The 56,128-nt window shown below is 71.5% G+C and carries 51 protein-coding genes and 2 pseudogenes (2 of these 53 only partly in view); 28 read left to right on the forward strand and 25 right to left on the reverse strand.

Annotation, left to right across the window (positions count from 1 at the left end):
- The 6 genes and pseudogenes from KF708C_RS36920 to KF708C_RS17065 form a co-directional block, all read left to right on the forward strand.
- On the forward strand, window positions 1-668 hold the 3' portion of the coding sequence (locus tag KF708C_RS36920; protein ID WP_082079634.1) for an RHS repeat-associated core domain-containing protein. Its footprint begins 310 nt before the window's first position; 668 of the gene's 978 nt are visible here — the last part of the coding sequence; its start codon lies off the left edge, out of view; the stop codon is at window positions 666-668.
- A gap of 7 nt (window positions 669-675) precedes the next feature.
- Window positions 676-936: a hypothetical protein gene (locus KF708C_RS34670; RefSeq protein WP_081075399.1), complete on the forward strand. Its 261-nt coding sequence runs from the start codon at window positions 676-678 to the stop codon at window positions 934-936.
- Window positions 936-1,085: pseudogene (locus KF708C_RS37040) on the forward strand (RHS repeat-associated core domain-containing protein); the annotation flags it as partial. The gene KF708C_RS34670 and the pseudogene KF708C_RS37040, both read left to right, overlap by 1 nt.
- 290 nt (window positions 1,086-1,375) lie before the next feature.
- A complete protein-coding gene (locus KF708C_RS17055; RefSeq protein ID WP_059412718.1) occupies window positions 1,376-1,642 on the forward strand; it encodes a PAAR domain-containing protein in 267 nt (88 codons plus the stop codon).
- Window positions 1,643-1,923: 281 nt separating this feature from the next.
- Window positions 1,924-2,388 (forward strand): inner membrane protein YiaA, encoded by a 465-nt coding sequence (gene yiaA / locus KF708C_RS17060; protein WP_059412719.1) that lies wholly within the window; start codon window positions 1,924-1,926, stop codon window positions 2,386-2,388.
- Window positions 2,389-2,713: 325 nt separating this feature from the next.
- Window positions 2,714-3,904, forward strand: a complete 1,191-nt coding sequence (locus KF708C_RS17065) for an MFS transporter (RefSeq protein ID WP_020205977.1) — start codon at window positions 2,714-2,716, stop codon at window positions 3,902-3,904.
- Between the two features lie 53 nt (window positions 3,905-3,957).
- Here KF708C_RS17065 and KF708C_RS17070 read toward each other — a convergent pair whose 3' ends face one another.
- On the reverse strand, window positions 3,958-5,802 hold the full coding sequence (locus KF708C_RS17070; protein ID WP_059412720.1) for an NAD(P)/FAD-dependent oxidoreductase: 1,845 nt from the start codon (window positions 5,800-5,802) through the stop codon (window positions 3,958-3,960).
- Between the two features lie 67 nt (window positions 5,803-5,869).
- Window positions 5,870-7,237 carry a cytochrome c gene (locus KF708C_RS17075; RefSeq protein WP_082079620.1) on the reverse strand — a complete coding sequence of 456 codons (1,368 nt, stop codon included), beginning with the start codon at window positions 7,235-7,237 and terminating at the stop codon, window positions 5,870-5,872.
- 164 nt (window positions 7,238-7,401) lie between these two features.
- On the opposite strand from KF708C_RS17075, the gene KF708C_RS17080 reads away from it, so the two are divergent.
- On the forward strand, window positions 7,402-8,826 hold the full coding sequence (locus tag KF708C_RS17080; RefSeq protein ID WP_059412721.1) for an aminotransferase-like domain-containing protein: 1,425 nt from the start codon (window positions 7,402-7,404) through the stop codon (window positions 8,824-8,826).
- Here the strand turns inward: KF708C_RS17080 and KF708C_RS17085 are convergent.
- Complete coding sequence (locus tag KF708C_RS17085; protein WP_231586531.1) at window positions 8,823-10,316, reverse strand: glycine betaine ABC transporter substrate-binding protein; 1,494 nt, start codon at window positions 10,314-10,316, stop codon at window positions 8,823-8,825. The two genes, KF708C_RS17080 and KF708C_RS17085, sit on opposite strands and share 4 nt — an antisense overlap.
- Before the next feature lie 250 nt (window positions 10,317-10,566).
- On the opposite strand from KF708C_RS17085, the gene KF708C_RS17090 reads away from it, so the two are divergent.
- The 15 genes from KF708C_RS17090 to KF708C_RS17160 all read left to right on the forward strand — a co-directional run bounded on the left by KF708C_RS17090 (window position 10,567) and on the right by KF708C_RS17160 (window position 27,704).
- Window positions 10,567-11,601, forward strand: coding sequence for a LysR family transcriptional regulator (locus KF708C_RS17090; RefSeq protein ID WP_059412722.1), 1,035 nt, complete (start codon window positions 10,567-10,569; stop codon window positions 11,599-11,601).
- Entirely contained in the window at window positions 11,598-13,055 is a 1,458-nt protein-coding gene (locus KF708C_RS17095) for an FAD-dependent oxidoreductase (RefSeq protein ID WP_059412723.1), read from the forward strand. Before KF708C_RS17090 ends, KF708C_RS17095 begins: the two co-directional genes overlap by 4 nt.
- A 44-nt stretch (window positions 13,056-13,099) precedes the next feature.
- A complete protein-coding gene (locus KF708C_RS34680; protein WP_082079621.1) occupies window positions 13,100-14,266 on the forward strand; it encodes a CMD domain protein in 1,167 nt (388 codons plus the stop codon).
- A 264-nt stretch (window positions 14,267-14,530) separates the two neighbouring features.
- Window positions 14,531-16,303, forward strand: coding sequence for an ABC transporter ATP-binding protein (locus tag KF708C_RS17105; protein WP_059412724.1), 1,773 nt, complete (start codon window positions 14,531-14,533; stop codon window positions 16,301-16,303).
- A gap of 118 nt (window positions 16,304-16,421) precedes the next feature.
- Complete coding sequence (locus KF708C_RS17110) at window positions 16,422-18,122, forward strand: ABC transporter substrate-binding protein (RefSeq protein ID WP_059412725.1); 1,701 nt, start codon at window positions 16,422-16,424, stop codon at window positions 18,120-18,122.
- A 13-nt stretch (window positions 18,123-18,135) separates the two neighbouring features.
- Window positions 18,136-19,167, forward strand: coding sequence for an ABC transporter permease (locus tag KF708C_RS17115; RefSeq protein WP_020205533.1), 1,032 nt, complete (start codon window positions 18,136-18,138; stop codon window positions 19,165-19,167).
- On the forward strand, window positions 19,164-19,994 hold the full coding sequence (locus KF708C_RS17120) for an ABC transporter permease (protein WP_059412726.1): 831 nt from the start codon (window positions 19,164-19,166) through the stop codon (window positions 19,992-19,994). The genes KF708C_RS17115 and KF708C_RS17120 overlap by 4 nt, the downstream gene beginning before the upstream one ends.
- 139 nt (window positions 19,995-20,133) lie before the next feature.
- Entirely contained in the window at window positions 20,134-21,405 is a 1,272-nt protein-coding gene (locus KF708C_RS17125) for an SfnB family sulfur acquisition oxidoreductase (protein ID WP_059412727.1), read from the forward strand.
- Window position 21,406: 1 nt separating this feature from the next.
- The gene (locus KF708C_RS17130) at window positions 21,407-22,669 is read left to right on the forward strand and encodes an SfnB family sulfur acquisition oxidoreductase (protein WP_059412728.1); all 1,263 of its coding nucleotides are present in this window, start codon (window positions 21,407-21,409) and stop codon (window positions 22,667-22,669) included.
- Window positions 22,669-24,030, forward strand: coding sequence for an LLM class flavin-dependent oxidoreductase (locus KF708C_RS17135; RefSeq protein WP_059412729.1), 1,362 nt, complete (start codon window positions 22,669-22,671; stop codon window positions 24,028-24,030). The genes KF708C_RS17130 and KF708C_RS17135 overlap by 1 nt, the downstream gene beginning before the upstream one ends.
- Before the next feature lie 39 nt (window positions 24,031-24,069).
- The gene (locus tag KF708C_RS17140; protein WP_059412730.1) at window positions 24,070-24,900 is read left to right on the forward strand and encodes a MetQ/NlpA family ABC transporter substrate-binding protein; all 831 of its coding nucleotides are present in this window, start codon (window positions 24,070-24,072) and stop codon (window positions 24,898-24,900) included.
- A gap of 4 nt (window positions 24,901-24,904) precedes the next feature.
- A complete protein-coding gene (locus tag KF708C_RS17145; protein ID WP_059412731.1) occupies window positions 24,905-26,065 on the forward strand; it encodes a methionine ABC transporter ATP-binding protein in 1,161 nt (386 codons plus the stop codon).
- Window positions 26,046-26,699: a methionine ABC transporter permease gene (locus tag KF708C_RS17150; protein WP_020205526.1), complete on the forward strand. Its 654-nt coding sequence runs from the start codon at window positions 26,046-26,048 to the stop codon at window positions 26,697-26,699. Before KF708C_RS17145 ends, KF708C_RS17150 begins: the two co-directional genes overlap by 20 nt.
- A 325-nt stretch (window positions 26,700-27,024) precedes the next feature.
- Window positions 27,025-27,306 (forward strand): type II toxin-antitoxin system RelE/ParE family toxin, encoded by a 282-nt coding sequence (locus KF708C_RS17155; protein WP_059412732.1) that lies wholly within the window; start codon window positions 27,025-27,027, stop codon window positions 27,304-27,306.
- Between the two features lie 11 nt (window positions 27,307-27,317).
- Complete coding sequence (locus KF708C_RS17160) at window positions 27,318-27,704, forward strand: HigA family addiction module antitoxin (protein WP_231401693.1); 387 nt, start codon at window positions 27,318-27,320, stop codon at window positions 27,702-27,704.
- Window positions 27,705-27,749: 45 nt separating this feature from the next.
- Here KF708C_RS17160 and KF708C_RS17165 read toward each other — a convergent pair whose 3' ends face one another.
- The 9 genes from KF708C_RS17165 to KF708C_RS17205 all read right to left on the reverse strand — a co-directional run bounded on the left by KF708C_RS17165 (window position 27,750) and on the right by KF708C_RS17205 (window position 38,926).
- The gene (locus KF708C_RS17165; RefSeq protein ID WP_059412733.1) at window positions 27,750-28,991 is read right to left on the reverse strand and encodes an acyl-CoA dehydrogenase family protein; all 1,242 of its coding nucleotides are present in this window, start codon (window positions 28,989-28,991) and stop codon (window positions 27,750-27,752) included.
- Between the two features lie 43 nt (window positions 28,992-29,034).
- Window positions 29,035-30,297 carry a sigma-54 interaction domain-containing protein gene (locus tag KF708C_RS17170; RefSeq protein WP_063923027.1) on the reverse strand — a complete coding sequence of 421 codons (1,263 nt, stop codon included), beginning with the start codon at window positions 30,295-30,297 and terminating at the stop codon, window positions 29,035-29,037.
- Window positions 30,298-30,301: 4 nt separating this feature from the next.
- Entirely contained in the window at window positions 30,302-31,486 is a 1,185-nt protein-coding gene (locus KF708C_RS17175) for an acyl-CoA dehydrogenase family protein (protein ID WP_059412734.1), read from the reverse strand.
- On the reverse strand, window positions 31,483-32,631 hold the full coding sequence (gene ssuD / locus KF708C_RS17180) for an FMNH2-dependent alkanesulfonate monooxygenase (RefSeq protein ID WP_020205520.1): 1,149 nt from the start codon (window positions 32,629-32,631) through the stop codon (window positions 31,483-31,485). The genes KF708C_RS17175 and ssuD overlap by 4 nt, the downstream gene beginning before the upstream one ends.
- A 14-nt stretch (window positions 32,632-32,645) precedes the next feature.
- Window positions 32,646-33,212, reverse strand: a complete 567-nt coding sequence (gene msuE, locus KF708C_RS17185) for an FMN reductase (protein ID WP_020205519.1) — start codon at window positions 33,210-33,212, stop codon at window positions 32,646-32,648.
- Between the two features lie 522 nt (window positions 33,213-33,734).
- Complete coding sequence (locus KF708C_RS17190; RefSeq protein WP_059412735.1) at window positions 33,735-34,103, reverse strand: cupin domain-containing protein; 369 nt, start codon at window positions 34,101-34,103, stop codon at window positions 33,735-33,737.
- A gap of 132 nt (window positions 34,104-34,235) precedes the next feature.
- Entirely contained in the window at window positions 34,236-35,012 is a 777-nt protein-coding gene (locus tag KF708C_RS17195) for a DUF2968 domain-containing protein (protein WP_059412736.1), read from the reverse strand.
- Between the two features lie 41 nt (window positions 35,013-35,053).
- Window positions 35,054-35,233, reverse strand: coding sequence for a hypothetical protein (locus KF708C_RS17200; RefSeq protein WP_059412737.1), 180 nt, complete (start codon window positions 35,231-35,233; stop codon window positions 35,054-35,056).
- 177 nt (window positions 35,234-35,410) lie between these two features.
- Window positions 35,411-38,926, reverse strand: a complete 3,516-nt coding sequence (locus KF708C_RS17205) for a DNA translocase FtsK (protein ID WP_059412738.1) — start codon at window positions 38,924-38,926, stop codon at window positions 35,411-35,413.
- 253 nt (window positions 38,927-39,179) lie between these two features.
- Between KF708C_RS17205 and KF708C_RS17210 the strand changes: the two genes are divergently transcribed.
- Complete coding sequence (locus tag KF708C_RS17210) at window positions 39,180-40,397, forward strand: EAL domain-containing response regulator (RefSeq protein ID WP_020201563.1); 1,218 nt, start codon at window positions 39,180-39,182, stop codon at window positions 40,395-40,397.
- Window positions 40,398-40,416: 19 nt separating this feature from the next.
- On the opposite strand, the gene KF708C_RS17215 is transcribed toward KF708C_RS17210, so the two are convergent.
- Together KF708C_RS17215 and KF708C_RS17220 are read right to left on the reverse strand one after the other, a co-directional pair.
- A complete protein-coding gene (locus KF708C_RS17215) occupies window positions 40,417-40,830 on the reverse strand; it encodes a DoxX family protein (protein ID WP_059412739.1) in 414 nt (137 codons plus the stop codon).
- 191 nt (window positions 40,831-41,021) lie between these two features.
- The gene (locus KF708C_RS17220) at window positions 41,022-41,978 is read right to left on the reverse strand and encodes a LysR family transcriptional regulator (RefSeq protein WP_059412740.1); all 957 of its coding nucleotides are present in this window, start codon (window positions 41,976-41,978) and stop codon (window positions 41,022-41,024) included.
- Window positions 41,979-42,164: 186 nt separating this feature from the next.
- Here KF708C_RS17220 and KF708C_RS17225 point away from each other — a divergent pair, with 186 nt between their 5' ends.
- Together KF708C_RS17225 and egtB are read left to right on the forward strand one after the other, a co-directional pair.
- Complete coding sequence (locus KF708C_RS17225; protein ID WP_059412741.1) at window positions 42,165-42,785, forward strand: FMN-dependent NADH-azoreductase; 621 nt, start codon at window positions 42,165-42,167, stop codon at window positions 42,783-42,785.
- 355 nt (window positions 42,786-43,140) lie between these two features.
- Complete coding sequence (gene egtB / locus KF708C_RS17230; protein WP_020201567.1) at window positions 43,141-44,430, forward strand: ergothioneine biosynthesis protein EgtB; 1,290 nt, start codon at window positions 43,141-43,143, stop codon at window positions 44,428-44,430.
- A gap of 48 nt (window positions 44,431-44,478) precedes the next feature.
- Here egtB and KF708C_RS17235 read toward each other — a convergent pair whose 3' ends face one another.
- The 10 genes and pseudogenes from KF708C_RS17235 to mltG all read right to left on the reverse strand — a co-directional run bounded on the left by KF708C_RS17235 (window position 44,479) and on the right by mltG (window position 53,145).
- A complete protein-coding gene (locus KF708C_RS17235; protein ID WP_231586522.1) occupies window positions 44,479-44,946 on the reverse strand; it encodes a GNAT family N-acetyltransferase in 468 nt (155 codons plus the stop codon).
- Window positions 44,930-45,268 (reverse strand): type II toxin-antitoxin system TacA family antitoxin, encoded by a 339-nt coding sequence (locus tag KF708C_RS17240; RefSeq protein WP_059412742.1) that lies wholly within the window; start codon window positions 45,266-45,268, stop codon window positions 44,930-44,932. Before KF708C_RS17240 ends, KF708C_RS17235 begins: the two co-directional genes overlap by 17 nt.
- Before the next feature lie 293 nt (window positions 45,269-45,561).
- On the reverse strand, window positions 45,562-46,260 hold the full coding sequence (locus KF708C_RS17245) for an ankyrin repeat domain-containing protein (protein ID WP_059412743.1): 699 nt from the start codon (window positions 46,258-46,260) through the stop codon (window positions 45,562-45,564).
- Window positions 46,253-47,047, reverse strand: a complete 795-nt coding sequence (locus KF708C_RS17250) for a TatD family hydrolase (protein WP_059412744.1) — start codon at window positions 47,045-47,047, stop codon at window positions 46,253-46,255. The genes KF708C_RS17245 and KF708C_RS17250 overlap by 8 nt, the downstream gene beginning before the upstream one ends.
- Window positions 47,048-47,713: 666 nt before the next feature.
- A pseudogene (locus KF708C_RS17255) lies at window positions 47,714-48,916 on the reverse strand (acyl-CoA dehydrogenase family protein); the annotation flags it as partial.
- Between the two features lie 345 nt (window positions 48,917-49,261).
- Window positions 49,262-49,783: a GNAT family N-acetyltransferase gene (locus KF708C_RS17260; protein WP_020201571.1), complete on the reverse strand. Its 522-nt coding sequence runs from the start codon at window positions 49,781-49,783 to the stop codon at window positions 49,262-49,264.
- Between the two features lie 109 nt (window positions 49,784-49,892).
- Entirely contained in the window at window positions 49,893-50,336 is a 444-nt protein-coding gene (locus KF708C_RS17265) for a PilZ domain-containing protein (RefSeq protein WP_059412745.1), read from the reverse strand.
- A 96-nt stretch (window positions 50,337-50,432) separates the two neighbouring features.
- Window positions 50,433-51,440 (reverse strand): DNA polymerase III subunit delta', encoded by a 1,008-nt coding sequence (locus tag KF708C_RS17270; RefSeq protein ID WP_059412746.1) that lies wholly within the window; start codon window positions 51,438-51,440, stop codon window positions 50,433-50,435.
- Between the two features lie 85 nt (window positions 51,441-51,525).
- On the reverse strand, window positions 51,526-52,140 hold the full coding sequence (tmk, locus tag KF708C_RS17275) for a dTMP kinase (protein WP_059412747.1): 615 nt from the start codon (window positions 52,138-52,140) through the stop codon (window positions 51,526-51,528).
- Window positions 52,141-52,149: 9 nt separating this feature from the next.
- On the reverse strand, window positions 52,150-53,145 hold the full coding sequence (mltG, locus tag KF708C_RS17280) for an endolytic transglycosylase MltG (RefSeq protein ID WP_020201575.1): 996 nt from the start codon (window positions 53,143-53,145) through the stop codon (window positions 52,150-52,152).
- A 224-nt stretch (window positions 53,146-53,369) separates the two neighbouring features.
- Between mltG and ygfZ the strand changes: the two genes are divergently transcribed.
- The 3 genes from ygfZ to KF708C_RS17295 all read left to right on the forward strand — a co-directional run bounded on the left by ygfZ (window position 53,370) and on the right by KF708C_RS17295 (window position 55,661).
- Window positions 53,370-54,365 (forward strand): CAF17-like 4Fe-4S cluster assembly/insertion protein YgfZ, encoded by a 996-nt coding sequence (ygfZ, locus tag KF708C_RS17285; RefSeq protein WP_059412748.1) that lies wholly within the window; start codon window positions 53,370-53,372, stop codon window positions 54,363-54,365.
- 81 nt (window positions 54,366-54,446) lie between these two features.
- The gene (locus KF708C_RS17290) at window positions 54,447-54,737 is read left to right on the forward strand and encodes a DUF4936 family protein (protein WP_020201578.1); all 291 of its coding nucleotides are present in this window, start codon (window positions 54,447-54,449) and stop codon (window positions 54,735-54,737) included.
- Between the two features lie 90 nt (window positions 54,738-54,827).
- Window positions 54,828-55,661 (forward strand): NRDE family protein, encoded by an 834-nt coding sequence (locus tag KF708C_RS17295; protein ID WP_059412749.1) that lies wholly within the window; start codon window positions 54,828-54,830, stop codon window positions 55,659-55,661.
- A 52-nt stretch (window positions 55,662-55,713) separates the two neighbouring features.
- Here the strand turns inward: KF708C_RS17295 and KF708C_RS17300 are convergent, their stop codons facing one another.
- A protein-coding gene (locus KF708C_RS17300; RefSeq protein WP_059412750.1) for a hypothetical protein crosses the window boundary here: on the reverse strand, window positions 55,714-56,128 show its 3' portion. It continues 68 nt past the right edge of the window; 415 of the gene's 483 nt are visible here — the last part of the coding sequence; its start codon lies beyond the right edge, outside the window — the gene reads right to left on this strand; its stop codon occupies window positions 55,714-55,716.

A 56,128-nucleotide genomic window follows, 5' to 3' on the forward strand; every position in this document is an offset into this window, starting at 1 on the left:
CCGACCACCTCGGCACGCCGCAGGAACTGGTGGACGAGACCGGCAAGGTGGTATGGCTGGGGCGGTACAAGGCGTGGGGCGGGCTGAAGGCGTCGCGCCACGGGGCAGATCCGGCCGAAGCCACCAACGCCATCCGCTTCCCGGGGCAGTACCATGATGCGGAGACGGGGCTGCATTACAACCGGCATCGGTATTATGATCCGGGCACGGGTAGATTCATCTCGAAAGATCCGATTGGGCTGGCTGGTGGGATCAATGTCTATCAGTACGCGCCCAATCCGGTTGAGTGGATTGATCCGCTTGGGTTGAAGAAGAAAAAATGCCCTTGTCCTGACTGCCTACCCGATGAAGCGATTGTATGTAGAGGCGGTAGTTGTACTGCCGAGAAATTTCGTCAGGGATCGGGTGTCACGGTTGGTGCAGACGGAAGACTAGATGGAGTTTCGGTAAACAGTGCTACGGGAAAGTCACTAGATGAACTGACTGATGGCATCCCGCATGGGAAGGTCGGTGTTACAACGGTCGGAAATGTCAGGGTGGCAGGTGACGATGTGGTTGCATCGCCAACTAGGAAAAATCCAAATCATGCGACCTTATCTGGAATAACAGCGGAACAAGCGGAGGCGCTCATGACGCCGACTGTCCGCAATCCCAATGCAAGAAAGTAGGTGGAATATGAACGAGGAAAAACTGAATGAAATTGAGGCTCGCTGTAAGGCGGCCACGCCTGGGCCGTGGGTATCTTATGTTGAGGGAAGAGACCATGAAAGCGGTTCAAATTTCATCATGACTGGTCCGGAAGATGCTCGCAGTGAAGATATCGAGCTAAGTGGCGCCACCATCGCGGATCAAGATTTTATTGCGCATGCTAGACAAGATATACCGCTGTTGGTTGCTGAGATTAGGCGGCTCAGGGAAATGTTGATGCGTAAGTAGAAACGGGGCTGCATTACAACCGGTATCGGTATTATGATCCGGGCAGTGGGTGCTTTATCTCGAAGGACCCGATCGGGTTGGCTGGTGGCATCAACGTCTACCAGTACGCGCCGAACACGACGGGGTGGATTGATCCGCTCGGATTAGCTGCTGTGTCCAACACTTCAGACTTCGATACAGCAAGGCGAGATATCGAGGAACACTTCCCGGTCATTCGCCCGCTCACTATCGCCGGCGTGTCTCCGGTGATGCGGCACGAGATGGCACCGTATCTCCTGCTCCAGTGGCGGAGTGCTGTCCTGTCTGCACGCCGTCGACGGCGGGGTATGAAACGGGCGGGCGGTGTGTTGATCTGGAAGCCGGCCTGGACGGCAGTGCCGCTGCATTAGGAATCTGCCGCCGCAGTTGAAACAACCAGCACATCGAAAGGCGAAACACCATGACTTCCATTGCTTACGCAGGCGACCCCACAACCCACGGTGGCGTCATTCTCACCGGTTCCGACACGATGATCGTCATGGACCGCAAAGCCGCCCGCAAAGGCGACCTGGTGTCGTGCCCGCTGCCGGGCCACGGCGTCAATCCGATCATCGAAGGCTCGGACATGCTGACCGACAACGGCAGGCCGATTGCGCTGCACGGACACCGTACCGCGTGCGGTTGCATGCTGATTGCGCTGGACACGCACGCTACCATTCACCAATAACTTGGGCTGAGCCTGTGGCGACACCGTCCCGGGTGCCTGTTGCCGCCAGTCGATACCTTGCTGTCGCGGCGTTGACGGGTTCAATACTGCCCATGTGCGCGCAATCTTCGAAACTGCGTACCCCAAGCATCCGGTGACCGGTGCCGGAGCGAGCGGCATCGGAAAATTCATCTTTTGTGTCAGAAACAGTAATCTCGGCGGTTTTTTCACTACGCTTGCGGCTGGCGCCGGATTATCCGGCTCTGTTCTTCTTTCAGCCGACCACTCAACGCGCAGACAATATGAATCAACACACGCCGCAACCGTCTTTCGCTTTCGTCGCCACCTCGTGGGCCGCCCTGCTCGCCGGCTTCATCGCTTTCCTGGTGGGGCTGTTCAATGCCGACATGCAACTGAACGAGCGCGGCTATTACTTCACCGTCCTCGTCTACGGCCTGTTCGCCGCGGTATCCGTGCAGAAAAGCGTGCGGGACCGGCTCGAAGGCATCCCGGTCACCGGCATCTACTACGGATTGTGCTGGGTGTCGGTATTGCTGGCGGTGCTGCTGCTCGGCGTGGGCTTGTTCAACGCGACCCTCGCCCTCAGCGAGAAGGGGTTCTACGGCATGTCGTTCGCGCTGGCCCTGTTCGGCGCCATCGCCGTGCAGAAGAATACGCGCGACCTCCATGCCGCCCGGCCCCAGGCGGCCGACGCGCCGCTCGCGCCCGCCCGCGACGACGGCGCGCCCGCACGGCAGGACGACTGATCTCCCGCCCGGCGTGGCGGTGCCGCCGGGGCACACGCCACGGCCAGCCTGCTATCCTCGCCCCAGCCCACCCTCCTCGTGCATGCTTGGCGCCCGCCAGGAAACCCCGCTTCTCGCCTCTGCCGCCAGCCGGACACGCATGCCGCCGCGGCCCGCCACACCCCGACTGTTGACTGAAAATCAAAAGATTTTCACCGATACTCCTGTTTTTCAATCGAAGCGGGCCAGGCAGACTTCGCCTCATCGCTTTGCTCGCCGAAGCACGCGCGGCGAGCGCCTGCCGCGCGGCATGGCCCCGCATCCGCCCCCAACCGAGGAGAATTTCATGACCGCGTCCAGCGCCCCCGCCGTCGAGGCCGCGCCCCGTTCCGCCCTGCCGCTGCTCGCGCTCGCGGCCGGCGCCTTCAGCATCGGCACCACCGAGTTCGCGCCGATGGGCCTGCTGCCCGTGATCGCGGACGGCGTCCACGTGTCGATCCCGACCGCCGGCATGCTGATCAGCGCCTACGCCATCGGCGTCATGCTCGGCGCGCCGGTGATGACGCTGCTCCTGTCGCGCTGGCCCCGGCGCTCGGCGCTGATCGCGCTGATGAGCATCTTCACGGTGGGCAACCTGCTGTCCGCGCTGGCGCCGAACTACACGGCGCTGCTACTCGCGCGGCTGGTCACGAGCCTGAACCACGGCGCGTTCTTCGGCGTGGGCTCGGTCGTCGCGGCCAGCCTGGTGCCGCGCCACCGGCAGGCCAGCGCCGTGGCCACCATGTTCATGGGCCTGACCATCGCCAACGTGGGCGGCGTGCCGGCCGCGACCTGGCTCGGGCAGGTGCTCGGCTGGCGCATGTCGTTCGCGGCCACCGCCGGGCTCGGCGTCGTCGCCATGATCGGGCTGTGGTCGGCGCTGCCGCGCGGCCAGGCCGGCCGGGCGCCCGACCTGCGCGGCGAGTTGGCCGTGCTGACGCGGCCCGTGGTGCTGGCCGCGATGGCCACCACCGTGCTCGGCGCCGGCGCCATGTTCACGCTCTATACCTATATCGCGCCGACGCTGGTGGAAATCACCGGCGCCTCGCCCGGCTTCGTCACCGCGATGCTGATGCTGATCGGCATCGGCTTCTCGATCGGCAACGTGGCCGGCGGGCGCCTGGCCGACCGTTCGCTCGAAGGCAGCCTGATCGGCTTCCTGGTCCTGCTGAGCGCGGTCATGCTGGTGTTCCCGTGGCTGGCCACCACGCACCTGGGCGTGGCCGCCGGCCTGCTGGTATGGGGCACCGCCACCTTCGCCATCGTGCCGCCGCTGCAGATGCGCGTGATGCGCGCTGCGGCCGAGGCGCCGGGCCTGGCGTCCTCGGTCAACGTGGGCGCGTTCAACCTCGGCAACGCGCTCGGCGCGGCCGCGGGCGGCGCCGCCATTTCGTCCGGCTTCGGCTACCAGGCCGTGCCGGTGGTCGGCGCGCTGCTGGCCGCGGCCAGCCTCCTGCTCGTGCTGGTCCAGGCCGCGCGCGCGCGCCAGCGCGCCTGACGGCGGCTCCCTACTTCCCGCGGCCCGGTGCGATACCGCGCGGGCCGCCGCGCCTAGCCGGGCAGCTCGCCCACCGCGCGCGACGCCTGCTCGATCGCCGCCGTCAGCGACGGGCTGCCGGCGCTGTCGCAATTGGCGATGACCACGTTGCCCGCCGGCGCGCGTGCCCGTTCCAGCGCGGCCTGCGCCGCGGCCGCGTCGTCGTAGAGGCTGTTGGGCAGGTAGCTGTAGCCGTGCGCCCAGCGGTTGACGGTGATGCCGCGGATCACGTCGCCGGAGGCAAAGCCGCCGCCGGCCAGCATGCGGTCGAGCTGGCCGCGGATGCCGGCTTCGAGCGTGGCGAACGGCGTGCCGAGCAGGAAGGCGCGGCCGGCGCGGAAACGGTCGCGCGCGGACATGCCGCTGTCGGGCACGGTCGGCACGTAGAGCATGTGCAGCACCACCGGGTCGGATGGCCGCGCGCCGGCCGGGGTTTCCAGCCACAGGTCGGTGTAGGCCATCGCCGGCGCGTGGATGCGGCGGGCCTTGAGCGCGGCGAAGGCCCGCCAGTTGTCGAGCGCCACCTTGCTGTAGACCACCGGCGCCTTGACGTCGGCGCGCAGGGCCTGCTTCTGCGGCTCGGGCAGGCCGGGCATGATGAACGGGATCATCATGTTGTAGCCCGCCAGCACCACGTGCGCAGCTTCCACGCGGTGCAGGTTGCCGCTCCAGCCGTAGGTCACGCGCGTGATGCGCTGGTCGGGCTCGATGGCGATGGCGGTGCTGTTCAGGCGCAGCTTGACCTTGGCGTCGTCGGTATCGAGCCGGCTGTAGTCGAAGGCCGCGCCGCCGATGGCATCGGCGCCCGCGCCCCCGGCCACGCCGGGAATCAGGCTGCGCACCAGCAGGCGCGCCAGCGTGGCGTTGCCGTCGGGAAACCACAGCGTGGAAGCCGGCGACTTGCCCAGGCGCGCGTCGCGGCCCAGCCGCGGCATGTTCGCGCCGCCCGGCAGGCCGATGGCGAGCGCGTCGAACACGGAGACGCCGTCCGCGTCGAGCGCGTAGGCATCGTTGCCGCGGCTGCGGAAGAAGCGCTGGCCGGCCAGCCCCAGGCCGGCCTTGTCGCGCAGGAAGGCGGCATACGGCGTGCGCTTGAGGTAGGCCAGCCGCTCGGCCTCGCCCAGGCCCGCGAGGTAGTCGGTGCCGCCGTCGGCCAGGCGCGCCAGCGCGGCGCGGTCCTGCGGCGGCAGCGGCGTCTTGTCGAGGAAGGCCTTGAAGGCGTCGGTCGACGGCGGCGCCGCGCCTGTATTGCCGGCGTTGCGCGCGTCGGTCAGATCGGCGAACGGGTCGCCGGCCAGCAGCTGGTCGCGGCCGAAATGCTCGGCGTCGAAGAACACCGCGCGGCCCATGCCGAGGTCGCGGTAGGGATCGGGCGCGGCCGGCGGGCGCTTGGTCTCCACGCCCAGCCCGGCCAGCAGCGTGGCCACCGCGCGGCTGTCGAGCGCAGCCGCGGGCATGTCGGCGCTGCCGCCGTAGGTGACGAGTTTCTGCCCGCGCACGGTGAATTCGTTGCGCTTGGCGTGGCCGCCGAAATCGTCGTGGTTGTCGAGGATCAGGATGCGCTTGCCGGCGCCGAAGCGGCGCTGGTAGAACCACGCCGCCGCCAACCCGCTGATGCCGCCGCCGACCACCACGAGGTCGAACGCTTCGCGCGCGAGCACGCCGGGGTATCTGGCGCCTTCGCGCGCCAGGCTGTGCGCCAGCGTGTAGGTGCCGGCGTGGTTGCCGCGCAGCCCGGTGAGCGCCGGCGGATACACCGCCGCGCCGCGCTCGGCGGCCCGCAGCAGCTGGCCCGGCGCGAGGCCGGCGGCGATGGTGAGCGCGGCGCCGTTGAGGAAATCCCTGCGCGTGATGGTCATGTCGGTGTGGCCTTCGCTTGTCGCTGCTTGTCTTTGCCCGGTCCCTGCGTGTCCCTGCCCGCGCGGCTCAGCGCCCGGCCGCCTGACGGCGGCGGTCGAGCTCGGCGCGGCGCGCGGCCACGGCGGCCTCGCCGACCGGGCTGGCGTCGTTGCCCCAGCCGGCGCGGATGAAGGTCAGCACGTTGGCCAGTTCCTGGTTGTCCAGGGTCCAGCCGTAGCCGGGCATGTGATAGTCGGTGGCGGCGGTGCCGACCTGGGCCGTGACGGCGCCGTCGAGCAGCAGGCTGGCCAGCGCGGACGGGTCCGGGTCCATCACGGTCGGATTGCCCGCCAGCGGCGGGAAGACCCGCGCGAAGCCCTTGCCGCCGGCGCCGTGGCACGGCATGCAGAACTCCGCGTACTGGCGCGCGCCGGTCGCGTCGAAGCGGCCCTGGGCCAGCCGCTCGGCGGTGGCGGCGTCATAGCGGTATGGCGTCTCGCCGCGCGCGCCGGGAATGGACTTGAGGTAGGTGGCGACCGCCTCCAGGTCCGGGCGGGTCATGAACTGCGTGGACGAGGCGATCACCTCGGACATCGGCCCGAACGAGGTGGCATGCGCGTTGCGGCCGGTGTGCAGGTATTCGGCGATGTCCTCGCGCGACCAGCCGCCCAGCCCGGTGCGCGGGTCGCCGCGCAGGCTGGTGGAGGCCCAGCCGTCCACGCTGGCGCCGGCCAGGAAGTGCCGGCTGCGCTCGTCCAGTCCGCGCTCGGCCAGCAGCGTGCCGCGCGGCGTGTGGCAGGCGCCGCAGTGGGCCACGGCCTGCACCAGGTAGGCGCCGCGCCGCCATTCGGCGCTCTGGCCGGCGCCGGCCTCGGCCGGGCCGCTGTCCAGGAACAGCCAGTTCCACACGCGCAGCAGCCAGCGCATGCCGAACGGCCAGCGCATCTCGGGCGCGGCGGCGGCCCGGCGCACCGGCTTCACCTCGGCGCGCAGGTAGGCGTAGAGCGCCTGCACGTCCGGCTCGGCCAGCCTGGCGTAGGACGGGTAAGGCATGGCCGGATACAGCCGCTTGCCGTGCTTCGCCACGCCCTCGCGCAGCGCGCGGTCGAACTCCGCGAAGCTGTAGCCGCCGATGCCGGTCTCGGCGTCGGGCGTGATGTTGGTGGAATAGACCGTGCCCACGCCAGTGCGCAGCGGCAGGCCGCCCGCGAACGGCGCGCCGCCGGGGGCGGTGTGGCAGGCCGCGCAGTTGGCGACCTTGGCGAGATAGCGGCCGCGCTCGACGCGCACGGCATCGGCGGCGGCGGGCTGGGCCGCGGCCGGCGGCGCCAGCCCGGCGCCGCCGGCCAGCAGCAGGATGGCGCCGAGAGCACGGCGCAGGCAGCCGGACCAGCGGCGGGCAAAACCATCGGCAGCGGCAGGCCGCCCGGGGGATAGGCTCAGGTCGTCGCTCATGTCGTCGTTTTCTTGTTGTCGGTGCCGCCGGGGAGGAGCGGAAGCCAAGCCTCTGCGGGCCAGTAGCGATTATCGCCGCAGCCGGCAAGCAATAACAGCATCAGATCGGCGATAATTTTGCGTATCAGTTCGATTGCCGGTCCGCGCGCCCGGCCCGCCCGCCCATGAAACGCTACGAAGAACTGGCGGAAACGCTGGCCAGGGACATCCGCAACGGCAGCCTGCCGCCCGGCACCAAGATGCCGTCCATCCGCAAGACCGTGGCGCAGTACAGCGTGAGTCCCGCCACCGCGTTCCAGGCCTACTACCGGCTGGAGGAGCGCGGGCTGGTGCGCGCGCGCGAGCGCTCGGGCTACTACGTGACCGGGCCGGTCGGGCGCACGCTGCCGCTGCCCCAGCCGGTGGTGCGGCGCACCCAGCAGGTCTCCACCGACGTCGACATCTCCAAGCTGGTCTTCTCGGTGCTGGACGCCGCGCGCGACCCGGGGCTGATCCAGCTCGGCTCGGCCTTCCCTTCGCCAGAGCTGTTCCCGTGGGAGCGGCTGGGCAAGTCGCTGGCGCGCGCGGGCCGCGAGCTCGATCCGTGGTATTCGGTCAGCGACATGGCGGCCGGGCACCTCGCGCTGCGCCAGCAGATCGGGCTGCGCTACCTCGGCGCGGGCGCGCCGCAGCCCACCGAAGAGATCATCGTCACCAGCGGCGCGCTGGAGGCGCTCAACCTGTGCCTGATGGCCGTGACCGAGCCCGGCGACGTGGTGGCGATCGAGTCGCCGGGCTTCTACGCCTCGCTGCAGGCGCTCGAGCGCCTGCGCCTGCGCGCGGTGGAGATCCCGGTGGATTCGCGCGAGGGCATCGACCTCGACGCGCTGGAAAGCGCGCTCGAACGCCACCCGATCAAGGCCTGCTGGTTCATGACGCAGTTCCAGAACCCGCTCGGCGCCAGCATGCCGGAGGCGCGCAAGCAGGCGCTGGTGGAGCTGCTGGCGCGCCACCGCGTGCCGCTGATCGAGGACGACGTGTATGGCGAGCTGTATTTCGGCAACCGCTGCCCCCTGCCCGCCAAGGCCTTCGACCAGGAAGGGCTGGTGATGCATTGCAGCTCGTTTTCCAAGACGCTGGCGCCGGGCTTCCGCGTGGGCTGGGTGGCGCCGGGCCGCTTCGGCGACGCCATCCAGCGGCTGCGCCTGATGACCACGCTGTCGGCCGGCGTGCCGACCCAGGTGGCGCTGGCCGAATACCTGCAGCACGGCGGCTACGACAAGCACCTGCGGCGCCTGCGCCATGTGCTGGAGATGCAGCAGGGGCAGCTGATCGCGGCCATCGGCCGGCATTTCCCGGACTCGGTGCGGGTCTCGCAGCCGGACGGCGGTTATTTCCTATGGGTGGAGTTTCCCGAGGGCTTCGACGCGCTGGCGCTGCACCGCGCGGCGCTGGAGCACGGCATCGGCATCGCGCCCGGGCCGATCTTCTCCGCGCGGCAGGGCTACCGCAACTGCATCCGCCTGAACTATGGCCACCTGTGGAGCGAGGCCGTGGAAAACGCGGTGGTGACGCTCGGCGCGCTGGCCAAGGCGCAGTTGTCGCGCTAGCCGGCGCGGCCGTGCCGCCCGAGGTAGTGCTCGGCCAGCGCGAAGCCGCCCTGCGCCACCAGCGCCAGCGCGGCGGCGGGGATCGCGCCGCCCATCAGCAGGCGGTCGTCGTTCAGGGCCAGCCCCATGACGATGCGCTCGCCGTAGCCGCCCGCGCCGACGAAGGCGGCGATGGTGGCGGTGCCCACGCTGATGATGGTGGCGGTCTTGATGCCGGCCAGCAGCACCGGCATGGCCAGCGGCAGCTCGACCAGGCGCAGCACCTGCGCGGGCCGGAAACCCAGCGCGCGCGCCGCGTCGCGCATGCCGGCCGGCACCTGCCGCAGGCCGGTCAGCGTGTTGCCGACGATGGGCAGCAGCGCGTAGAGGAACAGCGCCACCAGCGCCGGCCACACGCCGATGCGCCCCAGCAGCGGGATCAGCATCGCCAGCAGCGCCAGCGACGGCACCGTCTGCAGCACGCTTACCGTGGCCAGCAGCACCGGTCCCAGGCGCCGCCGCCGCGCGGCCAGGATGCCCGCCGGCACGCCCAGCAGGGTGGCCGCGCCGACCGCGCCCAGCACCAGCCCCAGGTGGCGCCAGGTCAGGCGCAGCGTGTCGCGGCTGAACAGGATGCCGGCCAGCCCGGCGCGCGCGCCCCGCTCCGCCGACACCACCCCGCCGATGCCGCGCGCGAGGAAATTGCGCGCCACCGTGGCGAACGAATCGCCATCCAGCTCGGCGGCCGCGTTCATCGCCACCATGTCCGCCGTGCTGATCCTGCCGGCCAGCCCGGCCAGCGCCTGCCACGCGGCGGGAAAGCGCCGCGGCACGTCGCGCCGGTAGAGCACCACGGCTTCGTAGCCGGGGAAGTAATGGCGGTCGTCGGCCAGCACGCGCAGGCCGTATTTGCGGATCTTGGCGTCGGTGGAATAGATGTCGATCACGTCGACCTGCCCGCTGGCCAGCGCTTCGTAGGCCACGCCGTGGTCCAGCCCGGTCGGGCGCTGCGGCAGATGGTAGCTGCGCGCCAGCCCGGGCCAGCCGTCGGCGCGCCCGAGGAATTCCTGCGACAGCCCCAGGTGCAGCGCCGGGTGCGCGGTCAGGTCGTCCAGCGTGGCGATGTGGAGCTGGCTCGCCCGGGCGGCGCTCATGGCCAGCGCGTAGGTGTCGTCGAAGCCGAGCCGGATGCCCGCGGCCAGCCCCAGCGGCGCCAGCGCCTGGTTGATCTGTTCCAGGCTGGCGCCGGGCGGCAGCTTGAGGATCTCGGCGGCGATGGTGCCGGTGTAGTCCGGGTAGAGGTCGATGCTGCCGGACTTGAGCGCCTCGAACACGATGGCCGTGTTGCCCAGGCCCGGCGTGTTCTGCACGCTGGCGTGCGGAGCCGCGGTCAGCGTCAGGATCTCGCCGAGGATGTAGGACTCGGTGAAGCGCTTGGAGCCGATGCGCAGGGTGTCGGCCTGCGCCGGCGCGGCCAGCCACGCCAGCGCCCAGCACAGGGCCAGCGCCAGCCAGGGGCGCGATGGATGGAATGGGCCTGCGCGGGCGCTGCGTGGTGCCTGTGTCAACGGGACTGTCCTGAGCGGCGCCGCGCGGGGGTTGGCGCCTGTGCCTTGCATGATACGTGCTGGCCCCGGCGCCTGCCGGTTCCATGCGGCGTGGCATGATGGAATGCAAAAATAGTATTTGCAATCAGAATACTGGATGGCAGAGAATTCCATAATCGCATACATCGGCAGGCCACGCCCACCGCCTCGCAGCATGGAAATCCGGCAACTCGAAGCCTTCGCGGCAGTCGTCACCAGCGGCAGCGTCACCGCCGCGGGCCGCCTGCTGGGCCGCTCGCAGCCCGTCATCACGCGGCTGATCCAGGAACTGGAGGCGGAGATCGGCTTCGCGCTGTTCGTGCGCAGCGGCCCGCGCGTGACGCCGACCGAACGCGGCTTCCTGCTGTACGAGGAGGTGGAGCACGCGCTGGTGGGCCTCAAGCAGATCCGCGCGCGCGCCGACGAGATCGCGCGCGACGAACACCGCCCGCTCCATATCGCCGCCACCCCGGCGCTGGCGGCCGGGCTGCTGCCGCTGGCGCTGGCCGGGCGCCAGCCGGACCATGCGCGCGACCGCGAGGACAGCGCGGGCAGCGAGCGCGGCGTGGCCGGCCAGTCCAGCCAGATCCATATCGACAGCCTGTTTCCCGAGAAGGTGGTGCACGCGGTGCTGACCGGCGCCGCCGAGATCGGCGTGACCAGCCTGCCGCTGGAGCATCCCGGCGTGACCGTGCACTGGATCGGGCAGGCCGCCTGCGTGGCCGCGGTGCGCGCCGACGACCCGCTCGCCGCGCTCGCCACCATCCCGCTGGCGGCGTGCAGCGGCCGGCGCATCGTCACCATGCACAACCCCTACCGGCTGCGCCGCCGCCTCGACGAGGGCCTGGCCCGCGCGGGCGTGAAGCCGGCCGCGCTGATCAACACCAACTCGTCGTTCAACGCGCTGACCTCGGTGCGCGCGGGCCTCGGCATCGCCGTGCTGGAGCCGGTGACGGCGCGCGGCGTGCCGCTGGCCGACATCGTGGTGCGCCCCATCGACGCCGACATCCCGTTCTATTTCGGCGTGATCACGCCGCAAGGCCGCCCCGCCAGCACAGCGGTGCTGGCGCTGATCGACGCGCTGGCCGCCGCGGCGCGCGCGCTATTGCCCGACTTCACCCAGCGCGGCCCCGCGCAGCACGGCGCGCTGCTGCAGGCGCTCTACGGCGCCGCCGGCATGCCGGACGACACAGAGACCGACCCATCATGACCCTGACCACACTCCCCGCCGCCGGCGCCGAAGGCCTGGCCGCGCTCGAAGCCCGCCTGCGCCAGGACCTGGCCTGGCTGGAACTGCCCGCCAGGCCCTGGAGCCCGCCGCGCACGCACGAGGGCCAGCCGGTGCTGGACGTCGCCGTGATCGGCGGCGGCATGGCCGGCATGGCCGCCGCCGCCACGCTCGGGCACCTCGGCCTCGGCGCGCGCATCTTCGACCGTTCTCCCGAGGGCTTCGAAGGCCCGTGGGCCACCACCGCGCGCATGGAGACGCTGCGCTCGCCCAAGCAGCTCACCGGCCCCGCGCTCGGCCTGCCCGCGCTGACCTTCCGCGCGTGGTTCGAAGCGCAGTCCGGCGCGGCGGCGTGGGAGGCGCTCGACAAGATCCCGCGCCTGCAATGGATGGACTACCTGCGCTGGTACCGCCGCGTGCTGGGCCTCGACATCCGCAACGGGCACGACGTGACGCGCGTGCTGCCGCGCGCCGACGGGCTGGTGGCGCTGGAACTGCGCACGCCCGCCGGCGCGCGCACCGTGCTGGCGCGCCGCGTGGTGCTGGCCACCGGCCGCGACGGCCTCGGCGGCGCCTACGTGCCGCCGTTCGCGCAGGCGCTGCCGCGCGCGGCGTGGGCGCATTCGAGCGACGCCTTCGACTACGGCACGCTGCGCGGCAAGCGCGTGGGCGTGATCGGCGCCGGCGCCTCCGCGATGGACAGCGCGGCCACCGCGCTGGAAGCGGGCGCGGCCGGCGTGGACCTGCTGATCCGCCGCGCCGACATCCCGCGCGTCAACAAGAGCAAGGGCGCCGGCAGCCCGGGCTTCACGCACGGCTACGCCGGCCTGCCCGACGCCTGGAAATGGCGCATCCGCCATTACATCAACGAGCAGCAGGTGCCGCCGCCGCGCGGCAGCACGCTGCGCGTGTCGCGCCACGAGAACGCGCGCTTCCACCTCGGCTGCGCCATCGAGCGCGTCGAGCCGGCCGGCGATGCCGTGCGCGTGCACACCACCAGGGGCACGTTCGAGCTGGACTTCCTGGTGTTCTCCACGGGCTTTCGCATCGCGCTCGACACGCGCGCCGAGTTCGCCGCGTTCGCGCCGCACATCCGCTACTGGCGCGACCGCTACGCGCCGCGCGCGGGACAGGAAGACCAGGAACTGTCGGACTCGCCGGACCTCGGCCCCGCCTTCGAATTCCTGGAGGCCACGCCGGGCGCCTGCCCGGGCCTGTCGCGCATCCACTGCTTCAACTACCCGGCGGCGCTCACGCACGGCACCGTGTCCGGCGACATCCCGGCCATCAGCGACGGCGCCCGGCGGCTCGGCCAGGGCATCGCCGCGCTGTTCTACCAGGAAGACATCGAGACCCACTTCGCCAACCTCGAAGCCTATGCCGAGCCCGAGGTGTTCGGCGACGAATGGGTGCCCGCGCCGCCGCCATCCGCGTGATCCCGCCGATTTCCGAGTCAACCGTACCGAGAGCAAGACAAGCCATGACCCAAGCCAACCCCCACGCCGACGTGGCCGACCAGGTAGCCGGCCTGGTGCCCGGCTCCGCCACGCATGCGCTGCGCCACCAGCGCGACAAGGTGGCCGCGGCCACCCAGGGCAGCTACGACGCCCTGTTCGATCCCGCCCTGCCCGGCCTGCCGCTGGCCGAGCGCCTGCTGGTGGCGCTCTACGCCGCGCGCCTCGCGCCGTCGCCCGAACTGGCCGCGCACTACCGCCAGCGGCTGGTGGCCGCGGGCGCCGACACCGCGCGGATCGAGGTGGCCGAACGCGGCGACCCCGCCACGCTGGCCGACGCGCGCCTGCGCGCCATGCTGGACTTCACCCGCGCGCTGATCGAAAAGCCGGTGGACGGCGACGAAGCGGCGCTCAGGACGCTGCCGGCCGCGGGCCTGTCCACGCCGGACGTGGTGACGCTGGCGCAACTGATCGCCTTCCTGTCCTATCAGGTGCGGCTGGTGGCCGGCCTCAAAGCGCTGAACGCGCCCGCCGCGCCGGCTGGGGGCGGGGAACCCGCCCTGCCCGCTCCCGCCAAGGTAGCCGACACGGTGCTGACCAAAGCGCCGATCCGGTCCCACGGCTTCACCAACGAAGTGCTCGACTGGAAAGCGTGGCTCGACGTGGTTCAACTGGACCACGCCACGCCCGAGCAGATCGCGGTGCTGGAGGAAAGCCATCCCAAGGCCAAGGTGTCCGACTACTACCTGTTCCTGGTGCACCAGCCCGAGATCCTGCGCCAGCGCTCCGCCGCGTTCAACGCCATCATGTACGCGCCCGGCGGCATGGCGCGCGCCGAGCGCGAGCTGGCCAGCACGGTGGTGTCGCGCGTCAACGGCTGTGTGTACTGCGCCTCGGTCCACGCGCAGCGCTTCGAGCAACTGGCCAGGCGCAACGATGTGATCGTCCAGGTCTTCGCCGACCCGCGCGGCGCCGGCACCACCGCGCGCGAGCAGGCCATCGCGCAGTTCTCGATCGCGCTCACCGAGCGGCCCGACGCGATCGGCCCGGGCAGCCTGCGCGCGCTGCGCGCGGCCGGCGTGAACGATGCCGAACTGCTCGACCTGATCCACGCGATCGCCATCTTCGCGTGGGCCAACCGCCTGATGCTGAACCTGGGCGAGCCGGTGTTCCCGGCGCAGCAGGCCGCATGAGGATGGCCGGCCCGCGCCGCGCGCGGGCCGGTATCGCGCGGCGCTGCCCGCTGGCCAACAGTGCCCGCGCAAACTGTGCGCGGGCCAGCAGGCGCCGGCATGCGCCGCGGCGCACCCGCGGGTCCTCTGCCTCCCTCCAGTCCCGCCGCCAGTCCCGCCACGCCGCGCTGGCACGGCGCGCCGCCGGGCACCAACGCATATCCGAGTAAGCATCTTCGCAAATATTCGTGGGAAGACCGCGGGGTGCCATGCTGCAATGCACGGATGGTTTTCCCTGTCCAGACTCCCCGATCCGAGGCCCTCCAGGCCGCCAGCCTGACCGCGCCGCTGCTTGCCGTGCGCGGGCTCGACGTGCATTTTCCCGGCAAGCATGCCGTGCAGGCGCTCGACCTGCAGATCGCCGCCGGCGAGATGCTGGCGCTGGTGGGCGAGTCCGGCTGCGGCAAGTCGAGCGCCGCGCTGGCGCTGATGGGCCTGCTGCCCGCCTATGCGCGCAGCACCGGCAGCGTGCGCCTGGACGGCCGCGAGCTGATCGGCCTGGGCGAGCGCGCGCTGAGCGCCGAGCGCGGGCGCAGCGTGTCGATGATCTTCCAGGAGCCGATGACCTCGCTGAACCCGGTGCTCAGCGTGGGCCGGCAGGTCGCCGAGGCCATCACGCTGCACCAGCCGCTGTCGCGCCGCGCCGCGCGCGCGCGCGCCATCGAGCTGCTCGAACTGGTGCGCCTGCCCGAGCCCGCGCGCCGCTTCGACGCCTATCCGCACGAGTTCTCCGGCGGGCAGCGCCAGCGCATCATGATCGCGATGGCGGTGGCGTGCGGGCCGCGCCTGCTGATCGCCGACGAGCCCACCACCGCGCTCGACGTGACCATCCAGGCGCAGATCCTGGCGCTGATCGACGGCCTGCGCCGCGAGCTCGGCATGGCGGTGCTGCTGATCACGCACGACCTCGGCGTGGTGGCGGATTATGCCGACCGCGTGGCGGTCATGCACGGCGGGCGCAAGCTGGAGGAAGGCGCCACCGCGGACGTGTTCGCCGCGCCGGCCCATGCCTACACGCGCGGCCTGCTCGGCGCCTCGCTGCACGTCGCCAACGGCCTGCACTACAGCCGCGACCGGCTGGCCGAGATCCGCGCCGGCGCCGACGGCGCCGATGGCGACTTCCGGCTGGTGACGCCGCCCGCCGCGCCGCGCGCCGCGGCGCACATCCCCGCCGCCGGCGCCGCGCCGCTGCTGTCGGTGCGGGACCTGACCCTGACCTACCCCGGCGCGGACCACCAGCGCGTGCGCGCGGTGGACGGCCTGTCGCTCGACATCGCCGCCGGCGAGACACTCGGGCTGGTGGGCGAATCTGGCTGCGGCAAGTCCAGCCTGTCGCGCGCCATCGTGCGCCTCGCGCAGGCCGATGCCGGGCGCGTGCTGTTCGCCGGCCAGGACCTGCTGGCGCTGGCGCCGTCCGCGCTGCTGCCGTGGCGCCGCCGCGTGCAGATGGTGTTCCAGGATCCCTACGGCTCGCTCAATCCGCGCCAGCGCGTGGAAGACATTCTCGGCCACGCGCTGGCCATCCACGGCGTGCGCGAGCGCGCCGAGCGCGCGCGCCGCATCGCCGCCATCCTCGACGACGTGGGCCTGGGCCGCGCCGCGGCCGGGCGCTATCCGCACGAATTCTCGGGCGGGCAGCGCCAGCGCATCGCCATCGCGCGCGCGCTGGTGCTGCGCCCGGAACTGGTGATCTGCGACGAGCCGGTGTCGGCGCTGGACGTGTCGGTCCAGGCCCAGATCCTGAACCTGCTGGCCGACCTCAAGGCCGAGCACGGCCTGACCTACCTGTTCATCTCGCACGACCTGTCGGTGGTGCGCTATATCGCCGACCGCATGTGCGTGATGCAGGCCGGGCGCATCGTCGAGACCGGCACGCCCGAGTCGCTCTGGCACAACCCGCGCCACCCGTACACGCGCTCGCTGCTGGCCGCCGTGCCGGGCACCGCGCCGCCGGACCGCGACGAGGCCACGGCGCCGCCGCTGGCGCTGGCCGGCTGACGCCGCTCCGTCCGTCTCCACCCGCCGCGCCGCGAGATCGCCGCCTTCGTTCTTCCGTCCTGCTGTCTTCGTTCCTTCGCCTCTCTCAACCTTCGCCATCCGGCCACACAGACGCCCCATGACCGCACCCGACCATCCCTTCGCCGCTCCGACCTCCGCTGCCGACGCAGCTTCCGCCGATCTGCCGAGCCCGCAGCGCCGCCAGTGGCTGGGCGCCGGCGGCGCGCTGCTGGCGGGCGGCCTGTTCGGCGGCCTGCTGCCCGAGGCGCAGGCGCTCAACAAGACCCTGCCGAATACCGAGCAAGGCGCGCAGCGCGGCGGCGCGCTTGATGCCGTGGTGCACCCCGAGCCGCCCACGCTGGCGTTCTTCATCAATACCTCGACCCCGGGCCGCACCGTGGTCAGCAAGATCTTCGACGGCCTGCTCGACTACGGCCCCGACCTCAAGCCGCGCCCGCAGCTGGCCGAGAGCGTGGACGTCTCGCCCGACGGCCTGACCGTGCGCATCAAGCTGCGCCGCAACGCGCTGTGGCACGACGGCAAGCCCTTCACCGCGGCCGACGTCAAGTTCTCCGCCGAGCAGATCTGGCCCAAGTACGCGCCGACCGCGCGGCGCGTGTTCCAGCACCTGCGCAAGGTGGATACGCCCGACAACTACACGGTGGTGCTCACGCTGGCCAAGCCCACCCCGGTGATCCTCAACGCGCTCGACGTGGTGGCCGCGCCGGTGCTGCCGCGCCACCTGTACGAGAACACCGACATCCCCAACAACCCGTACAACAACAAGCCGGTCGGCACCGGCCCGTTCGTGTTCAAGGAGTGGGTGCGCGGCCAGCACATCGCGCTGGAGCGCTTCGACAAATACTGGGCGCCGGGCCTGCCCTACCTCGACAAGCTCACCTTCAAGATCATCCCCGACGTGGCCGGCCGCGCCACCGCGCTGGAGACCGGCGCGGTGCAGTACGGCGAGCGCAACCCGGTGACGTTCGCCGACGCCGACCGCCTGGCCAAGTCGCCCGACCTGGTGGTCAGCACCGAGGGCTACAACGGCTTCGCCGGCTGGCTGTGGCTGATCCCCAACCTGCGCGACCCGATCATCGGCAAGCTCAAGGTGCGCCAGGCCATCCTCCACGCGATCAACGTCCAGACGCTGGTCAAGACCGTGTGGGGCGGCTACGCGGTGCCCGCCACCGGGCCGGTGTCGTCGCTGCTCAAGACCTTCTACACGCGCGACACCCAGCAATACCCGTACGACCGCAAGAAGGCCGAGGCCCTGCTCGACGAAGCCGGCTTCCCGCGCAAGGCCGACGGCTGGCGCTTCAAGCTCGACCACGACTACATCCCGTTCGGCGACGACTACCGCCGCACCGGCGAGTTCATCCGCCAGTCGCTGCGCGCGGTGGGCATCGACGTGAACCTGCGCGGACAGGACCTGCCCACCTGGACCAAGAACGTGTTCACCGACTACAACTTCCAGCTGGTCAGCTCGTGGGGCCTGAACTGGCAGGACCCGCAGATCGGCGTGGAGCAGCACTACTGGTCCAAGGCCGAGGCCAAGGGCACGCCGTGGCAGAACGCCTCCGGCTACGCCAGCCCGGAGGCGGACCGCCTGCTCGAGGCGGCCCAGGTGGAACCGGACCCGGCGCGCCGCGTGCGGCTCTACCAGGACTTCCAGAAGCTGGCGCAGCAGGACCTGGCGCTGCTCAACCTGTTCGAGTTCCGCTGGTTCGGCGTGTGGGACAAGCGCCTGCGCAACGTCACCGATACCTTCGACCACAGCCAGAGCAATTTCGCCCGGGTCTGGCTGGCCGCCAAGTAACCGCGAGGACACCGTGCGCATAGCCAGATCCCTGCTCAGGTCGCTGCTGCGGCGGCTGCTGCAACTGCTGGGCGTGGTGTTCGCCACCGCCGTGCTCGACTTCGCCCTGCTCAAGGCGCTGCCGGGCGACCTGGTCGACGTGATCGCCAGCGAGAGCGGCAGCGTGCCGCCCCAGTACGTGGCGCAGCTGCGCCAGCTCTACGGGCTGGACCGCAGCCTGCCGGAACAGCTGCTGGGCTACCTGGGCCGCATCGCGCAGGGCGACCTGGGCTATTCGTTCCGCTTCGGCGAGCCGGTGCTCAACCTGCTGCTGGACCGGCTCGGCCCCACGCTGGCGCTGGTCGGCGCGGCGCTGCTGCTGTCCACCGTGGCCGGCGTGCTGCTGGGCGTGGCCGCGGCGCGGCGCCCGCACGGGCTGACCGACACGGTGCTGTCGGCGCTGGCCACGGTGGGCTATTCGGCGCCGATGTTCTGGACCTCGCTGATGCTGATCGTGCTGTTCGGCGTGCAGCTCGAATGGCTGCCGGTGGGCGGCCTGCGCGAGGTCAACGCCGGCTACCACGGCGCGCGCCTGTGGCTGGACTACCTGCGGCACCTGGCGCTGCCGGTGCTGACGCTGGCGATCTACTACGTGGCGGTGTACGCGCGGCTGGCGCGCGCGGCCATGATCGAGACGCTGGCCGAGGACTACATCCGCACCGCCCGCGCCAAGGGCGCGCGCGAGCACCAGGTGATCTTCCGCCATGCGCTGCGCAACGCGCTGCTGCCGGTGGTCACGATGCTGGGCGTGCAGAGCAGCGCGCTGCTGGGCGGCTCGATCGTGGTGGAAACCGTGTTCGCCTGGCCCGGCCTCGGGCAGTTGTCGTTCGAGGCCATCAAGAGCCGCGACATCCCGGTGCTGCTGGCCGTGCTGATCTGCAGCGGCGTGCTGGTGGTGCTGGCCAACCTGCTGGTGGACCTGGCGCAGGCCGCGCTCGATCCGCGCGTGCGCCGCGCCGCGCAGCCGCCGCGCCAGCCTTCGGCCGCCACCGGGAGCGCCGCATGAAACGCTGGTACCTGCAACCCTCGATCTGGCTCGGCGCCGCCGTGCTGCTGGTGGTGGCCGCGGCCGCCGCGCTGGCCGGCGTGCTGTTCCCCGACGACCCGCTCGACATGGTCGGCGCGCCCTACACCTGGCCCGGCGCCGATCCGGCCACGCCGCTCGGCACCGACCTGATGGGCCGCGACCTGCTGGCCGGCCTCGCCCACGGCGCGCGCGTGTCGCTGCTGGTGGGCGTGTCGTCGGCGCTGGTGGCGCTGGCCATCGGCGTCGCGGTGGGCGCCGCGGCCGGCTTCTACCGCGGCCGCACCGACGCGGTGCTGAGCCGCATCACCGAGTTTTTCCAGACCATCCCGGCGTTCCTGCTGGCCATCATCCTGGTGGCGGTGCTCAAGCCCACGCTGGGCACCATCGTGTTCGCGCTCGGCGTGACCTCGTGGACCAGCGTGGCGCGGCTGGTGCGCGCGGAGTTCCTGTCGCTGCGCGAGCGCGAATACGTGCGCGCCGCGGTGGCGGTGGGCGCCAGCGACGCGCACCTGATCTTGCGCGAGATCCTGCCCAACGCCTGGACCCCGATCATCGTCTCCACCGGCCTGCTGGTGGCCAACGCCATCCTGTCCGAGGCCGGGCTGGCCTTCCTCGGCCTGGGCGACCCCAACGTGGTGAGCTGGGGCTCGATGATCGGCCTCGGCCGCGACGCGCTGCGCACCGGCTGGTACATGACCGCCATCCCCGGGCTGGCGGTGGTGCTGACGGTGCTCGCGCTCAACCTGCTCAGCGACGGCCTGCAAGCGGCGCTCAATCCGCGCCTGCGCCGCGTGCGCGCCGCCTAGATGTCGTTTCAAAAAGATCCTGGCGTCGTTGCGCGGCCTTGCCGTACCACTTGTACTGTCTGCGGCCGCGCGCCTAGCCAGGACCGCTTCGCTTCATTTTGAAACAACACCTTAACCCCGGCCATCTTCCCCGACTGCCATGACCACACTGTCCGATTTCCCCGCCACCGCCCTGCCGGCCGCGCCGGCGCACCTGCCCGACCCGGCCGACGTGCGGCGCATCGCCGACGACGCGCAGGCCCTGCAGGCCGCGCGCGACCTTGCCGCCCGCTTCGCCGAGGGCGCGTCCGAGCGCGACCGCACGCGCCGCCTGCCGTGGGCGGAGCTGGACCAGTGGTCCGCGAGCGGCCTGGGCGGCATCACGGTGCCGCGCGCCTACGGCGGCGCCGAGGTGTCCTACGCCACGCTGGCCGAGGTCTTCGTGATCCTGTGCGCGGCCGACCCGGCGCTGGGCCAGATCCCGCAGAACCATTTCGGCCTGCTGGGCGTGCTGCGCGAAGCCGGCTCCGAGGCGCAGAAGCGCCGCTTCTACAGCGAGGTGCTGTCCGGCGCGCGGCTCGGCAACGCCGGCCCCGAGCGCCGCTCCGAGCACAGCCAGAACGTGCTGCAAGGCACCACCCGCCTGACCGAGACCGCGCAGGGCCTGCGCCTGAACGGGCACCGTTTCTATTCCACCGGCGCGCTGTTCGCGCACCGCGTGCCGGCGCGCGCGCTCGACGGCCAGGGCCGCGCGGTGCAGGTATGGTCGCCGCGCGAGGCGCGCGGCCTGTCCATCGTCGACGACTGGTCCTCGTTCGGCCAGCGCACCACCGCCAGCGGCAGCGTGGTGTTCGACAACGTGCCGGTCTCGCCCGACGACGTGCTGCCGGTGTGGCAGCTGGCGGACCGCCCCGGCCTGTACGGCGCCACCTCGCAACTGATCCAGGCCGCCATCGACCAGGGCATCGCCGAGGCCGCGCTGGCCGACGCCATCGCCTTCGTGCGCCAGTACGCGCGCCCGTGGATCGACTCGGGCCTGGAGCACGCCACCGACGACCCGCACCTGATCGCCGACGTGGGCCGCGTGCAGATCGACGTGCACGCCGCGCGCGAGGTGCTGCTCGAAGCCGGCCGCGCGCTCGACGCCATCGCCGCCGCGGCCGCGCCGCGCGGGCTCGACGCCGAGGCCAGCGCGCGCGCCTCGGTGGCCGTGGCCGAGGCCAAGGTGCTGACCACCGAGGCGGCGCTGTCCGCCAGCGAAAAGCTGTTCGAGCTGGCCGGCTCCGCCGCCACGCGCGCGCGCCACAACCTCGACCGCCACTGGCGCAACGCGCGCACCCACACGCTGCACGACCCGGTGCGCTGGAAGACCCACCTGATCGGCAACTACTACCTCAATCACGTGCTGCCCGCGCGCCATTCCTGGAACTGACATGTCCCTGCTCCTTACCCCGGTTCCCGCCGACAACAGCCCCGCCAGCCGCCCCGCGCCCGCCGCGCCGCCGGCGCAGCCGCCCGCGCTGATCCGCGACGACGCCGACGCCATCGCCACCGCGCGCCGGCTGGCCGCGCAGTTCGCGCCCGGGGCCGCGCTACGCGACCGCGAGCGCCGCCTGCCCTGGGCCGAGCTCGACGCCTTCAGCGCGAGCGGCCTGTGGGGCATCACGGTGCCGCGCGAGTTCGGCGGCGCCGGCGTGTCCACCGTGACGCTGGCCGAAGTGATCTCCACCATCGCCGCGGCCGACGGCTCGCTGGGCCAGATCCCGCAGAACCATTTCTACGCGCTGGAAGTGCTGCGCGTGGGCGGCAGCGAGGCGCAGAAACGCTTCTTCTACGCGCGCGCGCTGGCCGGCGAGCGCTTCGGCAACGCGCTGGCCGAGATCGGCCACAAGGACTTCAAGCGCCGCACCCGGCTCAGCCCGGACGGCGACGGCTGGCGCGTGGACGGCAAGAAGTTCTACTGCACCGGCGCGCTCTACGCGCACTGGATTCCCACGCTGGTGGTGGCCGAGCAGGACGGCCGCGAGGTCACGCTGCTGGCCATCGTGCCGCGCACCGCGCCCGGCGTGGCCATCGTCGACGACTGGGACGGCTTCGGCCAGCGCATCACCGGCAGCGGCTCGGTCACGTTCGACAACGTGCGCGTGGAGGCCGACTGGGTGGTGCCGTTCCTGGCCTCGTTCGAGCAGCCCACCACCATCGGCCCGGTGGCGCAGATCCTGCACGCGGCCATCGACCTCGGCGTCGGCCGCGGCGCGTTCGACGCCACGCTGCCGTTCGTGCGCGAGCAGTCGCGCCCGTGGCTCGACGCCGGCGTCGAGCGCGCGGCGGACGACCCGCTGACCATCCATGAAGTCGGCAACGTGGCGGTGCGCCTGCGCGCCGCGGCGGCGCTGGTGCGCCGCGCCGGGCGCATCGTCGACGCGGCCCAGGCCGCGCCCGACGAGCGCAGCGTGGCCGCGGCCTCGATCGCCGTGGCCGAGGCGCGCGCGCTCACCACCACCGCCTCGCTGCTGGCCGGCAGCAAGCTGTTCGAGCTGGCCGGCACCGGCGCCACGCTCGACGGCCTGGGCCTGGACCGCTTCTGGCGCAACGCGCGCACCCACACGCTGCACGACCCGGTGCGCTGGAAATACCACGCGGTCGGCAACTACTACCTCAACGACCGCCTTCCCACCCGGCACGGAGCCCTGTGATGGCACGCAAGCAAATCCTGCTCAACGCCTTCAACATGAACTGCGTGGGCCACATCAACCACGGCCTGTGGACGCACCCGCGCGACCGCTCCATCGACTACAACACCATCGAATACTGGACCGGCCAGGCGCGCACGCTCGAGCGCGGCCTGTTCGACGGCCTGTTCATCGCCGACATCGTGGGCGTCTACGACATCTACCAGGGCAACGTCGACGTGACCCTGCGCGAATCGATCCAGCTGCCGGTCAACGACCCGCTGCTGCTGGTCTCGGCGATGGCCGCGGTGACGCGGCACCTGGGCTTCGGCGTGACCGTCAACCTGACCTACGAGCAGCCCTACCTGCTGGCGCGGCGCTTCTCCACGCTGGACCACCTTACGCGCGGGCGCGTGGGCTGGAACATCGTCACCGGCTACCTCGACAGCGCCGCGCGCGCGATGGGGCTGGACAACCAGATCGCCCACGACGAGCGCTACGACCGCGCCGACGAATACCTGGAGGTGCTCTACAAGCTGTGGGAAGGCAGCTGGGAAGACGGCGCGGTGCGGCGCGACAAGGCCGCGCGCGTGTTCGCCGACCCCGGCCGCGTGCACAAGGTGAACCACCAGGGCAAGTACTACAAGGTCGAGGGCTACCACCTCGCCGAGCCGTCGCCGCAGCGCACGCCGGTGCTGTTCCAGGCCGGCAGCTCGGGGCGCGGCCAGCGCTTCGCCGCGCGCCACGCCGAATGCGTGTTCATCTCACCGCCCAGCAAGGAAGCCGCGCGCGAGACCGTGCGCGCGCTGCGCGAGCAACTGGTGGCGGCCGGGCGCCGTCCCGACGACATCAAGGTGTTCGCCGGCGCCGCCGTGGTAGCGGGCCGCACCAGTGCCGAGGCGCGCCAGAAGCATGCCGACTACAAGGACTACGCCAGCCGCGAGGCGGGCCTGGCCCACTTCGCCGCCAGCACCGGCGTGGACTTCGGCCGCTACGACCTCGACGCGCCGGTGGACTACTACGGCGGCAACGCCATCGAATCCGCCTCGCGCGCAGCCCAGCAGCACGGCTGGACGCGCCGGCGCCTGCTGGAGCTGTTCGAGCTGGGCGGGCGTTATCCGGCCATCGTCGGCGACGCGGCGCAGGTGGCCGACGAGCTGCAGTCGTGGATCGACGAGACCGGCATCGACGGTTTCAACCTGAGCCGCACCGTGGTGCCGGAAAGCTACGAGGATTTCGTCGAGCTGGTGGTGCCCGAGCTGCAGAACCGCGGCCTCTACAAGACCAGCTACGCCGAGGGCAGCCTGCGCGGCAAGCTGTTCGGCGAAGGCAACCGCCTGCCCGCGCGCCACGCGGCGGCGCAGTTCCGCCACGCGGCCGATTGAACCACCCGACATTCATCCAGACACCATTCCACCCGCCCCATGACACGCAAGCCGACACTCAAGCGACTGCTGATCTCCGCCCTCGCCACGCTCTCCCTGGCCACTGCCGCCCACCTCGCGCACGCCGCGCCGCTGCGCATCGGCGTGACGCCGGGCGCGCTCGCCGATTCGGTCGAAGTGGCCGCCGCCGAGGCGCGCAAGCAAGGCCTCGACGTCAAGGTGGTCGAGCTGACCGACTGGACCACGCCCAACGTGGCGCTGGCCTCCGGCGACCTCGACCTCAACTACTTCCAGCACCAGGCCTTTCTCGACAACGCCATCAAGGAGCGCGGCTACGCCTTCAAGAGCGTGGCGGTGGGCGTGCTGCCCAACATCGGCCTGTACTCCAGCCGCATCAAGCGCTTCGACGAGCTCAAGGACGGCGCGCGCGTGGGCGTGGCCAGCGACCCGGTCAACCAGGGCCGCGGCCTGCTGCTGCTGCAGAAGGCCGGCCTGCTCAAGCTGCGCGACGGCGTGGGCGCGCGCGGCGGGCTCGACGACATCGTGGCCAACCCGAAGAAGCTCAAGTTCGTGGAGATCGAAGGCCCGCAGCTGGTACGCGCGCTCGACGACGTGGACCTCGCGCAGGGCTATCCGGCCCACTTCGTCAACGCCGGCAAGCCGCAGGTGGCCGGCTCCGGCCTGCTCTATTCGGGCGTGGACGACGTCTATTTCGCGATCCGCTTCGTCAGCCGCCAGGACAATGCCGGCGACCCGCGCATCGCCCGCTTCGTCAAGCTCTACCAGGAGTCGCCGGCGGTGCTGCAGAAGCTGCGCGAGTCCTACGCCAACAACGACAAGCTCTACAGCCTGCCGTGGCGCAAGCAGTGACGTCATGGGCACGCTGACCTTCCTGCGCCGGCGCGAGGCCGCGCCCGGCCCGCTCGAACCTCCGCCGTCCGCCCGCGCCGGCGGCCAGCACGATGGCCCGCACGACAGCCCCGGCGCGGCCGCCGGCTCGGTCTCGTTCCGGCAGGTCGGCAAGGTCTACCGCACGCCGGCCGGCGACGTGCACGCGCTGCGCGAGATCGACATCGACATCCCCGCCGGCGGCGTGTTCGGCATCATCGGCCGCAGCGGCGCCGGCAAGTCCAGCCTGCTGCGCACCATCAACCGGCTGGAGACGCCCAGCAGCGGCCGCGTGCTGGTGGACGGCACCGACCTCGCCACGCTCGACGCCGCCGCGCTGGTGGCCCTGCGCCGCCGCATCGGCATGATCTTCCAGCACTTCAACCTGCTGTCGGCCAAGACCGTGTGGGACAACGTGGCGCTGCCGCTCAAGGTGGCCGGCGTGCCGCGCGCCCAGATCGGGCCGCGCGTGGAGGAACTGCTCGGCCTAGTCGGGCTGGAAGGCAAGCAGCGCGCCTATCCGGGCCAGCTCTCCGGCGGCCAGAAGCAGCGCGTGGGCATCGCCCGCGCGCTGGTGCACCGGCCCGAGATCCTGCTGTGCGACGAGGCCACCTCGGCGCTGGACCCGGAGACCACGCAGTCCATCCTGGCGCTGCTGCGCGACATCAACCGGCGCCTGGGCCTGACCGTCGTGCTGATCACGCACGAGATGCGCGTGATCCGCGACATCTGCGACCGCGTGCTGGTGCTCGAAGGCGGCCGCATCGCCGAGCACGGCCTGGTGTGGGAGGTGTTCGGCAATCCGCGCCACGCCGCCACGCGGGCGCTGCTGCAGCCGCTGCAGGCCGGCCTGCCCGACGACCTCGCGCGCCGGCTGCTGGCCGCGCCGCCCGCGCACGGCGCCTGCGAGCAACTGGTCGAGCTGCGCTACAGCGGCGCCGGCGCCGCGCCCGAGCTGGCCGGCATCGCCGCCGCGCTGGGCGGGCAGGCGCGCCTGCTGCACGCCGGCGTCGACCGCATCCAGGGCCACAGCCAGGGCCGCATGCTGCTGGCCGCGCCCGCCGGCGGCCTGTCCGCCGAAGCGCTGGCCGGCGCCACCCGATCCCAACACGCCAAGGTAATCGGCTATGTCCCCGCTGACCATTGAACGCATCTGGCAAGGCCTGTTCGACACGCTCACGATGGTCGGCGCCTCGGCGCTGGTGGCGGTGGCGCTGGGCACGCCGCTGGCGCTGGTGCTGGTGCTGAGCGCGCCCGGCGGCGTGCTGGCCGCGCCGCGGCTGCACCGCGTGCTGGGCAGCGTGGTCAACGGCTTTCGCGCCACGCCCTTCATCGTGCTGCTGGTGGCGCTGCTGCCGTTCACACGGCTGGTGGTCGGCGCCACCATCGGCGTGTGGGCGGCCGTGGTGCCGCTGTCGATCAGCGCCACGCCGTTCTTCGCGCGCATCGCCGAGATCAGCCTGCGCGAGGTGGACCGCGGCCTGGTGGAAGCCGCGCAGGCAATGGGCTGCCAGCGCCGCCACATCGTCTGGCACGTGCTGCTGCCCGAGGCGCTGCCCGGCATCGTGGGCGGCTTCACCATTACCGTGGTGTCGCTGGTCGGCGCCTCGGCGATGGCCGGCGCGGTGGGCGCGGGCGGGCTTGGCGACATCGCCATCCGCTACGGCTACCAGCGCTTCGACACCACCGTGATGGTGGTGGTGATCGTGCTGCTGATCGGCCTGGTCAGCATCATCCAGTGGCTGGGCGACCGTTGCGTGCGCCTGCTGCGGGCGCCCTGAGCGCCTCCGCCTGACCGGCGGGCCGGCTCGCCGCCGGCCCCGCCATCCCTCGGCCGGGCGCTTTTGCGAATCCTCTCATGCATGCCCGGGGAGAGCCAGCCTACGCTCTCCGGCAGGACCGCGAACGGTCCGCCAGGCATTGACCTCCTCCATCCTCCGCATCCGGCGGCCACGCCGCCGGCGTCTCCGACGCCTGCCCTGGGCGGGCATCGCATCGGGGCGCCATTCCGGCATTGCGGATGCGGGCGCGGCAGTGTCGTCGCCACGCATAACGCCACACGAATAACACTTGACGTTAAACTCAACGCATTATAGGATCGTCACCATGATTCGAAGCTTCGCCAGCAAGGCCACCGCAGCGGTGTACGCCGGCAAGTTCGTCAGCAGCCTCCCGCGCGAGATCCAGCGGGCCGCGTTCCGCAAGCTCGAGATGCTCGACGCGGCGGCCGTGCTCGAGGACCTGCGGGCGCCGCTGGCCAACCGGCTGGAGGCGCTCAGGGCTGACCGCCAGGGCCAGTGGAGCATCCGGATCAACGACCAGTGGCGGATCTGTTTCCGCTTTGGCAACGGCGACGTCTACGAGGCAGAGATCACCGACTATCACTGACCACGCCGGCCATGCCGTCCATATCGACTACACCGACCATCGAGGCCACCATGACGATCAAGCGCGAGAACCTGAAGAAGGTCGATTTCTCGGACATCGCCACCGGCGAGAACATCGAGCCGGTCCACCCCGGCGAGATCCTGCGCGAGGATTTCCTCGTGCCCAACAACATGACGGCGCATGCCCTGGCGATGGCCCTGCACGTACCGGCGCCGCGCATCAACGACATCGTGCGCTGCCGTCGCGCCATCTCGCCCGAGACGGCGCTGCGCCTGGCGCGGTACTTCGGCACCACGCCGGAATTCTGGGCCAGCCTGCAGGCGGCCTATGACCTGCGCGTGGCGCTGGCGGCCTCCGGCGAGGCGATCGCCCGCGAGGTCGTGCCGCTGGCGGCCTGACCGCGCGGGCCGCCGGCCCGCCAGGGAACCGCGCCCGTCCCCCGCTCAGGCCGCCTTGGCCCCCACCGACCAGTAATAGGTCGGCGCGGCGCCGTTGATGGCGTTGTCCCCGACCGCCCTTGCCTTGTAGATGGCCGGGTTGTGCGAGGCCAGCGTGCGCGCGTTGCGCCAATGGCGGTCCAGCCGGCGGCTTTCGTCGAGGGCCGAGGCGCCGCCGATGTCGAACAGGCGCGTGGCGGCCGCCAGCACGAGGTCCGGTATCACCGCCTGGGCCTTGGCGGCGCGCAGCTCCACCTCGTCGAGCAGGGCCGTGGACGCCGGTTCGCCGCGCAGGCGCGCGCGCTCCACCTCGCCGAGGCCCTGCGCCACCGCCGCCACCGTGCTGGCCGCGACGAAAGCGGTACCGCCGAGCTGGCCCACCACCTGCTGCACCAGCGGGTCCTCGGCCGGCGTGGCGCCGCTGCCGTGGCTGTAGACGCGCCGGCGGGCGCGCACGAAGGCGGCGGCGTCGCGCTCCACCGCGCGCGCGATGCCCGCCAGCGTGGCGAGGTGCACGAGCTGGAAGAAGGCGGTCATCGGCGTGGGCACATTGCGCGGGAAGCTGATCACCTGGTCGTCGCCGACCGCCACGGCGTCGAAGCGCGTGGTGCCCGAGCCGGTCAGGCGCTGGCCGAAGCCGCGCCAGTCGTCGACGCGCTCGATGCCGGCGGCATCGGCCGGCACCAGCACGTTGACCGTATCGACAACATCGGGCTGGCCGGCGTCGCCGACGCGGTTGGCCGCCACCGCGATCCAGTCCGCGTAGAGCGTGCCGGTGCTGTAGAACTTCTCGCCGTCGAGCCGCCAGCCCTGTCCGTTGGACGCATCGCGCGCGAGCGTGGTGCGGTGGCGGCCCAGCGCGCCCTCGCCGGTCTCGGTGGTGGCGTTGCCGAAGATCGCGCCCTGCGCCACCAGCCGCAGCCAGCGCTCGCGCTGCGCGGGCGCCACCTCGGCATGGAGGCGTTCGACGAAACCGAAATGCGCGCGCAGGATCTGCGGCAGGTTGGAATCCGCCTCGCCCAGCTCGATCAGCAGTTCGGCCAGTTGCTCGGGCGAGGCGCCGAGCCCGCCCAGCGCCACCGGCACCCGCAGCGCGCCGAAACCGGCCGCGCGCAGCCGCTGCACGGCATCGAAGGCCAGTTCGCGCGTGTGCTCGCGCTCGGCCGCGCGTTCGGCGATCTCGGCAAACAGCGGGCGGAAGCGGGCGGCCAGTTCGGCCGGGGCCGGGTAGACAAGTGGTTCAGGCATGGTGGTATTGCGCCAGTGAATGGTTGCGGAATGCCGGCGAGGCTCAGATGGCGATCGCGAAGACTTTCGCCGCGCCGGGCTGCGCGGTGTCGGCGGCGGCGGTGTCAGCCATGCCAGCCATGTCAGCCATGCCGGCGATATTGGCGGTAGCGGCCGGGCCATCGCCTCCCGGCCCCTCGGCCTCGCCCGGCTTGCGCCGGTTGACGCGCAGCTCGCCGATCTGGATCAGCCGGGCGCGCGTGATGTTGCGGCTCAGCCCGAGCAGTGCCGCGGTGTGGACCTGGTTGTAGCGGCAGTAGCGGAAGGCGGCGCGCAGCAGCGCGCGCTCCACGGTCTCGTGCACGCCCTCCGGCGCGTCGTCGAACAGGCGCAGCAGCGCGCGCTCGAGCAGGGCGGCGGCGGGCTCGTCGGCAAGTTCGCCGGCAGGCTCGCCGGCGGCGGGCATGGCGCCGGCCTCGGCGGGCACCGCCAGCGCGGCGGCGGCATCGGGCCGCGCCGCATGGGTATCCGCGCCCGGCTCGCGCACGTGCAGGTCGTCCGCGTCGATGCGGTCGTCCTGGCAGGTCAGCAAGGCGTGGTGCAGCACGTTCTCCAGTTCGCGGATATTGCCGGGCCAGGCGTAGCGCTGCAGCTTGTGCTGCGCCTCCGGGCTCAGCGCGACCTCGCCGTAGCCGAGCCGCTCGCCGTACTTGCGCAGGAAATGCTGCGCCAGCGGCAGGATGTCGCCGGGGCGCTCGTGCAGCGGGCAGATCTCCAGCGTCACCACGTTGAGGCGGTAGAACAGGTCCTTGCGGAAGCTGCCGTCGCGGATGGCCGCGTCGAGCGGCCGGTTGGTGGCCGCCAGCACGCGCACGTCGATCGGCACCGGCTTGCGCGAGCCCAGCCGCACCACCTCGCGCTCCTGCAGCACGCGCAGCAGCTTGACCTGCAGCGACATCGGCAGGTCGCCGATCTCGTCGAGGAACAGCGTGCCGCCGTCGGCCTCCTCGAACCAGCCCGGCTTGGCACCGAGCGCGCCGGTGAAGGCGCCCTTCTCGTGGCCGAACAGCTCGGCATCGACCAGCGATTCGGAGAACGCCCCGCAGTTGACCGCGACGAAGCGCCGGTGGCGGCGCGCGCTCAGGTTGTGGACGTGGCGCGCCATCATCTCCTTGCCGGTGCCGGTCTCGCCCACGATCAGGATGCCGGCCTCGCTGGGCGCGACCTTTTCCACGTGGCTGAGCAGCGCCAGCGACTTCGGGTCGGCGAAGACGTGCGAGAGATGCTGCGCCGGGCGCGGCGCCGGTGGCCAGGACACTAGCTGCATGGGCTCATGAGTAGAAGGATGGGCTGGGCGCGGCGCCATTCAGGGCCCAGTCGCCAAGCTCGTGGAGCTTGTAGTCGAGCGGGTCGTGCAGCGACTGCGTGCGCAGGTTGCGCCAGTGGCGGTCGAGCCGCAGCGCGCCGTGCGTGGCGCGCGCGCCGGTGACTTCGAAGATGCGGCTGGCGAGGTCGAGCCCGGTGCGGGTCGAGGCCACCTTGGCCGCGGCGATGTCGACCGCGAGCGCGCCGCGCGCGTCGGCATCGAGCCGCTCGCCGGCTTGCCAGGCCCGGTCGAAGTGCGCGGCGGCGCGCTCCACCAGCAGCCGCACGCCTTCCAGGCCGACCCAGAACTCGCCGTAGCGCGCCAGCACGTAAGGATCCTCGGTGACGTGCGCGGCCTCCGAGCGGAACCACGGGCGCGCCTCGGTCAGCGTGTAGCCGCGCGCCTCCTCGAAAGCGCCTTCGGCGATGCCGAGGAAGGTGTGGCAGAACACCAGTTGCGCCAGCAGCGGCCGCAGGCACGCGAACGGCGTGCTCAGCGGGCCGGGGTCGAGCAGCAGTTCCTGCGGCTCCACGCGCACGCGCTCGAACGACATGCTACCGCTGTCGGTCTGGCGCTGGCCGATGCTGTCCCAGTCGTGGTGCGGCGTGATGCCGCTGCGGCTGGTCGGCAGCGCCGCGATCAGCAGGCGGCGGCTGCCCTCTTCCAGCGCCGAGGCCACCAGCATCTCGGAATCGATGGCGCCGGAGCAGAAACTCTTCTTGCCGGAAAACTCGTGACAGCCCTCGCCGCGGCTGGCCACGGTGCGCGTGTCGAGCGGGTTCAGCGCGTTGCCCCAGAACCAGCCACGCAGCGCGGTCTGCTCCCACCACGGGCGCCACTGGCCGGCGTTGCCGAACAGCCGCAGCGTGGCCAGCGTCAGGTGGTGGAAGCCGTAGACGTGGGCCAGCGAGGCATCGGCGCGGGCCAGCGTGCGCACCACGGCCAGCATGTCGGCCCAGTTGCCGCCCAGCCCGCCGAGTTCCGCGGGAATGGTCAGGGCCAGCAGGCCGCTGGCGCGCAGCGCGTCGCGCTCGGCCTTGGGCGTGCCGCCGCGCGCGTCGCGCTCGGCCGCGGTCTGGGCGAAGTCGCGCGCCAGCGCCTGCGCCGTGCGGCGCGGGTCCAGCGGCACCACGCGGGGGCGCACGCTCATGCCGTGGCCTTGCCGCCGGGCAGCACGTCGTTGGCGATCATCTCGCCGAACGGCCCGGTCAGGTTGGTGGCGCCGCCGCGCGCCAGGCTCGCATACGGCTCGGGCAGCAGCGGGAACACCAGCTCGGCGAAGCGGTAGGCTTCCTCCAGGTGCGGGTAGCCCGAGAAGATGAAGCTCTCGATGCCGAGGTCGGCATACTCCTTGATGCGCGCCGCGACTTCCTGCGGATTGCCGACCAGCGCGGTGCCGGCGCCGCCGCGCACCAGGCCCACGCCGGCCCACAGGTTGGGATAGATCTCGAGCTGGTCGCGGCGCCCGCCGTGCAGTTGCGCCATGCGGCGCTGGCCGACCGAGTCGAAGCGCGCGAACGACTTCTGCGCGGCGGCGATGGTTTCGTCCGAGATCCGCGCGATCAGTTCGTCCGCGGCGCGCCACGCTTCCTCGCTGGTATGGCGCACGATCACGTGCAGCCGCACGCCGAAGCGCACCGTGCGCCCGAGCCGCGCGGCGCGCTCGCGCACGTCGGCGATCTTCTGCGCCACCGCGGCCGGCGGCTCGCCCCAGCTCAGGTAGACGTCGACCTGCTCGGCCGCCAGTTCGTGCGCTGCTTCCGACGAGCCGCCGAAGTACAGCGGCGGATACGGGCGCTGCACCGGCGGATAGAGCGCCTTGGCGTTCTCCACCTTGATGTGCTCGCCCTCGAAGTGCACCGCCTCGCCTTCGAGCACGCGGCGCCACACGCGCAGGAACTCGGCCGAGGCCGCGTAGCGCTGGCTGTGGTCCAGGTAGAGGCCGTCGCCGCGGTTCTCGTCGGGGTCGCCGCCGGTCACCACGTTGATCAGCAGGCGGCCGTTGGTGATGCGGTCCAGCGTGGCCGCCATGCGCGCCGACACCGTGGGCGAGATGATGCCCGGGCGGATCGCCACCAGGTAGCGCAGCCGCTCGGTCCACGGCGCCACCGCCGAGGCGATCACCCACGAGTCCTCGCAGGAGCGGCCGGTGGGAATCAGCACGCCGTAGTAGCCGAGGTCGTCCGCGGCCTGCGCGATCTGCTTCAGGTAGCGCAGCGAGACCGGCCGCGCGCCCTCGGTGGTGCCGAGGTAGTGTCCGTCGCCATGCGTGGGAAGGAACCAGAATACGTTCATCGCCGGTGCGTTCCTCAGGCGACGCGCTGCAGCGCCGTGCGCCGGTGCTCGGCGAACAGCGGCGCCGCGCGGTCGGCGGCCAGGCGGATGCGCTCGGCCAGCGCCGGGCTGCTCACCTGGTAGTGCTCGAACTCGCCCGGGCTGCCGTACACGCCGATCGGCAGCGTCAGCGCCTGCATGAAGCCGAACAGCGGGCGCAACTGGTGCTCGAGCACCAGCGCATGGCGGTCGCTGCCGCCGGTGGCGGCCAGCAGCACCGGCTTGTCGACCAGCGCTTCCTGCCCGATCAGGTCGAACAGATGCTTGAAATGGCCCGGATAGGAGCCGCGGTAGACCGGCGCGGCCACCAGCAGCAGGTCCGCCGCCTCGATCGCCGCCAGCTCGGCCTCGATCTCGGCCGGCAGCTCCGCGCGCGTCAGCGCGCCGCCCAGCGGGCGGGCGATGTCGCCGAGGTTGACGATGCGGCTCTCGATCACGAGCCGCGTGTCGAGCTCGGCCAGCAGGGCCTGGACCAGCGCCAGGGTACGCGAGGGTTGCTGCGCGCTGCCGTTGACGGCAACTACGTTCAGCGGTTTAGCCATTGGGAAAATCTCCTGTGGAATGCATCCGGATGGGCGCGGCGGCAACGCCGCCGGGCTCGCCTGCGCGAGCGCCTGTGGGTGGACAAGGCAAGAAGCAAGCCCGGCGCGCGCGGCCGCGATCGGCGCCGTTCGCGGCCCTGTTCGCGACCATTTCCGGCCTTTCTCGCGGCCATCCGTGGTTTCGCGCGGCAGCGTCGCCGCCATCGCGCGGCGGCTGCGGGCACAGCTTGTTGAATCGCTGTTGCGCCGGCAACAGCGGGCGCGCGCGCCTGCGGCGAGGGAAAACGGCGAGCGCGGCGCACAGCCGCGCCGGGGGCGGGAAGAACATGATTCGGGATGGGGGCCGGCCGTGGGACATCGTGGCGCAAGCCGCCACGGACCGGCCGGCTTGCCAGGCTCACACGATAGCCGAGCGGCACGCCGCGCCGAAGCGCGCATTTCGTCTATGCATAGAGGCACGGTCCGCATATGGGTATGCGAACACGGATGCGGCGCGCGTGGCGGCGCCCAGGCGGGCGCGGATCAGCCCTGCGCGGCCGGGTCGAAATGCACGGCGAGCCAGACCGAAGGCTGCGCCGCGTCGGTCCACGCCACGCGATGGCGGCAGTGCGCGGGCAGGTGCAGCCAGTCGCCGGGCAGCAGGCGGCGCGCCTGCGCCTCGCCCTCGATATGCAGGCCGGCGCTGCCGCTGAGCAGCAGCACCCATTCGTCCTGCGCGCTGTCGTACCAGAAGCCGGGCGGGCTGGCCTGCCCGTTCGAGACGATGCGCTCGATCTTGAGGCCGGGGCGCGCCAGCAAGGCGTCGAAGCGCTCGGCGGCGCGGTCCGCCGGCACGTCGGCCAGAAGATTGCCGTGCGGCACGCCGCCGGCCGGCTCGTTGGTGGTGTCCATCATCATCTCCGCACTGGCCGGCGGCGCCGGCCTCCGCCATTGTGCCGGTTTGCGCCGGCGCCGTGCGTGACGGTGACGGCGACGGCGACAGCGACAGCGACAGCGACAGCGACAGCGACGACGGCGCGGCGCTCAGCGGCCCGGCAGATGCGGCAGCCCTTCGTTTTCCGCCAGCATGAGCTGGTGGGCCTGGCGGGCCGACTTGTTGAGCTGGGCCTGCGCCGCGACGCGCAGGCCTTCGAGCCGGGTCAGTTCCCGCCGCACCTGCTGCTGGCGCGCGTTCAGCGCCTGCTCCTGCAGCGCCACGCGCTGCAGGTCGCTGCGCAGCCGCTCCGCCCGTTGCTCGGACTGCTCGAACAGGCGCGCGAGATGCGCGTTGCGGGCCTTGACCAGCGCGCAGCGCGCCTCGCCCTCGGCCCAGCGCCGCGCGCGCTCCTCGAAATGGGTGAACACCGATTCGCTGGTCTCGTGGTCGGGACAGGCCATCACGCGCCACGGCGAGCCGTCCTGGTAGAGCACGGTGTAGAACACCATCTCGGCGGCGTGGAAAAACAGCACCACCGAATAGCCGAAACTGCGGAACACGCGGAATTCCGTCAGCGCGTCCTGCTCGGCAAGCCGCTCGAAGCCGGCGATGTCCGCCACCTTGACGGCGCGCGCGCCCGGCTGGGCGGCGGACGCCACCGGCATCAGGCGCGGGAACTGGCGCTGGCCTTCGCGCGCGTCAGCCTGGCCCGGAGCGGGCTGCGCCGGTCCGATGATGGCGTCGATGGCATCGGCCGCGTCCAGGGTGTCGATATTCTCGACCGCCCCGGCGGCGGCGCCCGCGAGCGCTTCGCCGAGGATCTGCCTCAGCGTGGACGGCTCATCGGCGTCCACGTCCATGTACGGTTCGGCGATCTGCTTCACTGGAGCTCCTTGCGCGCGATGGAGGATGGGCCAGGCGGGCGTCAGTCCCACTGCCGCTGCAGCGCGCAGCGCTGCTGGCTTGCCGCGACCGCCTTCTGTTCGCACTCGGCGACCACCCGCAGCGTGGCCTCCTGCAGCAGCGAGCCCTGCGTCAGCACGCTGGCGAACGCCTTGAGCTCGTCGAGCGAAAGGGAAACGGGGAGGACTGGTTCTTCGCCCATGCTGGCCTGCCGAAGTTCGATCGTTCCAGCATAGGGGAGGCGGCGCGGCATCCAGCCGGACATTAGCGGGGGAAAGACGGCGTTATTCGGCCATTGCGCGCGGGATGTGCGGCTTGTGGCATGCGTGGGCGGCGAGGCGCCGATTGCCGCTGTGCGGCTTTCTCCCCTCGTCCGCCCTTAGTCCCCCGACCCGGGCGCCAGCACGTCGCGCGCGCCGTTGCGGCCCATCGGCGAGACCAGGCCAGCCACTTCCATCTGCTCGATCAGGCGCGCGGCGCGGTTGTAGCCGATGCGCAACTGGCGCTGCACGGCCGAGATCGAGGCGCGCCGCGTGTTGAGCACGAAGGCGGCGGCTTCGTCGTAGAGCGGGTCGGCCTCGGCGTCGCCGCTTTCGCCGAACAGGTCGGCCGCGGCCGCTTCGCCGGGGTCGCCAGCGAGGATGGCTTCGTCGTAGTCGGGCTCGCCGAACTGCTTCCAGTGCTCGACCACGCGGTGCACTTCCTCGTCGGCGACGAAGGCGCCGTGCACGCGCTGCGGATAGCCGGTGCCGGGCGGCAGGAACAGCATGTCGCCCTGCCCCAGCAGGCTCTCGGCGCCCATCTGGTCGAGGATGGTGCGCGAGTCGATCTTGCTGCTGACCTGGAACGCCACGCGCGTGGGGATGTTGGCCTTGATGAGGCCGGTGATGACGTCCACCGAGGGCCGCTGCGTGGCCAGGATCAGGTGGATGCCGGCGGCGCGCGCCTTCTGCGCCAGGCGGGCGATCAGTTCTTCGATCTTCTTGCCGGCCACCATCATCAGGTCGGCCAGCTCGTCGATCACCACCACGATCAGCGGCAGCGTGCGCAGCGGCTCGGGTGCGTCCGGGGTGAGCGAGAACGGGTTGGGCACGTGCTCGCCCGCGGCCTCGGCGGTGCGGATCTTCTGGTTGAAGCCAGCCAGGTTGCGCACGCCCAGCGCGGACATCAGGCGATAGCGCTTTTCCATCTCGCCCACGCACCAGTTGAGCGCGTGCGCGGCCTGCTTCATGTCCGTGACGACCGGCGCGAGCAGGTGCGGGATGCCTTCGTAGACCGACAGCTCCAGCATCTTGGGGTCGATCATGATCAGGCGCACGTCGTCGGGCGTGGCCTTGTAGAGCACCGACAGGATCATGGCGTTGACCGCCACCGACTTGCCCGAGCCGGTGGTGCCGGCCACCAGCAGGTGCGGCGCGCGCGCGAGGTCGGTCACGACCGGGTTGCCGGTGATGTCCTTGCCCATCGCCAGCACCAGGTTCGAGCTGTGCGCGAGGAAGGACGAGGCGGCCACGATCTCCGACAGGCGGATCATCTGGCGCCGCGCGTTGGGCAGTTCCAGCCCCATGCAGGTCTTGCCGGGAATGGTCTCGACCACGCGGATCGAGGTCACGCCGAGCGCGCGCGCGAGGTCCTTCATCAGGCCGACCACCTGCGCGCCGCGCACGCCTATCGCGGGGTCCACCTCGAAGCGCGTGATGACCGGGCCGGCCGAGGCGCCGACCACCGACACCGGCACCTTGAACTCGGCCAGGCGCTGCGCGATCAGGTTGCCGGTTTCCTGCAGGCGCTCTTCGCTGACCTGCTCGATGTCGGCGGTGGCGGCCTCCAGCAATTCGAGCCGCGGCAGGCGGTAGTCGGCGATGCGCGCGGGCGCCGGCGTGACGGCGATGGCCTGCGAGGGCGGCAGCGCGGGCGCGGCGGCGGCGCCAAGCGGCACGGTCTTGCCGACCACGGCGGGCAGCACGATGCGCGGCTTGGGCGCGGGCGCGGCGGGGGCGGCGTGGGCGATTTCCGGCTCGGCGCCGGACCGGGAGTCGGCGGCGGCGCTGCCGGGCTGCGGCTCGGGCAAGGATGCCGCTGCCGGCTCGGGTGCGCGTTCGGTTTCGGGGGGCGGTTCCGGTGCTGCTGCGACTTCCGCTTCCGGTTGGGCGTTGGCTTCCGGGCTGGCTTCGGCTTCGGTTGCTGTCCCGGTTGCTGCCTCGATTGCTGCCTCGATTGCCGTTTCGCTTTCCGTGCCGGCGTCCGCATCGGCCTGCCCGGCCGGCTGGATCTCCGCCACGGCGGCATCGGCAGCCGGCAGGGCTTCATCGGCCCCGGCGGCCTCGCCGGAAGACTCGACCAGCAGGTTGGCATCGAGCACGTTCTCGGCGCCCTCCTCCGTGCCTGCCTCCGGGCGGACCGCCATTTCCGGTTCCGGTGTTTCCTCGTCGTCGGCAAGCAGGCTGGCGTGGAGCGATTCGGCGAGGCCGTCCGCGGGCGCGGCGGCGTCGGGGATCACCACGTCGTCGACCGCATCCGGGGCCTCGGCCACGTCAGCGGCCTCGCTTGGCGCAACCGCCGGCGCATCCGGCGCGGCGGCCGTGCGCGGCACCGGCGTGCCGGCGGCCAGGGCCTTCAGTTCGGCCATCAGCGTCTCGGCTTCCAGGCGGATCTGCGCCAGCGTGGCGCGCCGGGCTTCGTCGTCGGCATCGTCGGCATTGGCGGCATCGACTGCGGCATCGGCGGCCGGGATGGCCACGTCGCCCGCGGACAGCACGGCGACCGGCTGCGGCGTTTCGGGCAGCGCGGGCGCGGCTTCAACCACCGGCGCGTCGCTTTCGGCCACCGCCACCTCGCTTTCAGGCGCGGCGGCGGCTTCCTTCTCTGGCTGCGCCGGGGAAGTCTCCGCGAGCATCGCGGCCGGCGCTTCCTGCGCGATGGCGGCTGGCTCGACAGTCTCCTGCGGCGCTGGCGGCGGCGCTTCCTTTGCAGCGGCCGGAGCGACCGGGACAGGCCGCTGCGCCAGCGCAGCGGCCTCGGGCAGCGTGGTGATGGCCGAGCGCGGCGTCAGGTTCGGCTGGCGGAACGGGCTGCTGACCACGGTCGCGCGCGGCGCGCCGGCGGCGGGCAGGCCCACGGCGGCGCGCGCCTGCGCGACCGCGGCGGCGCGGCCGGCGGCGCGCGTGGCATCCTCCGGCCGCACGGCCGGGCGTTCCGGCGCCGGCCGGGCGGGCACGCGCGCGGCCGGCGCGGGCGCGGCAACGGCTGGCGCCGCGGGTTCGGGCGTGACCGGGCCCGGCGGCGCGGCCTGCTGGAGCCAGATCTCGCCCGGCTGCGGCGGGGAGCTGCGCGTGCGCGCGGGCGGCTGCCAGACCGGCTGGCGCCGCGCCGACACCGCTTCGATGCCCTTGTGGCGCGGCACGTAGTCCACCGCGCCCGGCATGGACGCATGCGCGGCGCCGAGGCGGGCCGCCTCGCGGCTGTCCGGCTCGCGCACGGCGCGCGCGGGCGCGCGTGGCGGCGCGAAATCTTCCTCGTCCGGTTCGGGCGCCTGCGGCTTGCGCGAGAACAGGCTGCGCCAGGTCTCGCCGAACACCATCGGCGCGGCCAGCGCGAGCACCCCGAGCATGACCAGCAGGCTGGCGCTCCAGCCGAGCATGCCGGTCAGCAGCCCGCCGAGCGCGCGCCCGGCGCTGCCGCCCGACGTGCTCGCCGCCATGCCGCCCTCGCCCGCGGCGCCCGTGAGGGCTTCCAGCGAAGCGCTCGCGCACAGCACGATCAGCGTGCCCACCCAGACGCGCAGCGAGCCGCGCCCGCTGAAGAACCGGCGCTCGCCGGCGAGCAGGCGCGCCACCGTGCGCCACAGCAGCGGCAGCAGCCACAAGGTCGAATAACCGAACCAGCCAAAACCCATTATCGAAACGCCATCGTCAAATACCTCGGGCAGCGATTGTAGCGGGTCTGCGCGCCGCGGCGCCGTGCAAGATGCGCGGCCGTGGCGGAATCCCCGCAGTCGCGCGCCGGCGCGGCGGGGCCGCGGCGCGCATGCGGACCTGCCCGCCGCGCGGCATGTGCGCTACTATGGGCGATGCCCGCCACGGCCCGACCGGCCGCGGCCTGACCCACACGCAGCCGAACCCCGGGCGCCCGCCGCCGCCGAGCCAACCATGCAGACACGCTACGCCGGACTGTCGGCACTGGTGGTCGATGACCACCCCTTCCAGCTGCTGGCGGCCGAGCAGTTGCTGAGCCAGCTCGGCGTCGCCGACATACGCTGCGCGTCCGACGGGCGTGTCGCGCTCGACCTGCTGGCCGCGCGCAAGTTCGACCTGGTGCTGTGCGACATCGAGATGCCGGGGATCAACGGCCCGGCCATGATGGACGAGCTGACCCGGCGCGCCGGCCAGGCCTTCGTCGGCGCGCAGCCGCTGTGGGTATGGGTGTCGGCGCTGGAGGACGACATCATCGATTCCCACGTGAGCCTGGCGGACTCGGTCGGCCTGGCCCACGTGCGCGCGGTCCACAAGCCGATCTCCGCGGTGGTGCTGGAGGAAATCCTGCAGGACGCGCTGGCGCGCGACCTGACCGCCGCGCCGCCGATGGCCGCGCTCGACCAGCCCGACGATGCCGACCTGCTGGACGCGCTGCAGACGCCCGGCGCCATCTTCATCATGCTGCAGCCGCAGTTCCATATCGTCAGCGGCAAGCTGGCCGGCGCCGAGGCGCTCTGCCGCTGGCGCCATCCGTCGCTGGGGCTGGTGCGGCCCGACCTGTTCGTGCCGCGGCTGGAAATGCTGGGCAAGGCCGATGCGGTGTTCCAGCTGGCGGGGCAGCAATGCCTGTCGGTGCAGCGGCAGTTGCTGGCGCGCGGCGTGCGCATCGCCCTGAGCATCAACGCCTCGGCGCAGACGCTGTGCCGGCCGGGCGTGCTGGACGCCTTCGATGCGATGGTGGAGGCCAGCGGCATGCCGCGCCAGTTGCTGATCATCGAGCTGACCGAAGGCTATCCGGTGCCGGACCCGCGGGCGCTGTCGATCGCGCTGAACCGGCTGCGGCTGCTCGGCTACGGCGTGGCGATCGACGATTTCGGCATCGGCATCGCCACCCTCAAGCTGCTGGCCGACCTGCCCTTCACGCAGGTCAAGCTGGACCGCTCGTTCGTGGTGGCGCTGCCCGGCAACAGCCAGCGCGCGGCGATCTGCCGCAACATCATCAACCTGGCGCGCGACCTCAAGCTGGAATGCGTGGCCGAGGGCATCGAGACGCCCGCGCAGCGCGACGCGCTGCAGGCGCTGGGCTGCGACCTGGGCCAGGGCTATCTGTGGTCGCCGGCGCTGCCGCCCGACATGTTCGTGGCCGAGACCCTGGGCCGCTGGACCACCTGAGCCGCCGCGCGCGGCGGCGTCAGTTCCAGCGCCCGGCGATGCCGCCCACGCTCAGCCGCCCGGCGCCGAGCAGCAGCACCGCCAGCGCGCTGGCCAGGTACATCGCCTGCAACTCCAGCGCCCAGCCGCCGGTATCGTTGACCAGCCCGAACTGGCTGGTATGCACCAGCGCGATCGCCACCACCATGTTGACGGCCACGACCAGCGCCGCCAGACGCGCCCACAGGCCCAGGATCAGCAGGATCGGGGCCACCACTTCGCCGACGTAGACCAGGTAGGCCACGGCCGGCGGCAGGCCGGCCTGCGTCACCACCTGGGTGACGAAGCCGGGGCCGTGGATCAGCTTGGACACGCCGTGGAAAAGGATCAGCGCACCGAGCACGATGCGCAGCACCGCCTTGCCGAGGTCCTGGGATGTCTGGGTTCCGCTCATGGTCGTCACTCCTTGTCCGCTCTTGTTCGCGCTCTTGCACGGTATCGGAAACGCCGGCTGCCGCCGGCGGGGCCAGCCAGCCCATGCGCCTTTCGCGCCACGCCGGGCGCCTATGTACCTTAGTGCGCGGCACCGTGAAGGTAAAGCCACAAGTTGCGGGCGCGCCGCGGCGCGGGAAAGGCCGCCACGGCTCAGGCCGCGCCGACGGGACGCCGGTGCATGCCCGGCTGCTGCAGCTGCATGCCGGCCTTGCGCGCGGTCTCGGGCAGGATCTCGGCGAGGAAATCCAGGAAGCGCCGCAGCGCCGGCGGCATGCCCTTGCGCGACGGAAACACCGCGTGCAGCGTGCCGACCGGCGTGATCCACTGCGGCAGCAGCAGCTCCAGCTCGCCGCTCTCGATGGCATCGCGGCAGAACATGCGCGGCAGCATGGCCACGCCGATGCCGGCGATGGCCGCCTCGCGCAGCAGCGCGAATTCGTCGGTGATCAGGCGCGGATCGTAGGCGATGTGCATGGCCTGGCCGCTGTCGCAGGTCAGCGTCCAGACGTGCTTGCCGTCGTGCGGCTTCTGGTTGACGCCGGGCATGCCTTCCAGCGCCTGCGGCGTGCGCGGCCGGCCGATGCTGTCGAGCAGCGCCGGGCTGGCCACCAGCATGAGCGGGCTTTCGCCGAAGTTGCGCACCACCAGCGAGGAATCGTCCATCACCTCGCGCACCCGCAGCGCGAGGTCGAAGCCTTCGCCGATCACGTCCACGCGGCGGTTGGTGGCCTCGATCTCCACCCGCACGCCGGGGTTGGCCTGCATGAAGCGGCCGATCTCCGGCGCCAGCAGGCTCTGCGCGATCGCCACCGGGCAGCTCACGCGCAGCGTGCCGCCGGGCTGGTCGCGCGCCTGCTCAATGACCTCGCGCGCGCCTTCCGCCTCCGCCAGCATGGCGCGGCAGCGTTCGTAATAGGCCTCGCCGATCGGCGTCACGCGCACCTGGCGCGTGGTCCGGCGCAGCAGTTGCACGCCCAGCTCGCGCTCCAGCTGGGCGATGCGCCGGCTCAGGCGCGACTTGGGCACGCCGCTGGCGCGGCTGGCGGCGGAAAAGCTGCCGTGCTGGACTACCTGGGCAAACAGCGAAAGATCGTTCAGGTCTTGCATCGTCGTGACGGCCTCTTGCGGTGGCTGGGGGCGGCGGACCGGGGTTTCCGGGATGTCCGCGGGCCGGTCGTGCGTTCCGGCACTGGAACAATAATTTCTATTTTGCACCACTACCGGCATCAATGGCGGACCGCTATCGTTCGCTTCACCTAATCCCGAAACACCGATCCACCTGTGGAGCTGAACATGAACATCCTGCAAATCGACTCGAGCGTCCTGGGCGGCCATTCCGCTTCCCGCAGCCTGACCGCGCAGGTCGTGGCCGACCTGCTCACCAAGAACCCCACCGCGAAGCTGACCGTGCGCGACCTCGACCAGGACGCGCCCGCCCACCTGTCCGGCGCGCTGCTGCCGGTGCTGGGCGGCCCCAAGGATGGTCTCGACGCCGTGCAGGAAGCCGAACTGCAGCGCACCGAAGCCTTCCTCAAGGAATTCCTGGAAGCCGACGTGCTGGTGGTCGGCGTGCCGCAATACAACTTCGGCATCCCCAGCCAGCTCAAGTCGTGGATCGACCGCATCGCCCAGGCCGGCCGCACCTTCCGCTACACCGAGAAGGGCGCCGAAGGCCTGGCCGGCGGCAAGCGCGTGATCGTGGTGTCGTCGCGCGGCGGCGTGCGCGCGGACGCTTCCGCGCTGGACCTGCATGAGCAGACCGTCGACGTGGTGTTCCGTTTCCTCGGCATCACCGACATCACCTACGTGCGCGCCCACGGCCTGGCCTTCGGCCCGGACGCCCGCGAAGCCGCCCTGGTGGCCGCGCGCGGCCAGGTGGCGGCGCTCAACGACGGCGCCCCGCTGGCCGCCTGACCCGGCCCCGGCGGCGTGGCGCCGCCAGGGGATGCGCAAGACAGGACGCCCGCCCGCGATGCCGCCGGCGGGCGTCCTGCGTTACGGACACCGGCGCCGGGCCGGCCCGCGCTGCGCGCCTGCCTCCCGGCCCGGCCCGCCTTGCTGCAGGACGCTCGCCGGCTGTACCTGCCGCGCATTTCAGGTCTATGATGGTTCCGGACGCGCCCGCTTTGGGCGCGGATCCCCCAGGGGCAAGCCCGCACAGCCAGGCAGCACGGGCCCGGGCAGCGGCCTGCCCGCCCTCCACCAGCCACGGCCGGCCGCATGCGCGGGCCGCCCCGCGGCAGACGCCACGTCCGATCCGGGAGCCCGCATGTCTTCTGCCCTGCTGCCTGCCAGCGCGCTGCATCCCCCGCACGAACCCGCCCTGCTCGCCCAGTACCGCCACGTGCGCGCGGCGACCGAGGCGATGGTGGCCGACCTCACCGACGCCGACGCCACCGTGCAGTCGATGGAAGACGCCAGCCCGGCCAAATGGCACCTGGCGCATACCACGTGGTTCTTCGAGGAATTCGTGCTGGCGGCGCGCCTGCCGGACTACGAGCCGGTCGACGAGCGCTACCGCTACCTGTTCAACTCCTATTACGAAGCGGTCGGCGCGCGCCACCCGCGCCCGCGCCGCGGGCTGCTCACGCGGCCGTCGCTGGACGAGGTGCTGGCCTACCGCGAGGCCGTCGACGAAACCATGCTCGGCCTGCTGATGCACGCGCAGACCGATGCCGAGGCCGCGCTGATCGAGCTTGGCCTGAACCATGAGCAGCAGCACCAGGAACTGCTGCTGACCGACATCCTGCACCTGTTCGCGCAGAACCCGCTCAAGCCCGCCTTCGCGCCCGAGCTGCTGGCGCCGGTGATCGCCGACCCGCGCCCGGCCGCCGAGTGGCTGCGCTTCGCCGGCGGCGTGGTCGCCATCGGCCACGACGGCGACGGCTTTGCCTTCGACTGCGAAGGACCGCGCCACAACGTGCTGCTGCAACCGTACCAGTTGTGCTCGCACCCGGTCAGCAACCGCCAGTGGTTCGAATTCATCGAAGACGGCGCCTACCGCACCGCCGGGCTGTGGCTGTCGGACGGCTGGCGCTGGGTCAACGAGCAGGGCATCGAAGCGCCGCTGTACTGGGAAGAGCGCGAAGGCACGTGGTGGCAGATGAGCCTGCGCGGCATGCAGCCGGTGGACCCGGACAGCCCGGTCACGCATATCAGCTTCTACGAGGCCGACGCCTTCGCGCGCTGGGCCGAGCGCCGCCTGCCGACCGAGGCCGAATGGGAACACGCCGCGCGCAACCTGCCGGCCACCGGCAACTTCGCCGAAGGCCGCGTGCTGCGCCCGCTGCCGGACCGCCAGAATACGGCCGGCGCGCTGCGGCAGATGTTCGGCGACGTGTGGGAATGGACCGCCAGCCCGTTCCAGCCCTATCCGGGCTTCCGGCCGGGCGCCGGCGCGGTGGGCGAATACAACGGCAAGTTCATGTGCAGCCAGATGGTGCTGCGCGGCGGCTCGTGCGTGACGCCGGAATCGCACATCCGGGCGAGCTACCGCAACTTCTTCTATCCGCACCAGCGCTGGCAGTTCACGGGGGTGAGGCTGGCCGACGATGCGTAGGCGCGGCGGCCGGGTGCCCGGCCGGAGCCGGCGCCGCTGCGCGCTCGCCTAGATCAACTGCCGGACCGTATCCAACGGCAGGACAAGCCGCCGCGGCCGGTTGGCGAGCGGCACGAAGCCGTATTTCTCGTAGAAGTTCGCCGCCGGCTCGTCCACGGCGTCCACCACGACACACTGCACGCCGATGATGCCGCCCGTGGCGACCACCGCTTCCAGCGCGTGCATCAGCAGACAGCCGCCAAGGCCCTGGCCTTTGCTGCTCTTGTCGACGGCAAGCCGTGCCAGAAGCACCGCGGAGACCTCCCTGGGAAGCTTCCTGCCTTGCATCCCGTCGGTCTGCACCAGGGTCGCCGCCAGCGCGTAGTACCCGACGACCCTGCCCGGATCGTCGGCGGGAACCGCGACATATGTCCGCGACAGGTTCTTTTCCTGGTGCTGCCTGGCCGTTTTTTGCAGCCAGTCGTTCAGCGAACCAGTCCCGCAATCAAAGGTGCTGCGGTCATCCTTCAAGTTCAAAGGTCGAATCTGAATTCTCAATTTTCGCCTTCCTGAAACGCGCCATCGCGCGCGTCAGCGCCTCGTTCGGCTTTGCCGGTTCATCGAGCAGCGCAAAAAAGCGCCTGGATTCGTCCACCGTCAGCTTGATTGCCCGGATGGCATCCTCCTGCTCGATCACCTGCTCCGCCGCGCGCAGCGCCGATTGCACGACGAACTGACTGAGGGTACTGCCCGACAGATCCGCAGCTAGCTGCAGCAATGCTTGCTTGTCTGCACTCAAGCGGGCGGTGATCCGCCCGCGACCTGGAACTTCCAGGGCGCTCTCGTGCTTGTTAGCCATTTGCTACCTTCCTTTCCCCGGACTTTTCCGGGCGCCGTCACGGCGCACGGAGGCGTCCATTCCCGTTGGGGGCCACCGGCCCCATCCAAGCGCCAACCTGACGCTTCTTTATTGCCAAGGAGCTTGCAGCATAGCCAATATGGTGCCAAAGTGCAACCAGTGGTGCCAGAATGACACCACTGGATTTGGTAGCGCGGTATCCTTGCCCCAAAACGACAAAGCGCCACGGCATATGCCGTGGCGCTTTGTCGTTTTGCCGGCCTGGCTCGTCAGGATCGCGGCCTTCTGCGATCTCAGTTCGCGCCCTTCCGCGGCGCCGGCGCCTCCATCGGCGTCTGCGGATACAGCTTCTGCCAGCGCGATTTCAGCCCGCTGGCGATCTCCGGCTGGTTGTAGCGCTCGGCGAAATCGATCACGGTCATGCCCTGCTGGTTGCGCAGCCGCATGTCCGCGCCCTCGTCCAGCAGCAGCTTGACCGTCTCGATGTGGCCGCCGCGCGCGGCCATCATCAGCGGGGTGCTGCCGTTGGGGCTTTCGGCGTCGATGTAGGCGGCGTGGTCGACCAGGTACTTGACGATCTCGTTGTTGCCGTTGGTCGCCGCGTAGTGCAGCGGCGTCCAGCCGGTCTTGTTGATCTCGACGTCCATCTGGTCGACCATCAGCTTGACCATGTCGAACTCGTTCTGCAGGCTGGCCATCATCAGCGGCGTCTCGCCGGCGGCGTTGGTCTTGTCGAAATCGATGTTCTTCGCGCGGATCAGCACCGCCGCCACCTTCAGCGACTTCTCGCGCAGCGCCACCACCAGCATCGGGTTGCCCTTGGCGTCGAGCCCGTTGGGGTCGACCCCGCGCGCGAGCAGCTTCTGCGCGGCGCTGGCATCGTCGAATTCCACCGCCTTGCGCAGGTCGTCGGCGGGCGTGCCCCAGGCGGCGCAGCCGGCCAGCAGGGCCGCGCTCGCGGCCAGGCATCGCAGTGACTTCATGTTAAGCATGAGAATTCCTGTCTATATGCTTGAAAAGGCGGAAGAAATTATCGGTCGTTTGCTCCGCCAGCTGTGCTGCGGGAATACCGCGCAGGTTGGCGATGAACTCACCCACGTGGCGCACCCAGGCCGGCTGGTTGGTCTTGCCGCGGTACGGCACCGGCGCCAGGTAGGGCGAATCGGTCTCGATCAGCATGCGGTCCAGCGGCACCTTGCGCGCGGTTTCCTGCAGCTCCACCGCGTTCTTGAAGGTGACGATGCCGGAGAACGAGATATGGAAACCCTGGTCGAGCGACTGGCGGGCGATCTCCCAGCTCTCGGTGAAGCAGTGCATCACGCCGCCCGCGGCGCCGGCGTCTTCCTCGCGCATCAGGCGCAGCGTGTCGTCGGCCGACGAGCGGGTATGGATGACCAGCGGCTTGCCGGTCTGCCGCGCGGCGCGGATATGGGTGCGGAAGCGCTCGCGCTGCCATTCCATGTCGGCGATGCTGCGGCCGTTGAGGCGGTAGTAGTCGAGCCCGGTCTCGCCGGTGCCGACCACGCGCGGGTGCGCGGAGAGCGCGAGCAGGCGCTCGAGCGTGGGGTCCTCGCCTTCCTCGTAGTCGGGATGCACGCCGACCGTGGCGTAGAGGTGCGGATGCTGCTCGGCCAGCGCCAGCACGCGCGGGAAGTCTTCCAGCGTGACCGAGATGCACAGCGCGTGCGTGACCTGGTTGGCCCGCATGTTCTCCAGCAGCTCGGGCAGGCGCGCGGCCAGGTCGGGGAAATCTAGATGGCAGTGGGAATCGACAAACATGGGGGACGGTATCCGGATAGCGGCGGCGCCATCGGGCCTGGGTTCGGCCTGGGGCGGCGCCGCCTGCCATTGTATCCGGTCGCACCCCGCTGCCCGCCGCCGGATGTTCCGTTTCAGCCGGCCAGCGCGATGGCGGCGCTGGCGTGGCCGAGCGTGACCGGCGCGTCGCCGAGCAGCAGGTCGCCGCAGGCTGAATCGGCCAAGTCGGCCAAGCCGGCCATATCGGTGGCCGCCGGTGGATCGGCCGGCAGCAGGCGGTGCCGCAGCAGCGCATGGGCCAGCAGCAGCCGGCGCGCGTCGGCGCCAGGCTGGCTGGCTTCCCAGGCCATCAGGATGGCGGCGCTGGCATGGTAGAGCGCGCTGGCGGCCCGGCGGGTGTCGGCCTCGCGCGCGCCGTCGGCCGCCGCCGTTCCGGCCAGCGCGGGCGGCGCGCTGCCAGGCCTGCCACAGGGCCTGGCGCAGCGGCGCGGGCATGTCGGCCTGCTCCAGACGGGTGGCCAGCAGCGCTTGCAGCGCATGGTGCGCGCGCGCCTTGCCGACGGCCTGCCGGATGGCGTCCAGCGCGTCGATATTGCCGGTGCCCTCCGGCCACGCGCCGACGGCATCCTCGACATGGCCGCCGCCGCCGTACACTTCCATCGCGCCGGCGGCCACGGCGACGTGGTCGCGGCCGGCGCGCACCCGGATCAGCGGCGTCAGCAGACGCACCGCCTGGCGCGCGCCGCCATCGCCCTCGCCGGCGCGCCGCATGGCGTCGGCGGTGGCCATCACCATCGACAAGGCGGCCTCCGTGGGCACCATCAGCTTGAGCAACTGGCGGCGCAGCGGCGGATCGCCGATGACCTCGCCCCCGAACGCGCCGCGGTGCCGCGCGGCCTGCAAAGCCTCGTTCAGGCCGCGGCGCATCATGCCCGCGGCGCGTACCGCGTGCGACATGCGCGACAGGCCGGCCAGTTGCTCCATCACCGGCCCGAGGCCCTGGTCGAGCGCGCCGACCGGATAGGCCAGCGCGCCTTCGAGCCGGACCTCGCCGCCGGCCATCGGGCCCCCGAGGAGGACGATGCGGCAGGCGTTGCGGCTGCCATCCTCCAGCCGGCGCGGCAACGCGAACAGCGCCGGCCTGCGCGTGCCGGCGGGCACGCCTTCGGGCCGCGCCAGCAGCAGGGCCACGTCGGCATCGGCAGGCGGGCAGAATCCCTTCTCGCCGTACAGGCGCCACTGCCCGCCCGCCTCGCGGGCCACGGCCTCGATGGCGCCGGCGTCCGGACCGCCCGCCATCTCGATCGTCCCTTTCCACCGCACGGCCGGATCGGTCGCCAGCATGCGCGGCAGCAGCCACTGCTGCAAGGCCGGGCTGCCGAATCCGCGGATCAGGTGGATCGCGGCGTCGGTCGCGCCGACCGCGCACATCCGGGCGGCCCCGGACTGCGCGAACAGATACTGGAAGGCGTACCTGGCCGCCGGCGAGAGCGGCGCGCCCCAGCCCAGCGCGCCGGCGCGGTGGCTCATGGCGTGGAGCTGGAAATCGCCGCGGGCGATGTGCTCCATCTCCTGCCAGGCCGGGTGGTATTCGATCCAGTCGTGGTCCTCGCCCAGGCGCGTGCGCGCGTGCAGCACCGGGCCATGCCCGGCGGCCACGGCCGCCAGCGCGCTCAGCCGCCCGCCGGCCAGTTGGCCCAGGCACCGGAAATGCGGCAGCAGGTGGCGATGCTCGGCGGCCGGCAGGTAGATCGCCAGCAAGTCCTGCACGCCGCGGTCGAGCGCGAAAACATCGAGGCCGGCGCAGTCGGGCGCCAGATGGCGGGCGCCGGTTCCGGCATCGGCCGGGCGGGGGCTGGTGGATTCGGCGTCGCTGGCCTGGAACGGCATCGGGGTCTCCGGCGGGGAACGATCGGGGATTGGCGGCCAGGCGCGCGCCGGATCGTGGCCGGTCTTGGCGAATCGTGGCGGATGGGCGTGCAACGCACGGCGATGCCGGCGGGGGCGGCCGGGCCGGAAGCCATTCTGGGCGGCGGGCGTTGCGCCGTCCAATCGCGTTTTTGGCACGATCGAGATGGGGATTCAATCAATCCCCGGCCCCGCATGGCGCGCGGGCGGTCGCGCGACTTCGCCGCGGCAGGAGGAACCGCGGATACCACCGGCCGCCAGGCTGGCGGCGCGGGTGGCCGGGATAGAGAAGGCGGAGAAAGCCGCGGGAGGCGCGGCCGGCCCGGGCTAGCCTGCCGGCTTGGTCAGGTGCCGGCCAAGAATCACGAGATCGCGCTCGATGCCGTCGAGCACGGCCACGCGCGGCAGGTGGCCCCAGCGCTCGAACCCCAGCGAGGCGAACAGGCCCAGGCTCGGCGCGTTGTGGCCGAAGATGAAGCCCAGCACGGTGTGCACGCCGATCTGCGGCGCATGGGCGATGGCCTGCTGCAGCAGGTGCCGGCCCAGGCCCTGGCCGCGGCTGCCGGCATCCAGGTAGATCGAGACCTCGGCGGTGGCGCCGTAGGCCGGGCGGCCATAGAAATCGGAGAAGCTGAGCCAGCCCGCCATGCGGCCCGCGCCGTCTTCCGCCACCCACAGCGGGCGGCGCGCGGGCGGATGGGCATCGAACCAGGCCTGGCGCGACGCCACGCTGACGGGCTCGGTATCGGCCGTGACCATGCGCGAGGCGACCGTGCTGTTGTAGATGGCGACGATGCCGGCCAGGTCGCGCGGCTGGGCGTCGCGCACCGTGAAAGCGTTTTCACTCATGTTGTTGCTTCTTCTCTGACTGCTTGTAAATCAATGGCCTGGACGCGAAACCCGATGTTTCACCTGATGTTTCACCCGATGCTCCGCCCGGCAGGCCCGCCGGTCTTTCCTACAGCGTCTGCGTGGGCCGGCTGGACTCGATGGCCTTGCCCAGGATCTCTTCCACCGCGCGGCGCAGGTTGCGGCCGTTGTCGTCGTCCGGCAGGTGGATGCCGATGCCGGGCGTCTTGTTGGGCGTGCCGACCGGCGTGATCCATGCCACCTGCCCCGCGATCTGGTATTTCTGCGGCCGGTCCAGCAGGGACAGCACGAGGAATACCTGCTCGCCCAGCCGGAACGGCCGGTTGCTCGGTACGAAGATGCCGCCGCGCTGCAGGAACGGCATGTAGGCGGCGTACAGGCCCGCCTGGTCCTTGATCGAAAGCGAAAGCACGTTCGGCCGCGAAGCCGCGCCCGGCACCGTCGCCGCGCCGATCCCGCCCGCCGTGGGCGCGCCCGCGCCGGCGGCGCCGGGCACGCCCGGGCCCCGGCTTCCTGTTGCTGCTGTACTCATGACTGACCCCTTGTTGCTGACCGTGGCCTTCAGGCCTTATCGGTATGACTAACGGACACCACCCGGCAAACACAAGCAAGATGACTGCCAGGCCAACTACTGAAACAACTGCCGGTATTCCAGGAACACCGCTTCCATCACCAGGCGCGCGGCCAGCGGATGGTTCTCGCTGCGCCGGTGGTTCACCAGCCGCGCCAGGAAGGCCTGCAGCCGGTGCGCATCGGTAGCCTGCGCGCAGCGCGCGACGGCGGCCTGCTCGCGCGGGAAATAGCGCGGCGCCTGCGCCGCCGCCAGGCACGCCGACAGCAGATCGTACGTCCAGCGCTGCAGGATGCCAAGCACCGCGGGCACCGGCATCTTCTGCACATGCTCGGCGGCGCCCAGCGCGTCGAAGCCGGCGCCGCCGCCAAGCTGGCTCACCAGCCAGCGCTGCAGCGGCTGTTCCTCGGCCTCGGCGGCGTGCAGCGCGGTCAGCGGCGAGCCGCCGGCCAGCGCCAGTTGCGCCTCGGCATCGCCCACGCCCTGCCCGCGCAGCCACGCCAGCGCGTCGGCCTGCGTGGGCCGCTGCACGGAAAACTGGCGGCAGCGCGACAGGATGGTCGGCAGCACGCGGTCGAGCCGGTCGGTGACGAGCAGGAACACGGTCGACGGCGGCGGCTCCTCCAGCGTCTTGAGCAGCGCGTTGGCGCCCTCGTTCTGCAGCGCGTCGAGCGGGTACACCACCACCAGCCGCAGGCCGGCGCGATGGGTGCCGATGCCGACGGTCTCGATCAGCGCCCGCACCTGCTCCATGCGGATGACCTTGCTGGGCGCCTTCTTCTTGCCGCTGTCGTCGGTCTCGGCGTCGCCGGCGGCTTCCAGCGCCTCGGGGCGGACCACGGTGAAATCGGGATGGTTGCCCTGGCTGAACCAGTGGCAGGCCGCGCACGTGCCGCACGGCTGCCCGTCGGCGCGCGGCGTGTCGCACAGCAGCCCCTGGGCGAAGTGCAGCGCCAGGTCGCGCTTGCCGATGCCTTGCTGGCCGTGGATGAGCAAGGCATGCGGCAGCCGCTCGCGCAGTCCGTTCAGCCGTTGCCAGTCTTCTGTCTGCCAGGGATAAAGCATGCGAATCAAGGAGTTAGGGAGTGAACTTCATCCACTGCGTGGAGCGCTGCCGGTGGTATCAGCCTGCCATGATAGTGCCGCCGAATCAAAGCGTTGCGAGAATTTTCTCAAGTTCGGCCTGAATCTCGGCGATGGTGCGCGTGGCGTCGATCACGCGGAAGCGCTGCGGCGCCTCCGCCGCGCGCCGCAGGTATTCCTGGCGCGTGCGCGCGAAGAAGGCGCGCGACTCGGCCTCGAACTTGTCGGGCTCGCGCGCGCCGGCCAGGCGGGCGCTGGCGGTTTCCAGCGGTACGTCGAACAGCAGCGTCAGGTCGGGCTGCAGGCCGTCCTGCACCCAGCCTTCCAGCACCTCCAGGCGCGCGCGCGGCAGGCCCCTGCCGCCGCCCTGGTAGGCGAAGGTGGCATCGGTGAAACGGTCGGACACCACCCAGTCGCCGCGCGCCAGCGCGGGTTCGATGACTTCGGCGATGTGCTCGCGGCGGGCGGCGAACATCAGCAGCGCCTCGGTTTCCAGGTGCATCTTGCAATGCAGGAGGATCTGGCGCAGGTCCTCGCCCAGCGGCGTGCCGCCGGGCTCGCGGGTGGTGACCACCGCCGCGCTGCCGGCCAGGCGCGCGCGCAGGCGCTCGGCCACCCACTCCACGTGGGTGCTTTTGCCGGCACCGTCGATGCCCTCGAATGTGATGAATTTTCCGCGCATGGGAGAGACTTATTTGCCGCGCTGGTACTTGTCGACCGCGCGGTTGTGTTCGGGAAGCGAGTTGGAGAAATAGCTGCTGCCGTCGCCGCGCGCCACGAAGTACAGCGCGTCCGACGGCGCCGGCGCGGTCGCCGCGGCCAGCGAGGCCAGCCCGGGCAGCGAGATCGGCGTGGGCGGCAGGCCCGCGCGCGTGTAGGTATTGTACGGGGTGTCGGCGAGCAGATCGCGCTTGCGGATATTGCCGTCGAAGGCCTCGCCCATGCCGTAGATCACGGTGGGATCGGTCTGCAGCATCATGCCCTTCCTGAGCCGGTTGACGAATACCGCGGCGATCATCGCGCGCTCGCCCGGCTGGCCGGTTTCCTTCTCGACGATGGAGGCCATCACCAGCGCCTCGTAGGGCGTCTTGTACGGCAGGCCGGACGCGCGCGCGTTCCAGGCGTCGGTCAGGCGGCGCTGCATGGCGCGGTAGGCGTGGCGATACAGTTCCAGGTCGCTGCTGCCGCGCGCGAACAGGTAGGTGTCCGGGAAGAACATGCCTTCCGGGGCCGGCTCGGGCGCGCCGATGGCCTTCATCAGCTCGGCGTCGGACAGGCCGCGGCTGTCGTGCTTGAGCGCCGGATGGGCGTCGACGGCGGCGCGCATCTTGCGGAATTCCCAGCCTTCGATCACGGTCAGGACGTAGTGGGTGACTTCGCCGCGGGCGATCTTGCCGAGCACCGACAGCGGCGAGGCGCCGCGCGCGAACTCGTAGCCGCCGGCCTTGAGGTCGGCGCCGTGGCCGGTCAGCCGCGCCAGCAGGGCGAACAGGCGCGCGTCCATCGGCACGCCGCCGCGCTGGATCTGGCGGCCGACGCTGGCCACGCTGGAATTGGGCTTGATCACCACTTCGACCGGCGTGGCCGGCAGTTCGAGGGGGCGGTTGGCCCACCAGGCGAAGGCGCCGGCCGCGGCGATCGCAAACACCAGCGCGGCCAGCAGCAGCCGCAGGAAAATACGTTTCATGTAGGCAGAAGGTAGCGGCGCCGCGTGCGCCCGCGCGCACCGCGGCAAAGACGGCGGCGCGCGGCAGGGGCCGCGGGCGCGCCGGCTGAAATGGCGACAGCCCCATATAATACCGGGAGCCTTGCGCCGCCACGAGCGCGCGCCGCCTGCCGCACCCGCCATCCGGCGCGCCCGCGCGCGCGCCGCCCGTCCAGATACGTGCCACAACGAGCCAGATTCCTGCCATGAACTCCCCTGCTCCCGACCTTGCCACCCAGTTCGAAGCCGCGCGCCAGGGCGGCGTCGTCTGCCGTCCCGCGCACCTGGGCCTGATCCGGGTCACCGGCGAAGACGCGGCCAGCTTCCTGCACACGCAGCTGACCAACGCCATCGACGATCTCGGCGCCGGCAGCGCGCGCCTGGCCGGCTATTGCTCGCCCAAGGGCCGCCTGCTCGCCAGCTTCCTGGTGTGGCGCGACGACGAAGGCATCGTGCTCCAGATCTCGTCCGACCTCCAGGCCGCCATCCAGAAGCGCCTGAGCATGTTCGTGCTGCGCGCCAAGGCGCGCCTGTCCGACCTGACGCCGACCGTCGCGCTGCTCGGCGTGGCCGGCCCCGGCGCTGCCGCCGCGCTGCGGGCCGCCGGCCTGCCCGCGCCGGACGCCCCCTGGCAGGCCGCCGCCGCGGCCGGCGCCACCGTGATCCGCCTGCCCGACGGCGACGGCCTGCCGCGCTGGCAGATCGCGCTGCCCGCCGAGCAGGCCGCGGACCGGCAGGCCGCGCTGGCGGCCACGCTGGCGCCGGCCGACAGCGCCGTGTGGGACTGGCTGGAAGTGCGCTCCGGCGTGCCGCGCATCGCCGCGGCCACGCAGGAACAGTTCGTGCCGCAGATGATCAACCTGGAGCTGGTCGGCGGCGTGAGCTTCCGCAAGGGCTGCTACCCGGGCCAGGAAATCGTCGCGCGCAGCCAGTACCGCGGCACGCTCAAGCGCCGCATGTGGCTGATCCACGGCGAGGGCGAAGCGCCGGCCGCCGCCACCGAGATCTTCCGCCCCGAGGACCCCGCGCAGCCGTGCGGCATGGTGGTCAACGCCGCCGCCGCGCCGCAGGGCGGCTGGGACGGCCTGGCCGAACTGAAGATCGACGCCGCCGCCGGCGCGCTGCACCTGGGCAGCGCCACCGGCAGCCCGGTGCGCCCGGGCGAGCTGCCCTACGCGGTGCCGGTCGGCGAGGCCGCCTGAGCGCCGGCGCGCTGCCCTACGCGGTGCCGGTCGGCGAGGCCGCCTGAGCGCCGGCGCGCCGCAAGACACAGGCAGGACCATATGAGCGATCACCTCTACGTCTATTTCCGCGTGCCGGAAACCCTGGCCGAAGAGGCGTTGCCGCACTGGCACCGATGGATGGAGACCGTTGCCGAAGCGGGCGGAATTGGTGGTACGCTCTTACGCAGGCCGGAGACGCGCAACGGCATGCAGACCTGGATGGAAGCCTACGCCGACGTGCCGCCCGCCTTCGACATCCTGCTCGACGGGCTGTGGCGGCAAAGCGGCCTGCAGCGTTTCCTCGGCGGCGAGCGCCAGAGCGAGCGCTTCGTCGACCTGGACCAGCTTTGAGCCCCCCTCTGAACCGGCCTCGCGGCACCAGGCCGCGAACGGACAGGCAGTGAACGAAGTGAATGCAGCAAATGCAGTAAAGGAAGCACTATGTGCCTGATTCTGGTCGCCTGGCAGTCTCACCCTGACTACGCCCTGGTGGTGGCCGGCAACCGCGACGAGTTCTACGCCCGCCCCGCGGCGCCGGTGCACTGGTGGGAAGACGCCCCGCAGGTGCTGGCCGGCCGCGACATGGCGGAAGTGATCGGCGAGCCGGGCACCTGGATGGGCCTGGCCGGCGACGGCCGCTTCGCCGCCCTGACCAATTACCGCGCGCCGTCCGAGAAGCGCACCGATGCCCGCTCGCGCGGCGAACTGGTGGCCGGCTTCCTGCGCGGCGACAGCGACCCGCACGCCTACCTGGCCGGGCTGGCGCCGCGCGCCGGCGTCTACAACGGCTTCAACCTGCTGACCTGCGACCTGCACGAGCTGTGGTGGTACAGCAACCGCGGCAACCGCGGCGCGGCGGCGCAGCCGCAGCGGCTCAAGGCCGGCCTGTACGGCTTGTCCAACGCCCTGCTCGACACGCCCTGGCCCAAGGTGGTCAGCCGCGTCGGCGCGCTGGCCGAGACGCTGGCGGCCGACACCGGCCAGACCGGCGCCAGCGCCGAACCCTACTTCGACCTGCTGGCCGACACGCGCCAGGCGCTGGACTTCGAGTTGCCCCGCACGGGCGTCACGCCCGAATGGGAACGGCTGCTCTCGTCCGCCTTCATCCGCTCGCCCAGCTACGGCACACGCGCCAGCACCGTGCTGCGGGTACGCCACGACGGCCGCTTCGAGCTGAGCGAGCGCAGCTTCGATGCCAACGGCCGCACCGGCGAAGTCTCCTACCGCGGCCGCCTGCGCGTGTCGCGCGACGCCGGGCAGGTGCCCGCGCCCTGAGACCCTCAGACCCTGAGCCCGGGGCGCCGCGCCGGCGCCCGCTTCCTTCCGTTCAGTATTGCCGCGCCTGCAGCCCCCAGGGCCGCAGCGCCGCGCCGAGCGCGCGGATCGCGGCCGGGTCGTTGCGCACGGCCAGCAGCCAGGCGGGATCGCCGCGCCCGAGTTCCAGCAACTGCATGCCGTGCGGCGCCAGCTCGCGGTTGAGGTGCGCCAGGTAGAGCGCCGCGGGCTCCATGTCGAAATCATCGTCGTCGCCGCCGAGCGGGATGCCGTCCTCGTCGTAGAGGCCGTCCACCTCGAGGCTGGACACGCGCGCCGCGCGCAGCACGGCCAGCCCCGCCACGGCGCCGGCGCCGTGCGTGCTGAATTCGCGCCAGTCCACCGCCACCAGGCAATGCCCGGCCAGCCAGGGCGCGAGCCAGGCCGGCAGCAGCGCGGCCCCGGCCGGCGGATCACCGGCCGGCGCG

It is taken from the genome of Cupriavidus basilensis (assembly GCF_000876015.1).
GTDB lineage: Bacteria > Pseudomonadota > Gammaproteobacteria > Burkholderiales > Burkholderiaceae > Cupriavidus > Cupriavidus basilensis_B.

Coding starts and splice junctions, on each gene's coding strand:
- KF708C_RS17080 (WP_059412721.1), top strand. CDS start 7,402: ATGAAACGCTACGAAGAACTGGCGGAAACGCTGGCCAGGGACATCCGC.
- KF708C_RS17055 (WP_059412718.1), top strand. CDS start 1,376: ATGACTTCCATTGCTTACGCAGGCGACCCCACAACCCACGGTGGCGTC.
- KF708C_RS17070 (WP_059412720.1), bottom strand. CDS start 5,802: ATGACCATCACGCGCAGGGATTTCCTCAACGGCGCCGCGCTCACCATC.
- KF708C_RS17125 (WP_059412727.1), top strand. CDS start 20,134: ATGACCACACTGTCCGATTTCCCCGCCACCGCCCTGCCGGCCGCGCCG.
- KF708C_RS17260 (WP_020201571.1), bottom strand. CDS start 49,783: ATGAGTGAAAACGCTTTCACGGTGCGCGACGCCCAGCCGCGCGACCTG.
- KF708C_RS34670 (WP_081075399.1), top strand. CDS start 676: ATGAACGAGGAAAAACTGAATGAAATTGAGGCTCGCTGTAAGGCGGCC.
- KF708C_RS17095 (WP_059412723.1), top strand. CDS start 11,598: ATGACCCTGACCACACTCCCCGCCGCCGGCGCCGAAGGCCTGGCCGCG.
- KF708C_RS17120 (WP_059412726.1), top strand. CDS start 19,164: ATGAAACGCTGGTACCTGCAACCCTCGATCTGGCTCGGCGCCGCCGTG.
- KF708C_RS17160 (WP_231401693.1), top strand. CDS start 27,318: ATGCCGTCCATATCGACTACACCGACCATCGAGGCCACCATGACGATC.
- KF708C_RS17145 (WP_059412731.1), top strand. CDS start 24,905: ATGGGCACGCTGACCTTCCTGCGCCGGCGCGAGGCCGCGCCCGGCCCG.
- KF708C_RS17130 (WP_059412728.1), top strand. CDS start 21,407: ATGTCCCTGCTCCTTACCCCGGTTCCCGCCGACAACAGCCCCGCCAGC.
- KF708C_RS17240 (WP_059412742.1), bottom strand. CDS start 45,268: ATGGCTAACAAGCACGAGAGCGCCCTGGAAGTTCCAGGTCGCGGGCGG.
- KF708C_RS17110 (WP_059412725.1), top strand. CDS start 16,422: ATGACCGCACCCGACCATCCCTTCGCCGCTCCGACCTCCGCTGCCGAC.
- KF708C_RS17140 (WP_059412730.1), top strand. CDS start 24,070: ATGACACGCAAGCCGACACTCAAGCGACTGCTGATCTCCGCCCTCGCC.
- KF708C_RS17250 (WP_059412744.1), bottom strand. CDS start 47,047: ATGTTTGTCGATTCCCACTGCCATCTAGATTTCCCCGACCTGGCCGCG.
- KF708C_RS17295 (WP_059412749.1), top strand. CDS start 54,828: ATGTGCCTGATTCTGGTCGCCTGGCAGTCTCACCCTGACTACGCCCTG.
- KF708C_RS17175 (WP_059412734.1), bottom strand. CDS start 31,486: ATGAGCGTGCGCCCCCGCGTGGTGCCGCTGGACCCGCGCCGCACGGCG.
- KF708C_RS17090 (WP_059412722.1), top strand. CDS start 10,567: ATGGAAATCCGGCAACTCGAAGCCTTCGCGGCAGTCGTCACCAGCGGC.
- KF708C_RS17105 (WP_059412724.1), top strand. CDS start 14,531: ATGGTTTTCCCTGTCCAGACTCCCCGATCCGAGGCCCTCCAGGCCGCC.
- tmk (WP_059412747.1), bottom strand. CDS start 52,140: ATGCGCGGAAAATTCATCACATTCGAGGGCATCGACGGTGCCGGCAAA.
- ygfZ (WP_059412748.1), top strand. CDS start 53,370: ATGAACTCCCCTGCTCCCGACCTTGCCACCCAGTTCGAAGCCGCGCGC.
- KF708C_RS17065 (WP_020205977.1), top strand. CDS start 2,714: ATGACCGCGTCCAGCGCCCCCGCCGTCGAGGCCGCGCCCCGTTCCGCC.
- KF708C_RS17290 (WP_020201578.1), top strand. CDS start 54,447: ATGAGCGATCACCTCTACGTCTATTTCCGCGTGCCGGAAACCCTGGCC.
- egtB (WP_020201567.1), top strand. CDS start 43,141: ATGTCTTCTGCCCTGCTGCCTGCCAGCGCGCTGCATCCCCCGCACGAA.
- KF708C_RS17200 (WP_059412737.1), bottom strand. CDS start 35,233: ATGGGCGAAGAACCAGTCCTCCCCGTTTCCCTTTCGCTCGACGAGCTC.
- KF708C_RS17075 (WP_082079620.1), bottom strand. CDS start 7,237: ATGAGCGACGACCTGAGCCTATCCCCCGGGCGGCCTGCCGCTGCCGAT.
- KF708C_RS17245 (WP_059412743.1), bottom strand. CDS start 46,260: ATGCTTAACATGAAGTCACTGCGATGCCTGGCCGCGAGCGCGGCCCTG.
- msuE (WP_020205519.1), bottom strand. CDS start 33,212: ATGGCTAAACCGCTGAACGTAGTTGCCGTCAACGGCAGCGCGCAGCAA.
- KF708C_RS17215 (WP_059412739.1), bottom strand. CDS start 40,830: ATGAGCGGAACCCAGACATCCCAGGACCTCGGCAAGGCGGTGCTGCGC.
- yiaA (WP_059412719.1), top strand. CDS start 1,924: ATGAATCAACACACGCCGCAACCGTCTTTCGCTTTCGTCGCCACCTCG.
- KF708C_RS17150 (WP_020205526.1), top strand. CDS start 26,046: ATGTCCCCGCTGACCATTGAACGCATCTGGCAAGGCCTGTTCGACACG.
- KF708C_RS17190 (WP_059412735.1), bottom strand. CDS start 34,103: ATGGACACCACCAACGAGCCGGCCGGCGGCGTGCCGCACGGCAATCTT.
- KF708C_RS17210 (WP_020201563.1), top strand. CDS start 39,180: ATGCAGACACGCTACGCCGGACTGTCGGCACTGGTGGTCGATGACCAC.
- KF708C_RS17265 (WP_059412745.1), bottom strand. CDS start 50,336: ATGAGTACAGCAGCAACAGGAAGCCGGGGCCCGGGCGTGCCCGGCGCC.
- KF708C_RS17165 (WP_059412733.1), bottom strand. CDS start 28,991: ATGCCTGAACCACTTGTCTACCCGGCCCCGGCCGAACTGGCCGCCCGC.
- KF708C_RS17220 (WP_059412740.1), bottom strand. CDS start 41,978: ATGCAAGACCTGAACGATCTTTCGCTGTTTGCCCAGGTAGTCCAGCAC.
- KF708C_RS17155 (WP_059412732.1), top strand. CDS start 27,025: ATGATTCGAAGCTTCGCCAGCAAGGCCACCGCAGCGGTGTACGCCGGC.
- KF708C_RS17170 (WP_063923027.1), bottom strand. CDS start 30,297: ATGCAGCTAGTGTCCTGGCCACCGGCGCCGCGCCCGGCGCAGCATCTC.
- KF708C_RS17270 (WP_059412746.1), bottom strand. CDS start 51,440: ATGCTTTATCCCTGGCAGACAGAAGACTGGCAACGGCTGAACGGACTG.
- ssuD (WP_020205520.1), bottom strand. CDS start 32,631: ATGAACGTATTCTGGTTCCTTCCCACGCATGGCGACGGACACTACCTC.
- KF708C_RS17135 (WP_059412729.1), top strand. CDS start 22,669: ATGGCACGCAAGCAAATCCTGCTCAACGCCTTCAACATGAACTGCGTG.
- KF708C_RS17225 (WP_059412741.1), top strand. CDS start 42,165: ATGAACATCCTGCAAATCGACTCGAGCGTCCTGGGCGGCCATTCCGCT.
- mltG (WP_020201575.1), bottom strand. CDS start 53,145: ATGAAACGTATTTTCCTGCGGCTGCTGCTGGCCGCGCTGGTGTTTGCG.
- KF708C_RS17205 (WP_059412738.1), bottom strand. CDS start 38,926: ATGGGTTTTGGCTGGTTCGGTTATTCGACCTTGTGGCTGCTGCCGCTG.
- KF708C_RS34680 (WP_082079621.1), top strand. CDS start 13,100: ATGACCCAAGCCAACCCCCACGCCGACGTGGCCGACCAGGTAGCCGGC.